At 64.3% G+C, this 57671-nt stretch carries 54 protein-coding genes and 1 pseudogene; 23 read left to right on the top strand and 32 right to left on the bottom strand.

Annotated elements, in window-relative coordinates:
- Positions 1-468: 468 nt before the first annotated feature.
- Positions 469-1722 carry an MFS transporter gene (locus K940_RS27155; protein ID WP_196812115.1) on the bottom strand — a complete coding sequence of 418 codons (1254 nt, stop codon included), beginning with the start codon at positions 1720-1722 and terminating at the stop codon, positions 469-471.
- Positions 1723-1806: 84 nt separating this feature from the next.
- Between K940_RS27155 and K940_RS0106390 the strand changes: the two genes are divergently transcribed.
- Complete coding sequence (locus tag K940_RS0106390; RefSeq protein ID WP_155980763.1) at positions 1807-2523, top strand: TetR/AcrR family transcriptional regulator; 717 nt, start codon at positions 1807-1809, stop codon at positions 2521-2523.
- A 45-nt stretch (positions 2524-2568) separates the two neighbouring features.
- Here K940_RS0106390 and K940_RS0106385 read toward each other — a convergent pair whose 3' ends face one another.
- Genes K940_RS0106385 through K940_RS0106375 form a run of 3 tightly spaced genes read right to left on the bottom strand, consistent with a single transcriptional unit; the run spans position 2569 to position 5622 of the window.
- Positions 2569-3705, bottom strand: a complete 1137-nt coding sequence (locus tag K940_RS0106385; RefSeq protein WP_028476854.1) for a 2Fe-2S iron-sulfur cluster-binding protein — start codon at positions 3703-3705, stop codon at positions 2569-2571.
- A 13-nt stretch (positions 3706-3718) separates the two neighbouring features.
- Positions 3719-5209 carry an NAD(P)/FAD-dependent oxidoreductase gene (locus K940_RS0106380; protein WP_028476853.1) on the bottom strand — a complete coding sequence of 497 codons (1491 nt, stop codon included), beginning with the start codon at positions 5207-5209 and terminating at the stop codon, positions 3719-3721.
- Positions 5206-5622, bottom strand: a complete 417-nt coding sequence (locus K940_RS0106375) for a nuclear transport factor 2 family protein (protein WP_028476852.1) — start codon at positions 5620-5622, stop codon at positions 5206-5208. The genes K940_RS0106380 and K940_RS0106375 overlap by 4 nt, the downstream gene beginning before the upstream one ends.
- Positions 5623-5745: 123 nt before the next feature.
- On the opposite strand from K940_RS0106375, the gene K940_RS0106370 reads away from it, so the two are divergent.
- Positions 5746-6309 carry a PadR family transcriptional regulator gene (locus K940_RS0106370; RefSeq protein ID WP_028476851.1) on the top strand — a complete coding sequence of 188 codons (564 nt, stop codon included), beginning with the start codon at positions 5746-5748 and terminating at the stop codon, positions 6307-6309.
- Positions 6310-6531: 222 nt separating this feature from the next.
- Positions 6532-7992: a SulP family inorganic anion transporter gene (locus K940_RS0106365; RefSeq protein WP_028476850.1), complete on the top strand. Its 1461-nt coding sequence runs from the start codon at positions 6532-6534 to the stop codon at positions 7990-7992.
- 37 nt (positions 7993-8029) lie between these two features.
- Here the strand turns inward: K940_RS0106365 and K940_RS0106360 are convergent, their stop codons facing one another.
- Entirely contained in the window at positions 8030-8668 is a 639-nt protein-coding gene (locus tag K940_RS0106360) for a TetR/AcrR family transcriptional regulator (RefSeq protein ID WP_028476849.1), read from the bottom strand.
- Positions 8669-9097: 429 nt separating this feature from the next.
- On the opposite strand from K940_RS0106360, the gene K940_RS0106355 reads away from it, so the two are divergent.
- The 4 genes from K940_RS0106355 (at position 9098) to K940_RS0106335 (ending at position 13185) form a co-directional block, all read left to right on the top strand.
- A complete protein-coding gene (locus tag K940_RS0106355; RefSeq protein ID WP_028476848.1) occupies positions 9098-9823 on the top strand; it encodes a response regulator transcription factor in 726 nt (241 codons plus the stop codon).
- Positions 9824-9996: 173 nt separating this feature from the next.
- The gene (gene rfbA, locus K940_RS0106350; protein WP_028476847.1) at positions 9997-10866 is read left to right on the top strand and encodes a glucose-1-phosphate thymidylyltransferase RfbA; all 870 of its coding nucleotides are present in this window, start codon (positions 9997-9999) and stop codon (positions 10864-10866) included.
- A gap of 184 nt (positions 10867-11050) precedes the next feature.
- On the top strand, positions 11051-12016 hold the full coding sequence (rfbB, locus tag K940_RS0106340) for a dTDP-glucose 4,6-dehydratase (protein ID WP_028476845.1): 966 nt from the start codon (positions 11051-11053) through the stop codon (positions 12014-12016).
- A gap of 47 nt (positions 12017-12063) precedes the next feature.
- Entirely contained in the window at positions 12064-13185 is a 1122-nt protein-coding gene (locus tag K940_RS0106335) for a DegT/DnrJ/EryC1/StrS aminotransferase family protein (RefSeq protein WP_028476844.1), read from the top strand.
- A 773-nt stretch (positions 13186-13958) separates the two neighbouring features.
- Here the strand turns inward: K940_RS0106335 and K940_RS32850 are convergent.
- The 6 genes from K940_RS32850 to K940_RS0106270 all read right to left on the bottom strand — a co-directional run bounded on the left by K940_RS32850 (position 13959) and on the right by K940_RS0106270 (position 20495).
- Positions 13959-14180, bottom strand: a complete 222-nt coding sequence (locus tag K940_RS32850; RefSeq protein ID WP_196812114.1) for a hypothetical protein — start codon at positions 14178-14180, stop codon at positions 13959-13961.
- The gene (locus K940_RS31475) at positions 14177-15478 is read right to left on the bottom strand and encodes a methyltransferase domain-containing protein (protein ID WP_196812113.1); all 1302 of its coding nucleotides are present in this window, start codon (positions 15476-15478) and stop codon (positions 14177-14179) included. The genes K940_RS32850 and K940_RS31475 overlap by 4 nt, the downstream gene beginning before the upstream one ends.
- 667 nt (positions 15479-16145) lie before the next feature.
- Positions 16146-16445 (bottom strand): hypothetical protein, encoded by a 300-nt coding sequence (locus tag K940_RS0106305; RefSeq protein ID WP_028476842.1) that lies wholly within the window; start codon positions 16443-16445, stop codon positions 16146-16148.
- A gap of 76 nt (positions 16446-16521) precedes the next feature.
- The gene (locus K940_RS30665; RefSeq protein WP_051406939.1) at positions 16522-17373 is read right to left on the bottom strand and encodes a class I SAM-dependent methyltransferase; all 852 of its coding nucleotides are present in this window, start codon (positions 17371-17373) and stop codon (positions 16522-16524) included.
- A complete protein-coding gene (locus K940_RS33480; RefSeq protein WP_231390273.1) occupies positions 17370-19628 on the bottom strand; it encodes a hypothetical protein in 2259 nt (752 codons plus the stop codon). Before K940_RS33480 ends, K940_RS30665 begins: the two co-directional genes overlap by 4 nt.
- Before the next feature lie 303 nt (positions 19629-19931).
- On the bottom strand, positions 19932-20495 hold the full coding sequence (locus tag K940_RS0106270) for a TetR/AcrR family transcriptional regulator (protein WP_028476838.1): 564 nt from the start codon (positions 20493-20495) through the stop codon (positions 19932-19934).
- A gap of 105 nt (positions 20496-20600) precedes the next feature.
- Between K940_RS0106270 and K940_RS27140 the strand changes: the two genes are divergently transcribed.
- Both K940_RS27140 and K940_RS0106260 read left to right on the top strand, forming a co-directional pair.
- Positions 20601-22202, top strand: a complete 1602-nt coding sequence (locus tag K940_RS27140) for an MFS transporter (protein WP_081706205.1) — start codon at positions 20601-20603, stop codon at positions 22200-22202.
- Positions 22199-22684 (top strand): hypothetical protein, encoded by a 486-nt coding sequence (locus tag K940_RS0106260; RefSeq protein ID WP_028476837.1) that lies wholly within the window; start codon positions 22199-22201, stop codon positions 22682-22684. Before K940_RS27140 ends, K940_RS0106260 begins: the two co-directional genes overlap by 4 nt.
- 37 nt (positions 22685-22721) lie before the next feature.
- Here K940_RS0106260 and K940_RS0106255 read toward each other — a convergent pair whose 3' ends face one another.
- The 3 genes from K940_RS0106255 to K940_RS0106245 all read right to left on the bottom strand — a co-directional run bounded on the left by K940_RS0106255 (position 22722) and on the right by K940_RS0106245 (position 26278).
- On the bottom strand, positions 22722-23885 hold the full coding sequence (locus K940_RS0106255; protein WP_028476836.1) for a nucleotide disphospho-sugar-binding domain-containing protein: 1164 nt from the start codon (positions 23883-23885) through the stop codon (positions 22722-22724).
- Between the two features lie 93 nt (positions 23886-23978).
- Entirely contained in the window at positions 23979-24932 is a 954-nt protein-coding gene (locus tag K940_RS0106250) for an NAD(P)-dependent oxidoreductase (protein WP_028476835.1), read from the bottom strand.
- Positions 24929-26278, bottom strand: coding sequence for an NDP-hexose 2,3-dehydratase family protein (locus K940_RS0106245; RefSeq protein ID WP_028476834.1), 1350 nt, complete (start codon positions 26276-26278; stop codon positions 24929-24931). Before K940_RS0106245 ends, K940_RS0106250 begins: the two co-directional genes overlap by 4 nt.
- Positions 26279-26752: 474 nt before the next feature.
- Between K940_RS0106245 and K940_RS0106235 the strand changes: the two genes are divergently transcribed.
- Positions 26753-28186 (top strand): sodium/glutamate symporter, encoded by a 1434-nt coding sequence (locus K940_RS0106235; protein WP_028476833.1) that lies wholly within the window; start codon positions 26753-26755, stop codon positions 28184-28186.
- An 86-nt stretch (positions 28187-28272) separates the two neighbouring features.
- On the opposite strand, the gene K940_RS0106230 is transcribed toward K940_RS0106235, so the two are convergent.
- Together K940_RS0106230 and K940_RS0106225 are read right to left on the bottom strand one after the other, a co-directional pair.
- The gene (locus tag K940_RS0106230; protein ID WP_231390272.1) at positions 28273-29949 is read right to left on the bottom strand and encodes an ABC transporter permease; all 1677 of its coding nucleotides are present in this window, start codon (positions 29947-29949) and stop codon (positions 28273-28275) included.
- Entirely contained in the window at positions 29946-30860 is a 915-nt protein-coding gene (locus K940_RS0106225) for an ABC transporter ATP-binding protein (protein ID WP_028476831.1), read from the bottom strand. Before K940_RS0106225 ends, K940_RS0106230 begins: the two co-directional genes overlap by 4 nt.
- 91 nt (positions 30861-30951) lie before the next feature.
- On the opposite strand from K940_RS0106225, the gene K940_RS0106220 reads away from it, so the two are divergent.
- The 3 genes from K940_RS0106220 to K940_RS0106205 all read left to right on the top strand — a co-directional run bounded on the left by K940_RS0106220 (position 30952) and on the right by K940_RS0106205 (position 33807).
- Positions 30952-31446: a GbsR/MarR family transcriptional regulator gene (locus tag K940_RS0106220; RefSeq protein WP_028476830.1), complete on the top strand. Its 495-nt coding sequence runs from the start codon at positions 30952-30954 to the stop codon at positions 31444-31446.
- A 625-nt stretch (positions 31447-32071) separates the two neighbouring features.
- Positions 32072-33016 (top strand): daunorubicin resistance protein DrrA family ABC transporter ATP-binding protein, encoded by a 945-nt coding sequence (locus tag K940_RS0106210; protein ID WP_028476829.1) that lies wholly within the window; start codon positions 32072-32074, stop codon positions 33014-33016.
- Positions 33013-33807: an ABC transporter permease gene (locus K940_RS0106205; RefSeq protein WP_028476828.1), complete on the top strand. Its 795-nt coding sequence runs from the start codon at positions 33013-33015 to the stop codon at positions 33805-33807. The genes K940_RS0106210 and K940_RS0106205 overlap by 4 nt, the downstream gene beginning before the upstream one ends.
- Here the strand turns inward: K940_RS0106205 and K940_RS31465 are convergent.
- The 7 genes from K940_RS31465 to K940_RS0106170 all read right to left on the bottom strand — a co-directional run bounded on the left by K940_RS31465 (position 33694) and on the right by K940_RS0106170 (position 41203).
- Positions 33694-36858, bottom strand: coding sequence for a BTAD domain-containing putative transcriptional regulator (locus K940_RS31465; protein ID WP_155980762.1), 3165 nt, complete (start codon positions 36856-36858; stop codon positions 33694-33696). The two genes, K940_RS0106205 and K940_RS31465, sit on opposite strands and share 114 nt — an antisense overlap.
- Positions 36859-36983: 125 nt before the next feature.
- On the bottom strand, positions 36984-37586 hold the full coding sequence (locus K940_RS0106195) for a nuclease-related domain-containing protein (RefSeq protein WP_196812112.1): 603 nt from the start codon (positions 37584-37586) through the stop codon (positions 36984-36986).
- Positions 37587-37779: 193 nt separating this feature from the next.
- On the bottom strand, positions 37780-38652 hold the full coding sequence (locus tag K940_RS0106190; protein ID WP_028476826.1) for a phytanoyl-CoA dioxygenase family protein: 873 nt from the start codon (positions 38650-38652) through the stop codon (positions 37780-37782).
- A complete protein-coding gene (locus K940_RS0106185) occupies positions 38649-39257 on the bottom strand; it encodes a TetR/AcrR family transcriptional regulator (RefSeq protein WP_028476825.1) in 609 nt (202 codons plus the stop codon). The genes K940_RS0106190 and K940_RS0106185 overlap by 4 nt, the downstream gene beginning before the upstream one ends.
- 377 nt (positions 39258-39634) lie before the next feature.
- A complete protein-coding gene (locus tag K940_RS27130; RefSeq protein WP_036527713.1) occupies positions 39635-40417 on the bottom strand; it encodes a DUF899 domain-containing protein in 783 nt (260 codons plus the stop codon).
- 29 nt (positions 40418-40446) lie between these two features.
- Positions 40447-40779, bottom strand: a complete 333-nt coding sequence (locus tag K940_RS0106175; RefSeq protein ID WP_028476824.1) for a helix-turn-helix transcriptional regulator — start codon at positions 40777-40779, stop codon at positions 40447-40449.
- Positions 40769-41203 (bottom strand): SRPBCC domain-containing protein, encoded by a 435-nt coding sequence (locus K940_RS0106170; RefSeq protein WP_028476823.1) that lies wholly within the window; start codon positions 41201-41203, stop codon positions 40769-40771. The genes K940_RS0106175 and K940_RS0106170 overlap by 11 nt, the downstream gene beginning before the upstream one ends.
- 521 nt (positions 41204-41724) lie before the next feature.
- Here K940_RS0106170 and K940_RS32220 point away from each other — a divergent pair.
- Both K940_RS32220 and K940_RS0106150 read left to right on the top strand, forming a co-directional pair.
- The gene (locus tag K940_RS32220; RefSeq protein WP_155980760.1) at positions 41725-41901 is read left to right on the top strand and encodes a hypothetical protein; all 177 of its coding nucleotides are present in this window, start codon (positions 41725-41727) and stop codon (positions 41899-41901) included.
- Positions 41902-42192: 291 nt separating this feature from the next.
- A complete protein-coding gene (locus K940_RS0106150) occupies positions 42193-42486 on the top strand; it encodes a putative quinol monooxygenase (protein ID WP_028476822.1) in 294 nt (97 codons plus the stop codon).
- Between the two features lie 434 nt (positions 42487-42920).
- Here the strand turns inward: K940_RS0106150 and K940_RS27125 are convergent, their stop codons facing one another.
- The 6 genes and pseudogenes from K940_RS27125 to K940_RS27115 form a co-directional block, all read right to left on the bottom strand.
- Positions 42921-43880, bottom strand: coding sequence for an alkaline phosphatase family protein (locus tag K940_RS27125; RefSeq protein WP_051406937.1), 960 nt, complete (start codon positions 43878-43880; stop codon positions 42921-42923).
- Between the two features lie 208 nt (positions 43881-44088).
- Positions 44089-44544 (bottom strand): methyltransferase domain-containing protein, encoded by a 456-nt coding sequence (locus K940_RS33475; RefSeq protein ID WP_051406936.1) that lies wholly within the window; start codon positions 44542-44544, stop codon positions 44089-44091.
- A 314-nt stretch (positions 44545-44858) separates the two neighbouring features.
- The gene (locus K940_RS0106135) at positions 44859-45245 is read right to left on the bottom strand and encodes a VOC family protein (RefSeq protein WP_196812127.1); all 387 of its coding nucleotides are present in this window, start codon (positions 45243-45245) and stop codon (positions 44859-44861) included.
- Between the two features lie 5 nt (positions 45246-45250).
- Entirely contained in the window at positions 45251-45550 is a 300-nt protein-coding gene (locus K940_RS0106130; RefSeq protein WP_196812126.1) for a helix-turn-helix transcriptional regulator, read from the bottom strand.
- 127 nt (positions 45551-45677) lie between these two features.
- Positions 45678-46205 carry a hypothetical protein gene (locus tag K940_RS0106125; protein ID WP_231390271.1) on the bottom strand — a complete coding sequence of 176 codons (528 nt, stop codon included), beginning with the start codon at positions 46203-46205 and terminating at the stop codon, positions 45678-45680.
- Between the two features lie 149 nt (positions 46206-46354).
- Positions 46355-47023: pseudogene (locus K940_RS27115) on the bottom strand (hypothetical protein); the annotation flags it as partial.
- 316 nt (positions 47024-47339) lie between these two features.
- On the opposite strand from K940_RS27115, the gene K940_RS0106110 reads away from it, so the two are divergent.
- Together K940_RS0106110 and K940_RS0106105 are read left to right on the top strand one after the other, a co-directional pair.
- A complete protein-coding gene (locus K940_RS0106110) occupies positions 47340-48083 on the top strand; it encodes a class I SAM-dependent methyltransferase (protein ID WP_028476817.1) in 744 nt (247 codons plus the stop codon).
- Between the two features lie 152 nt (positions 48084-48235).
- Positions 48236-48427 (top strand): hypothetical protein, encoded by a 192-nt coding sequence (locus tag K940_RS0106105; protein WP_028476816.1) that lies wholly within the window; start codon positions 48236-48238, stop codon positions 48425-48427.
- A 22-nt stretch (positions 48428-48449) separates the two neighbouring features.
- On the opposite strand, the gene K940_RS0106100 is transcribed toward K940_RS0106105, so the two are convergent.
- The gene (locus tag K940_RS0106100) at positions 48450-49703 is read right to left on the bottom strand and encodes an acetyl-CoA C-acyltransferase (protein ID WP_036527708.1); all 1254 of its coding nucleotides are present in this window, start codon (positions 49701-49703) and stop codon (positions 48450-48452) included.
- Between the two features lie 138 nt (positions 49704-49841).
- Between K940_RS0106100 and K940_RS0106095 the strand changes: the two genes are divergently transcribed.
- The 3 genes from K940_RS0106095 (at position 49842) to K940_RS0106085 (ending at position 53824) form a co-directional block, all read left to right on the top strand.
- Positions 49842-51068 (top strand): acetyl-CoA acetyltransferase, encoded by a 1227-nt coding sequence (locus K940_RS0106095; protein ID WP_028476814.1) that lies wholly within the window; start codon positions 49842-49844, stop codon positions 51066-51068.
- 23 nt (positions 51069-51091) lie between these two features.
- Positions 51092-52609, top strand: coding sequence for a carotenoid oxygenase family protein (locus K940_RS0106090; RefSeq protein WP_028476813.1), 1518 nt, complete (start codon positions 51092-51094; stop codon positions 52607-52609).
- 201 nt (positions 52610-52810) lie between these two features.
- A complete protein-coding gene (locus K940_RS0106085) occupies positions 52811-53824 on the top strand; it encodes a class I SAM-dependent methyltransferase (RefSeq protein WP_231390270.1) in 1014 nt (337 codons plus the stop codon).
- A gap of 73 nt (positions 53825-53897) precedes the next feature.
- Here the strand turns inward: K940_RS0106085 and K940_RS0106080 are convergent, their stop codons facing one another.
- A complete protein-coding gene (locus K940_RS0106080) occupies positions 53898-54923 on the bottom strand; it encodes a phosphotransferase (RefSeq protein ID WP_028476811.1) in 1026 nt (341 codons plus the stop codon).
- Between the two features lie 470 nt (positions 54924-55393).
- Here K940_RS0106080 and K940_RS0106075 point away from each other — a divergent pair, with 470 nt between their 5' ends.
- The gene (locus K940_RS0106075; RefSeq protein WP_028476810.1) at positions 55394-55801 is read left to right on the top strand and encodes a VOC family protein; all 408 of its coding nucleotides are present in this window, start codon (positions 55394-55396) and stop codon (positions 55799-55801) included.
- A gap of 131 nt (positions 55802-55932) precedes the next feature.
- On the opposite strand, the gene K940_RS30660 is transcribed toward K940_RS0106075, so the two are convergent.
- Positions 55933-56604 carry a hypothetical protein gene (locus K940_RS30660; protein ID WP_155980759.1) on the bottom strand — a complete coding sequence of 224 codons (672 nt, stop codon included), beginning with the start codon at positions 56602-56604 and terminating at the stop codon, positions 55933-55935.
- Between the two features lie 282 nt (positions 56605-56886).
- Here K940_RS30660 and K940_RS0106065 point away from each other — a divergent pair, with 282 nt between their 5' ends.
- Together K940_RS0106065 and K940_RS0106060 are read left to right on the top strand one after the other, a co-directional pair.
- On the top strand, positions 56887-57225 hold the full coding sequence (locus tag K940_RS0106065; RefSeq protein ID WP_028476809.1) for a hypothetical protein: 339 nt from the start codon (positions 56887-56889) through the stop codon (positions 57223-57225).
- Positions 57226-57429: 204 nt separating this feature from the next.
- The coding region (locus K940_RS0106060; protein WP_028477000.1) for a helix-turn-helix domain-containing protein at positions 57430-57671 on the top strand (242 nt) is incomplete at its 3' end.

Genomic DNA, 57671 nt, shown 5'->3' with positions numbered 1-57671 from the left:
GAGCCGTACATATTCGCACGGTTGCCGACGTATGCAGACGATGGCACACGTAGTATTTTGCAGAATGTTTGCCAGTATGCTTGGAAGTGAGCGCCCACGATGTTCCCACATTGTGGGCACGCGATTGGTGAGTACACTGATCACACTAATTCTCTTGAAATCGGTGTAAATTTTCCTCAGTGATGCACGGTCACGTGAATTAGGTTGGCCCTAATGGGCTTTCGAACGCGAGATTTGATATATTTTCCGGCCGATCGAGCGTTGCCAGCAGATAGGCGGATCGGTAGGACGCGGGGACCGCGGAATAGGATGGCCACCCAGACGGAACCGAAGGTCGGTATGACATCGGGCGAGGCGTTCCGCGCCATCTGAGGCAAACATTCGGCGAACCACAGTTCGAGACGGGTTGCGGCCGGATCCGCTGTATTCATTTGATCACGTGACGAATCTGAATCGGTATGATTGGGTTCAACTAACAGTGCGTTCCGCTGGAAGATCGGTGCGATCCTGAGCGGCCGTCGAGGTCGACTCCTCCCGAGATTCTGTCGGGTCGGCGACTCGAGTGGACAATAGCGCCACCAGGATCACGGCCGCGAGAGCGGCGGCGATGAAGTATCCGCCCGTGATGGAGGTGGCCTCCATCACCGGCCCGAACACCAGCGGAGATACGAACTGGCCGAAGAACATTGCTGTGCCCGACAACGATGTCGCCAGCCCACGTTGCGATGACGGCGGTGTCTCACCGATGAGAACGGTGATCACGGGCAGTAGTAGCCCGTTGCCGAGGCCGAACAGTGCCGACGCGAGGAATACCGGCACCGGGTGGTCGGCCAGTCCGAGGATTGTGAATGCCGCAGTCCAACAGCCCGCCGTGGTGCGCAACAGTGCAGTGAACCCGAATCGTGCTCGGATGCGCGCATATCCGAGTCCGACCAGGATGGATGCACTGGCCTGCACCACCATGAACAACGACACGAAGATCGGCTTGTCGATCCCGAGTTGAGCCAAGCGTGTTGGCAGGAACACCGCCAGGCTGTACATCATGAGACCAGTGGTGATCATCAACCCGTACCAGGCCACAAGTATCCGGTGGCGGCGCAGCAGATCCCATGCCGACCCGCGGTGTCGAGCACCCGAGCCCTGTTCCGAGCTGGTTCGTTCTGGGATCAGCAGCATCGTGGCAATTCCGAGGGGGATACCGACGCAATAGATCGCGAATGTGGCGTGCCAACCGATTTCACCCAAGACGCCAGCCAGTGCGGGCCAGACGAGCCCGCCCGCAGTGGTGGCGGTGGTACGCCAGCCCATCAGGCGATCGCGGCGCGCTCCGTCGGCCATTGCCAAGATCGCCACGGTAGTGCCGCTGAATACTGCCGCCGCGCCGATGCCCAGGAGCGCTCGGCTTGCGATGAGCAGTGGAAACGACGTGATGAATACGCCCGCGCCACCGCCGACACCGTAGAGCACGAGCCCGGCTGCCAGTGGGGTCCGCACCCCCCAACGATCGATTGCGCGACCGATCAGCGGACTGACCGCCGCAATCGCCAAGCCGTGCGTGGTGATGATGAAGCCCGCCGCAGTGCTGCTGATTCCGAGATCGCCCCGGATGACCTCCAAGACGGGCATCACGATCGCTCCCGCCATGACCCCCAAGGTGGAGGCGAACAGTAGCAGGGTCACTTCGGCATGGCGCCGCGTCGCGGCCCGTGCATCGCCGATCACATCCACTCCTCAAAAATTACACCGAGTGACAAAGTATACTCAGTGCCACTTTGAATGGAAGGGTGAGGCGGAGATGATTCGAAGGTGACGACGCACTCTTCGGCTGGAAGCAAGCATGTGGTGTCGCTGCGGGAACGAAAGAAACAACAGACTCGACGACAACTCGCCGACATCGCAGTGCGCATGTTCACCGACGACGGCTTCGAGACGGTTACGCTGGATCGGGTCGCGGACGCGGCGGAAGTATCCAAACGAACCCTGCTGCGGTATTTCCCAACCAAGGAAGATCTCGCGTTGTCCGCGGAGTCGGAGCTGTGGAATGCCTACCTTGCCGCGTTCGCTGCCGCCGGACTCGGACGCGAGTCGGCGGTCATGGATACGCTTCGGGTGACGATGATTGCGGCGATAGACCATCGGGATGCCGACTGGGAGCGACGATTCGTTGCGACCCGCAGGTTGGTGGTGCACCACATCGCGGTGCGCCACCACAGCGATACATTGTCGCTGTCTGCGCAGGAACGACTGGTGGCCACCCTGGAGTCGCGCACCGGTGTCGACCGGCATGCCGACCTACGGATTCGACTGCTGCCCGAGCTGGCCATGGCCGCATGGCGCTGCGGCGCCAAGAACTGGGTTCGTGCTCAACGGCACTCGGCCCGCCGCGGCATCGGTGCGCGTGCGTCCCTCATTGGCTGTGTCGAGGAGGCTTTCGCAGCTCTGCCGACGGCGCTCACGATCACTGGACCGGACATCGTCGGTGCACCGGTCGACCTGCCCGCGTCGAGTCGAACCCAGTCGTGACAGCCGAGACTGCTGGAACGAGGCCGGTGTCGGCGCCATCTGGGTCTACAGTTCCAGCTCCACGTCGCTGATCGGGTAGGCGACACAGGAATGGGTATAGCCGAATCGAGCGTCGGACAGGCGCAGTTCGGCTTCGGCGGCGGTGTGCACCTCGCCTTCGACGATGCGTATGCGGCACAAGCTGCATTCTCCGGAGCGACAGGCGGTTTCGGGACGAATACCGTTGTCCTCCAGCGCGTCCAACAACGGACGATTGCGAGGAGTGCGGAAAGACTTTCCGCCGATGACCACGCTCACCTCGGTGTTCGGATCGACGTCGGAGGGCCACTGTGGCGCGCGGGTAGGGTCGCTGGGGGCGCCGTTGGCTTCGAAGCGGATTCGTTTGCGGGGGTGCCCCAGGGCGGTCAATTGGTCGAGGGCATAGTGGTAGAGTGCCTGAGGCCCGCACACGTAGACCATTCGGCCGTCGAGCGGACCGGCGAGCGCAGAGATGGTGTCGGCACTGAGCAATCCGGTGGTGCCGGTCCAGTCCGGAGCGGGTTCGGTGACCACGTGGTGGATGTCGATTCCAGGGTGCGTGGCGGCGAGCGTGTCCAATTCGTCGCGAAAGATCACGTCGGTGCAGCGACGGGATCCGTAGATCAGGCGGAAGCGGCGGTCCAAGCCACGTTCGACGATCTCGCGGATCATGCTCATGGCCGGCGCCACGCCGGAACCTCCGGCCAGAAATATCAGATCGGAGCCGTGGAACAGCGGGTTGTGGTGGAAGACGCCCATCGGACCGGTGGTGGTGAGCTCACGTCCGACCGCAACGGTGTCGATGAGCGCGTTGCTGATACGTCCGCCGGGAACGCGGCGGACGGTGAGGTCGTAGTGGTCCAAGCGCTCAGGACTCGAGGATATGGCATACGGGCGACTGGTGCCGTCGAAGAAGACGCCGAGGTATTGGCCGGCCAGAAACGGGGGCAGTGGGAGTGCTTCAGGATGCTCGAGTCGAAAGGTCTTGGTGGTCGAGGTCTCATCGATGATCTCGACAACGACCAATCGAAGTCGCTTGGGGTGGTATGTGTCCACCGTGGTTCGAGTCTCGGCGAGGTGGTCACGAGTGTCGGGAACGCGCGCGTCGATCTCGGCGAGAATGTCGGCGGCGCCGGCGAATCGGTCGGTGAGACGGTGCTTCAACAGAGTTCCTCTACTATCGGGCAGCCTTGGTGCGCAGCAGGCGTCGGGCGACGCGGGCCCCAGCTTCGAGAGTGGGCTGAAATCCACCCATGCCGGTCCAGGAACCGGCCAGATGAAGTCCGGGAACCTCGGTTCGGCGTTCGCTGTCGCGGAACAGCCAGCCTTCGGTGGCATCCTGGTCGTAGCCGTAGATCGCACCGCCCGGATGGCCGAGGTAGCGCATCATGGTCAGCGGCGTTGCGACATCGACCTCTTCGATCGCATCGCGAATACCAGGCGTGACGGCCTCGCACAGATCGAGCAACGTTTCGGCGTAGGCGAATTTGACGCGCGCATACTCCGCGGGGGCCACACTCTTCCAGATGTCGGCATACTGCAATGTCATCAGGCTGACATGGGTGGCGCCGGTAGGCGCAAACCCGATCGGCGCGACATCGTAGGAACTCACGCAGATTCCGCGGGCGGGTTCGAACGTCCGCCAACTGCGGTAGGTGTGGTCGCTGTCGAGGTCTTTGTCGACGAAGGTGGTGCTGGTGGTGAATCCCAGTTCGGCAGGGGAGGCGTCCAGTCCCATGTGCAATACGAAGCCCGACACCCCGATCCGCCTGGTGGCCAGATCGTTCCGCACACCAGCAGGCAGGTCTATGCCTTCGAGCATGCCGTAGGTGGTGGGCAACGACGCATTGGACACCACATCGGGCGCGGTGACGTCGGAACCGTCCCCGAGTCGCACCCCCAGTACACGTCCATTTTCGGTGAGGATGGCCTCGACACCGGTATTGAACCGTACGTCACCACCGGCAGCGCGAAACGAGTCGAGGATGGCACTGGACATCGCCTGCGAACCGCCGCGCACATGCCACGGCATGAATTCGAAATAGGCGAACAAGGTCAACGCCAGGTCCTGGAACCGCAATCGCGAGGGCGGCTGACCGAGGTAGGTCCAGTACATGCTCAACGCCGCCTTGAGCCGATCATCGTGGAAGTATTCGTCCAATACGTCTTGCACCGACCGCAGTCCATAGTCGAACAGCACAGGGTCGATCTGCTCCACGGGCATCCCGCGCATCGCGGCCATCTGCCAGAATGTCACCGTGCGAAGCAGGTCGAAGAACGTCGCGACCCGGTCGCGATTGCCGGGAAACTGCTCCTCGATGGCGTCGATTGCGCCATCCCACTCGGCGGGCAGCGTCAAGTCGAGCTGCCCGGGAATCACCACGCGATACAGGTCCCGCTCGGAGACGAATTCCAGCGTCTGAGCGATACCCAACTGCTGGAACAAACCTTCGCGCAGGGAAATCGGCTGACCTTCGACGCCGACGCCGGACAGTTGGTGCAGCGCCACCTCGAACTCGAAACGGCCCCGACGGAACGAGGTGGCGCAACCTCCAGGGATATTGTGGCGCTCCACCAGCAGGGTGTGCGCACCCGCGCGCTGCAGTGTTGCGGCCGCGGTCAGTCCGGCATTGCCTGCACCGATGACGATCGCGTCGTAGTCTCTCATCGGTCTGCAGCCTCGCGCTCGAGCTGAGCGGCAGCCTCGCGCTCGATCCGCTCGAACTGTTCGCCCATACGCGCCGCCAGCGCGGTGGCCGCCGACAGCGGGCGCACCATGACCATCAGGTCATCGATCTTTCCTTCGGAGTCGACCCGCAGGAAGTCGCAGCCGGTGATCTGCTTGCCGTCCACCCTCGCCTGGAACACCAATGCGTGGTCGGCGCCACTCGCGTCGGCGATCTCGCGCACGTAGTGGAAGTCCTCGAACACGCGGATCACCGCGCGCAGGATGGCCGCGGTGACAACTCGGCCTCGGTAGGGCCGGAAAGCAACCGGACTGGTGAACACGACATCGTCGGCCAACAAGGCTTCGACCGCGGCCTCGTCTCGCGCTTCGACGGCTGAGCGGAAGGGATGCATACCCTGCCCTTCTCTAGTCAAATAGTTGTCTATCTTTCGTCGAAGATAGAGGGCTCGAGGCGTTTCGTCCAGAGTCTTTAAGACAATGAATTGACTATGTTGCAGTGCTGCTAGCCTGAGCCGATGGCGCTACGTAACGCGATACTCGCGGCACTTCTGGAAGGCGAAGCGTCCGGATACGACCTGGCCAAGGGGTTCGATGCCTCGGTCGCGAATTTCTGGATGGCGACGCCGCAGCAGCTGTACCGGGAACTCGACCGCTTGGCCGCAGAGGGAATGATTCACACCCGTGTCGTGCACCAGCAGCGTCGCCCCACCAAGCGCTTGCACACGATCACTCCCGCAGGGCGCGCAGCCTTGCGTCGGTTCATCGAAGAACCGGCCAAACCGACTGCCATCCGCGACGAGATGATGGTCAAGGTGCAGGGCGTGGACGCCGAAACCGCCGCCGCTGTCCGCTCGGCGATCGCCGAGAAGCTGCAATGGTCGAAAGCAAAGCTGACTCGATACGAGCGCCTGCGCGTGCGACTGCTGGACGGACGCAGCGAACCGGCCTACCTGGACGAAGTCGAGCGCGTGGGTCCGTACTTGACGTTGTTGCGCGGAATCTGCTTCGAGCAGGAGAACATCCGGTGGGCGGAGTTCGCGCTATCGGTCATCGATCGGCGACTGGCCACGCATACCTGAGGCCGAGCCGCTGCTCGCCTGTGGTCCGTGACAGGGTGTCGCGGCCCGCGGCTGATGGAGCGCCTATATATATCAATCATGCATGAAACCCTGGGTGGGGGCTCGGGATACTTGCTTTCGACCATGTCTTTACGGCATCTTTACTAGCGGTGTGCCGGGAAGTCTGGTCGGCAGGTCGGCTCGTCGGGTCGAGTCGAGGTGTCGTGAAAGGGACGAGGACCGGTGTTGCAGCGAATCGCGAAAGAGTCCTTGTCCGGGTTGACCGTGGCGATTGTGGCGCTACCGCTGGCGATCGCGTTCGGAATCACCGCGACGGACTCCCCGGAGGGCGCGCTCGTAGGCTTGTTCGGCGCCATCTTTGCAGGGTTCTTCGCGGCGGTCTTCGGCGGGACGCCCGGGCAGGTGACCGGCCCCACGGGGCCCATCACTGTGGTTGCGACAGGAGTTATCGCAACCCATGGGCTCGATGTGGCCTTTGTTGTTTTCATCATGGCGGGCGTCTTCCAAATCCTGTTCGGTATCTCCAAGATCGGCTCATTGATTCGGTTCATCCCGCACCCGGTGGTGTCCGGCTTCATGGGTGGCATTGCTTTGATCATCATCCTGGGAGAGCTGGACCAGCTGAAACAGAGCCCGCTGCTGGTCGTGGTCACCATTGGGCTGCTGCTCCTTTCCGGACGAGTGATCAAGGCCGTGCCACCAAGCCTGATCGTGCTCGTTGTGGTCACGGCGACCTTGCCGCTACTGGACTCGGTGTTGACCGATTTCCGCATCGGGCCGGTGTGGTTGAACGGGGCGATCGACTATATCGGTGAGATTCCCAGCGCCATTCCAACGCTCGAATTGCCCGATCTCGGTGGTGTGTCGATCTGGACTCTGGTACTGCCCGCACTGAGCATCGCTCTGCTCGGGTCGATCGATTCCCTGCTGACCTCGGTCGTCATGGACAACATCACGGGCAACCGGCACCGGAGCAACGCCGAGCTGATCGGCCAGGGGCTGGGGAACATTGCGAGTGGTTTCTTCGGCGGATTGGCCAGCGCCGGCGCGACTGTGCGGTCGGTGGTCAATATCCAGAATGGTGGTCGCACCGCAGTTTCCGCCGCAGCCCACAGTGTGATTTTGCTGATCTTCGTGGTCGGCCTGGGTGCGGTGGTGCAATACATTCCGCTCTCGGTACTCTCGGGAATTCTGATCCTCACCGCGATCGGAATGTTCGACTGGGAGGCCATACGCAAGGCGCATGTCGCACCGAGGGGTGACGTAGCAGTGATGTTTGTCACGATGCTCGTTACCGTCCAGTTCGACCTGACCATTGCGGTTGCAACGGGCGTGATACTGTCCCTCCTCGTTCACCTGGTGCAGTCTCGCAAGCACAAAGCATCGGTCGTCAGACACGAGAGTGCCGACTACCGAATCCGCGGACCGCTGTCGTTCTTGTCGGCCGATCGCGTTTTCACCTCGCTTCGGAGCGCCGAACCCAATCTGTCGCTGAACCTGCAGGAAGTCAGCTACATGGATGTCTCCGGCGCGAAAGCCCTGCTGAACTTTGTCGATCACGCCGAGCGATCGGGTGTCGAGCTCAGTATCAAGGCCCTACCGCCGGATATCGAAGGCAAGCTGAAGGTCCTGGCCAGCGATCAGCAAATCGACAGGCTGAAGGCGGTCGTCGAGCCCGTGTAGCGTCGTGCACACCCCGCGGCCGAAGCCGTGGGGTGCGCTAGCGGCGGTAGCCGTAGAGGAAGGCCCGGACGCTGGCGACGACCGCCTTGGCAGTGTCCTCCTCGCTGGGTGCGGCATCGCAGTAGAACGGCGGAACCACCGCTGAGGCCAGCAGGGAGAAGTGCTGCGCGGCCGCATCACTGTCGTCGATCTGCAGCAGACCTCTGGCTGCGAGCAACTGAAAGTGATACGCCAGCACGCGTAGCACCCGAACGGGACCGGTCCGCAGCCAGTCCTCGACCGCGCTCCGCGGCAAGTGGGCAGCCTCGGCGGGTAGCTGCAACATCAAGGCGAAGTGGTCGGAAAATTCGGTGACGGTCGTAGACCACTCGGTCACGAAGGCGACGAATACCGGCTCGAGGTCGGCGCCATCGGAGAGTTGGCCGAGATGCCGGTCGATGATGTCCAGCCGTGCCTCCGCGACTCGCGTCGTGCTGTCGTGGATGGTTGTGCGGAACAGTTCGGCCTTGTCTCCGAAGTGGTTGTAGATCGTGCGCGTCGACACCCCGGCAGCGGTCGAGATCGATTCGATGCTCGACCGGGTGTATCCATCGCGGGCGAAGACTTCGAGCGCCGCTGCCAAGATCGCGTTGCGTTTGTCGATCAAGCCGCCACGAACACGAGCGGGCGTGCCCATATGCGTATCCCTTCTCTTCCAGCCCTGAAAGCGCCTTTCATTCCGTGGCAGCGCTAACCGGACCCCATTTTGTACGGCACGTGTTAGAGTATTACAACGTTCGTTGTAATCTACTAATAGAGACTATGCAAACAGTGTCGCTCGAAAGAGCTGGTCGAATGAACCGGCCGCTCCGTTGGTCGGCAACGAGTCGTGAGTTCGGCCACCATCGGACACCACGGCTGCGGCGGGTCTGCGGCTCGCGCGGCATGGTCGTCGGAATCGTCAGGGTCCGCGGTCGGATCCACCGGCCACGAACCTCATTCTTTTGCCCAAACACTCCCGGGCTGGCAACGACGCTCGCCCGAACGCAAGACGTCCGGCCGCGCGCACCTCGGTGAGCGCGTCGCTCCCACGATGGGGGAGCGGCACACCCAAGGGGATAACCTGATGCTCGATACGGCGACTATCAGCGGGCAATGGCGGCAGATCGCCGCGCCGGCCGAACGCCCGCTGACGTTTGACGTACTGGTGGTCGAAAGTGATCTCGACCATATCGATGTCCTGACCCGTGAACTACAGCGACATGGGCATACGGTGACTGCGGTCGAGACCGCGAGCGAAGCGCTACGCGCGCATGACGAAGCCTCCATCGTGTTGTTGGACTTGGAGCTCCCGGATCTCGACGGCATCGAGGTCTGCCGAGCTATCCGGTCGGCCAGTGACGTACCTCTCATTGCGGTGACTGCCAGAGAGTCCGAGCTCGACCTGGTCCTCGGATTCCAGGCGGGCGTCGACGACTATGTGGTCAAGCCCTATCGATTTCGTGAACTCTTGGCTCGGATGGAGGCGGTCATGCGCCGATCGCTGCCGGCCACCGCGACACCGTCGCGCGTCATCGTCTACGGACCGCTACGAATCGACGCGTCCACCCGGGAGGTCTTCCTCGACGATTGCCCGGTCCTGGTCACACCCAAAGAATTCGACCTGCTGTATCTGCTCGCCTCGTCGCCGGGCTGCGTCCTACCGCGAAAGCAGATCATGCGGCGCGTCTGGGGCGACTGTTGGTCGCGACGAACCCTCGACACCCACGTCAGTAGCCTGCGCAGCAAACTGGGCAGCGCGGGGTGGGTCGTCACCGTGCGCGGTGTCGGCTTTCGGATCGGCGAAGGCTGACATCCTACGAAAACCCGCTCACATACCCTGACGCTCCCTGACAACGCTATGACGTTCTCACCCTTGAACACATCCGCGCGCCCGATGAGGCTGAGACAGCAGGCGCGGTCCGGCCGGTTCAGTGGGCACCGGACTCGACAGTACGCAAGCGTTCTGAGATGAGGAGCGGCATCGTGAAAGGGATCATCCTGGCCGGGGGACATGGAACTCGGCTACATCCGATCACCTTGGGCATCTCCAAACAACTTCTTCCCGTGTACGACAAGCCGATGATCTACTACCCGCTCTCGGTGCTCATGCTCGCGGGAATCGTGGACATCGAGATCATCTCGACGCCGCGTGATCTGCCTGCATTTCGCCAGCTACTCGGTGACGGCTCATCCCTCGGTCTGTCACTGACCTATGCCGAGCAGCCCGAGCCACGCGGATTGGCCGACGCGTTCCTGGTGTCCGAAAAGCACATCGGCGGTGACTCCGTGATGCTCATCCTGGGAGACAACGTCTTTCACGGACCGGGCTTCAGCGCGACGCTGCAGCGCGCAGCGTCGCGCGTGGAGGGCTGTGTGTTGTTCGGCTACCCGGTACACGATCCGGACAGATACGGCGTGGCCGAAGTGGACGAGGACGGCGTGCTCGTCGGCCTTCAGGAGAAGCCGGCGTCACCCCGTTCGAACCTTGCCATCACCGGGCTGTACGCCTATGACAACGAGGTCGTCGAGATCGCCAGAAGTCTGCAGCCCTCCGCCCGTGGTGAACTCGAGATCACCGATGTCAACCGGGCTTATCTGGCTCGAGGGAGTGCCGAGTTGGTGCTGTTGGGTCGAGGATTCGTGTGGCTCGACACCGGAACCCACGAAAGTCTGATCGAAGCAGGGCAATACGTGGAGATCCTCGAGCGCCGGCAAGGAGTACGCATCGCCTGTATCGAAGAGATCGCCCTACACATGGGCTACATCGACCAGGACACCTGCCACCGACTCGGGCGCCGGCTCGCGAAATCACCCTACGGCCAGTACGTCATGGACGTGGCGGCCGCGAGCTGACCGGTATGCCGAACGCGCGCAGACACCCCGACCGCTTCGCCGAAAGGAACTCCGGCATCATGCGCACTCGTTTCGTTCGACCCTCGATCGCGCCCAGGCGGTGCGGTCCGCCGGCCGAAGCCGCTGTCGGTTCCGGTCGCCGGTCCGGGCGCCGACACCATCTGTGCTCGGGCAGGAGTGTGCGATGAGAATTCTCGTCACCGGAGGTGCGGGCTTCATCGGTTCGCGCTACGTCCAGCGCCTACTGGCTGCCGACGTGAACGTCACGGTTCTCGACAAGCTGACCTACGCCGGCAACCGGGCCAATGTTCCTGCCCACCATGAACGGTTGGCGTTCGTGCGCGGTGACGTCTGTGATCCGCGGACGGTCGCCGAGGTCGTGACGGACTGCGATGCCATCGTCCATTTCGCCGCGGAGTCACACGTCGACCGCTCGGTGGGCTCGGGGGAGGCCTTCGCACGTACGAATGCGGTGGGAACCCAAGTCGTGCTCGAGGCTGCGGTCGCGGCAGGCGTCCAAAAGGTCGTGCATGTTTCGACCGACGAGGTCTACGGATCGATCGAGGAGGGCTCGTGGTCCGAAGACTGTCCTCTGCTACCGAACTCGCCCTACTCCGCGTCCAAAGCGGGCTCGGACCTGATCGCACGTGCATATCGGCACACCCACGGGCTGGACGTGTCGACGACACGGTGCTCGAACAACTATGGCCCCCACCAGCATCCGGAGAAGATGATCCCGCGCTTCGTCACCAACCTGATCGAAGGCCATCCGGTCCCGCTGTACGGCGATGGGGGAAATACCCGTGAATGGCTGCATGTCGAGGACCATTGCGGCGCCATCGATCTCGTACTGCACCGTGGCCGCGCCGGAGAAATCTACAATATCGGCGGCCATCCTCTGTCCAACCTGGAGTTGACCGAACGTCTCGTGCGCCTCTGCGGCTACGAAACGTCGATGATCCAGTTCGTCGCCGACCGCAAAGGCCACGATCGGCGCTATTCGGTCGACGACACCAAGATCCGTGACGAGCTCGGCTGGGCGCCGAGTGTTCCCCTGGCGGAAGGTCTCGCCGGCACTGTGGCGTGGTATCGATCCAACGCCGAGTGGTGGATCCCTGCCAAGCGGGCGCTGCGCGCACCTGCCGCATGACTCGTTCCTCCTGCTTCCATCCCGCCGAGCCCGACAGGAGCTGCACCATGACCATCCGTGTGTGGGACTATCTTCCCGAGTACGCCAAAGAGAAAGACGACATCCTCGATGCGGTGCAGACCGTGTTCGATTCCGGCCAGTTGGTGCTCGGTGAGAGCGTCCGAGGCTTCGAGCGCGAATTCGCCGCGTATCACGGCGTACCGCATTGCACCGGGGTAGACAACGGAACGAATGCGATCAAGCTGGGACTCGAGGCGCTCGGAGTGGGGCCGGGCGACGAGGTGATCACCGTTGCCAATACTGCCGCACCCACCGTCGTCGCCATCGTGGGCGCCGGAGCGGTGCCGGTGTTCGTCGACGTCCGCGAAGACGACTTCCTGATGGACACCACACAGATCGAAGCGGCCATCACCGCGCGCACCAAGGCGATTCTTCCAGTACATCTGTATGGACAGTGCGTCGACATGGCTGCAGTGCAGCAACTCGCCGACGAACACGGTCTGGCGGTCTTGGAGGACTGCGCGCAATCGCATGGTGCCTACCACCATGGAGAGCTCGCGGGCACGATGTCGTCGGCTGCCGCTTTCTCCTTCTACCCGACCAAGGTGCTCGGTGCGTACGGCGATGGCGGGGCAGTCCTCACCAGCGACGAGCAAACCAAACGCGACCTCGATCGGTTGCGGTACTACGGAATGGACAAGGTCTACTACGTGGTGCGCAGTCCAGGCCACAATTCCCGCCTCGACGAGGTACAGGCCGAGATTCTGCGTCGCAAGCTCTCCCGTCTGGACCACTACATTGCAGGGCGCAACGCGGTCGCGCAGCGCTACGTCGAGCAGCTGTCGGATCTCGAGCATCCCGAAGGGTTGCGGCTACCACGAACCAATTCCGGCAACACTCATGTCTACTACGTGTATGTGGTGCGCCACCCGAAGCGCGACGCCATCCTGGAGGCGCTACGAGAGTTCGACATCGCGCTCAATATCAGCTATCCGTGGCCGGTGCACACGATGAGCGGATTCGCCCATTTCGGGTACCGCCCGGGGTCGTTGCCGGTCACCGAGAAGCTCGCCGGGGAGATCTTCTCCTTGCCGATGTACCCGTCGTTGCCCGAGGCCGAACAGGACCGGGTCGGTGCGGCGCTGCGTTCGGTGATCGCGCGCCTGTGACCGGCTGTGACAGGCGGAGCCGTTCTCGGCGGGGGACCGGTGAACGCCAGGTGTGTGACCGCTCGTATGCCGTGAACCTGTTTTGTTTACATGAGTAGTCTGCTGGGCGTGGAGCTGACCCCGGACGCACCTCGACTGGCATTTTCGGCTCCGCGTCCACCAGAATGTCGACTCCTCGGCTGGCGATCACCATCGCCAGCGGCTGAGCGGGGTCGGGACACACGTGTGGCCCCGCGCCCCACGACAGATGCGCCCGATTGCCGGTACGGTCACCCGCGCTCTTGCCGGGGTCGTTGTTGCATGCCGGCAGGCTGGTGATCACCGGATGGTGCGCCGGGAGCCACTCATCTCGGATTGGTGTCGGCCGCCGGGTGTACCGAATGACGAAACTAAATGTTCACGCGGACATTAGGTTCGAGTGGAATCGGTTTTCAGGTGTGGGAGCCTGCGATGGAGGCGATGTACAGTGTCCGAGACGAAGGATCGACCAAGGCCTGGTGTCCGTCAGCCGCCATGACCCGCTCAGCTTCGACCACAACGACTGGTAGCCACCGCGCGGCCGGGTCGGGCACCCCCTTGCGTGATCTGCTACGTCGCTCGAGATTCGTGCGTGTGTCGCCCTGTGATCGCCCGGAAGTTCAGCATCCCCAAGTGGGTTGCTGCATGGTGTTCGGCAAGCTTCTGCATCGCGGTGAGTTTCTGCGCGGCGGCGGCTGACCTCGATCGCGACCACTTCACCCTGTATCCCCGGCTGCGGCAACCGCAGCATCTCATCACGTTGTTCGGTCCGCGTTGAACAGTCGACTGAGTTCCTTGACCGTGGTTTCGGGTCCGACTGCGTGGACGGTGCCCATTCCCAGTTGCCGCGCTGGTTCCAGGTAGTACGTCCAGCTCGGTGACTCCAGTTGCGCGGCCCGATCGACTCCCAGGACTCTGTCTGGTCGTGGGCAGTGGCGCCAGCCCGGCGGGACTGCTCTATCCTTCGCGGCAGTCACGATTCCTTGGCCAGTGCTGCACGAATCCAGGTCGCGAACTGCGTCATCTCGGTGTCGTTGTAGCCCAGGACGCCGTTGGCCGCGTCCAAGGCGTAGAGCTGCTGGTGGGCGTAGGGCACACCAGGTGGCAGAGGTGCCACGTGCCAGTGAATATGCGCGTTGCCGAGCTTGGCGCCCAGCGACATCACGTAGGTCCGCTCCGGACTCGTCACAGCAGCAACGGCGCGGGCGACCCGGTGCACCACCGCCTGCAAGCGCAGGTACTGCTCGGTAGTGAGATCACCAACCACGTCTTCAACGTGACGGCGCGGCACCACAAGCACATAGCAGGGCAGCGTGGGGTACCGGTTCAGGAACGCGACATGCTCGCCGTCGTCGAAGACCGTGTGGTGCTCGTAGCCGGGCTGGTCTGCCAGGAATGCGCAGACGAAACACTGCTGCGTCCGCACCCGCTTTTCATAGCCGGGCAGGTCCATCGGCACCCGCCGCTGTTCGAGGTCGGCAACGCCGTCCGGTGGTGCAGGGTCGGGCTTCTCCGCGATCAGATGAGCGAACCGGGCTGTTTCGAGGTAAGGGTGGCGGTCAGCGAGCAGGTTCTCCAGTCGCAGCAGCTTCGCGAAGAACTGCGGATCGTGTTTGGCTTCGTCGTCGCTGATCAGGTCACACACCGCGCGCACCCCGTAGCGGTCCGGTCGCCCCAGGCCCGCGACGGCCATCTCGGTGGCCAATTCGGTCGCGGTGACCACATCGATTTCGGTGTCGTAGGTGACCGAGGTCCGGGTTGCGGCGTCGAGCAGCCGCATCGCCTGGTCCAGCTCCCCGCGCCGCACGGCCACGGTCAACGGGTCGCTGGCGGGGTTCGGCACGAGCACCGACAGCAGCCCACCTGGCCGCAGCATCGACACCATCGCGGCGAGCGCTGCGGTCCGATCCGGAACATATTGCAGCACATTGTGTGCTGTGATCACGTCGAACGAATCGCGTGTAAGCCCAGTGGCCAGTTCCGTCAAGTCTGCGTGCCGTGTCTCGATCAGCTCCGCGCAACCGTGCGCCGTGGCCCGCGCTGCGGCCTCATCGAGTGAGTCCCGCGACGTGTCGACGATGGTGACATGATGGCCCAGAGCGGCCAGGCGCACCGCATCCAGGCCGTTGCCGCCGCCCACGTCGAGCACGGTCAGCGGGTCGGTAGATAGGTGTCGGGCGAGGTTGGTTGCGACCTGCTCGTAGCGCAGCCGGCCCCACGGCGTGGACTGGTAACTGCGAAGTGCGTCCAAATGCCGATCGAATGCCGAGACCATGAGGCCCTTCCTACCCCAAACCGGCATCGCCGACTATCGATCGGCCGACTGGCACCCATCAGGGTATTGCTGCGGTTCATGCCGCAGGCTTTCGCCGCTGGCGGAAACTCACAGTGCGATCGACAGTCCGAGGGGAAGAGCATAGACCGCACGACCGAACTCAGCACACGACTCAACGCCCTGGACGCGCTGTCCAGCAAGGGAGTTCACTCGGATCCGTCGATCGACGAAGCGCGGACCCACATTGCGCAAACCTACCTCTTGGCCGCCGACCTGCTGTCTATCGCCGAAGGCACCTCCTACCGCCTGAACACACTTCCTCGCATGACCAGGCCAGTGGAGCCAAAAACTGTGCCCGACCGGGGGTTTTGCTCCGGTGGGTCGTGTTGATTGTCATTGACACGTTTCGGAAACTGGGTGGCGTTCTCTGGGACTCGTCATGTCGATGTCAGTCGACGATCTGCGGATTCGTCATCGGTGTCAGTAGCGTTCGTCACCGGATGTCAGTAACTGGCTGGTCAAGGGCTGTTTCTCGGTGACGGTGTTGGCGCTGGAAATGTGGCGCGGAACGCCTGAAAACGTCAGTCGCGACGCGTCACCACTGACATTTCGACGCTGATGGTGCGACCCGACGCGGCCGCAGCGCTGGGACGCCCGAGGCACCCGGCTACTCCCTGGTCGGTCTCGATCGCTGCCACCAGTCGATCGGCTCGCAGGAATCGTCAAGCTGGTCGATGAAGTGCGCGGTGGTCTCCACCTGCCCGCCGGATTGGTCGCAGAACACCCACAGCTTCTGGGTGGCGCGGTGGTACTGGTGGATCACTGTGTCGACCTCGAACGCGTCGAGCTCCCCGGCCCGGAACTGTGCCACCGCCTGCTCGACGTGGGCGATCAGCTCACCCAGGCGCGCCTCGTGATAGGCGGTGACCCGCTCACGCGCGGCCCGCCGCTGTGCCTTCGATCCCACCTGGTCACGGTACCGACCCGCTAATGAGGTTGGGTGAATTGCGCTATGCCTCATTCCGGACTTCGTGGCTGAGCCCTCATCGAACGTTGGGGGTGCGGCCGAGGATGTAGTAGTGCGCGATCGTTTCCCGCAGCTGTCCGGACGGCTCGCACTCGTGCAGCCGCGCCCGCAGGTCCTGTTCGAAACTCTCGACCAGCGAACTGTTCGCCCGGATCGGCGCCGTGTAGGAGGTCGACCACAAGAATCCGAGGAACTGGTCAGCGGTCCAGGTGTGTGGTGTGGAGAACTGGTGCTCGGCGACGTCGACGAACCCTGCTTCGCGCACAACGTCTTCGTGAGTGCGCCGTGCTGGGGCGTGGCTCTCGGCCGTGGCAGGCACCGCGCTCGCGGGGCGCCCGGGTTCGCCGGACCATCGGGCGACGACATCGACGGCGACGGTTTGCCATGGCTCGGTTCCGCTCCAGGGTGTGCTGCTGCCCAGGATGGCCAGGCAGCCGCCGGGGGCCAGCCACTGGCGGGCGCGTTCGGCGATGAGCGGTCGGTCCAAGCGGTGGTAGGCGTTGCCAATGGTGACCAGCTGCGCGGGCTCGTCGACGGTCAGGTCTTCGGCCTTACCGGTGCTCCAGATGATGTTGGTGGCGGCGGCTCGCTCGGCCTTGGCGCGTCCGACCTCGATCATGTCGGGTTCGAGGTCCACGGCATAGACGTGGGCGAACCGGGTGTGCAGGGGTATCGCGATTTCGCCAGTGCCGCAGGCGAGGTCGACCAGGACGCCGCCGTCGCCTGCCTGGTTGAGGAGGTCGTCGAACAGTGGCTGGGGGTAGGCCGGGCGGTACCGGCTGTATAACTCGGCTGCGCCGCGGAAGAGGTCTTCGCGGTAGCCTGATCGGATAGGCCAGCTCGGTGGGGTCGCCGGGGGCTTGGTCATGTCGGGTTCTCGCTCCTTGCTCTCGCGGTGCGGTGCGGCTGGGTTTGCTGGGTTCGATCGTGGTCAGGGGACGAGGTCCGGGCGGTCGAACTGACGTCGGTAGGCGCTGCACCCTTCTCCGCAGACCCGCGAGCACACCTTGAGTTTCCCGCCCGCGATGGTGTCGGTGCTCCAGCTGCGTTCCACGGCCGTGAAGAATTCGCCGGCGAGGATTTCATCGAGCGGGTGGCGGGCGGCGTCGAGGGTGGTGGCTCCGCCGGAGGCGGTGAGCAGGTCGTGGACCTGTGCGTCGGTGGCGGCTTGTTCACGATGCAGCTGGGGCAGGGTCGCTTGGACGTAGAGCCAGCAGCACGGGTACACATGTCCGGTCGCCGAGACGAAGATGGCGCTCGAATCCAGGGCCTGGCACTGGATGGTGCAGGTGTCGAAGAACTGGTCGAAGTACTCAGCGCGGACCTCGATACTGCGCGCCCAGAGCACGACCTCGTTGACGAGCGGTTCGTCGGCCGGTGGCCGCAGTTCCCCGACGGCCGCGCCGGTGCGGTCGTAGATCGGGGTGGCGTCGACGCTGTCACCGGGACGCAGTTCGGGGGCGGGTTCATACAGGGGCCGCAGGAAGCGGGCGGTCTTCTTGACGCTGAACTCGGCGAATCCGAGTTCAGCGGCGCGGGAGGATTCGATTTGTGCTCGTTGTGGGCGAAGGCGATGTAGTCCCACTGGGCGCGGCCGCCGGCGTCGATGAACGCGGCGGCGTTGGCCAGGACTTTGTCGATGTCGACCTTGCGCCGGTATACGCCGTTGGTGGCCAGGCCGTCGATGGCGAAGATCGTGGTGATTCCCGGGATTTCGGCCAGCCGTGCCCACCAGTTCGGGGTGCGCAGGCCGCCGTTGGTGTAGATGCGGATGGCTGTGCCCGGGTTGGTGGTGTGGATGTGGTGGCAGATGTCGAGCAGTTCACCGGCGATGGCGGGGTCGCCGTAGGCGCCGCAGATGTCGACGATCTCGAGTTGGGCTAGGACGTGTTCGGGCAGGCAGGTGATGCCCGCGGTGGGCAGGGGCAGGTTGTTGTCGAAGATCGATCCGATGCGGCCGCCCTCGCGGCAGGACGCCGGCCAGATCTCGTCGAATCGGATGAACAGGGATTCGGCGCCGACGTTGCAGGTCCAGGGTGACATCGCCGCCCGCGAACTCACCCGCGCCACAACAGCAGTCACCGCCACCCGCCCCACAGCCCGCCTGCGGTACCTGCACATCCACGACCTGACCACCCGCACGCTCGGGTCGGCGCTGCCGACGGCGATGTCGATGAGGCCGGGGTTGGCGTGGGTGATGGTGTTGTGCCAGCCGAGGCTGGTCAGCAGGTACACCAGGCTCGGGCCCGGTGGGCGTCCGGCGGCCGCGGCGAGCCGGTGGGCGAGGAGCTGCTGGGCCAGCAGCGAGGCGGTGATCGGGGCGAATGCCTCGTAGCCGACGACCACGCCGCGGCGACCGGTGGCCTGGTAGCCCTGAGCCCAGGCGTGGCACAGCTCTTCGTTGAGCACTTCGATTGTCCAGCCGGAATCGGTGGCACCCAGCTCGATCCGGTTGGAGGCCAGTTCATCCGGGCTGAACACCCTCAGCCCGTAGACGGTGTTGAGTTCGCGCAGGGTGGTGGTGATCGCGGCACCGAAGTCAGCTCCGGCGACCTGGTCGGCGACTGCGCTGGCGGCGGCGATGCAGCCGCGCGGTGCGTGGAGTTCGACCCGGCGGGTTGCGGCCGGTGCGAGACCGCGGCGCACCGTCGGGCTCGGTGCCCCGCTGGTGAACAGCTCCTGCGGGCGGTAGCCCGACAGCCAGCGCTCCAGCGCAGCGAATTCCGCATTGTCGGCCCACGGGTTGCGCAGCGGAACCTTGTGTACTCGGGGCGTTTGTGCAACCTGTTGCCCGGCAATCCTTTTCGGTACGCCGTGGCCCTTGTCGACGGTGACGACGACAACGGTGGACGGTCCGTACTGCAAGGGCCGCAACCCGGTCAGGGCGCGGGCCACGGCGGCGGTGATCTCGTGGGTGGCCGGTCCTGCGGTGATCACCTGGTAGCCCAGGCCGCCGAGGTGGTGGGCGAGATCGCAGGGGTCGAGGCCGGCCAGCAGCGATGCCGAGCCCATGCGCAGGCCGTTGGCGAGGTAGAACTCGATATCGCGGGCCCGGTCCTGCATGGCCCGCACGTCGTGGCCGGGCAGAAAGTCGCGGGTGCTGATCGCCTCGCAATGTTGCATCGGCTACAACACTCCGGTGACCCAGATTCTCCTGGCTCGGCGCATCTCATGCTCGCGGACAACGTGGTTCGGGCCGGGAATCCTCGGCGAATCGGGACGATGCTCGTGCGTCTGCACCTGAGTCGGCCCTTACAGCTGTCTCTCGATGCATCGCTTGTTCGGTGACGGGTTTCGTGGCGGATACATCGCCGATTCGAGTGGCGAGTTCGATATGACGCCGCTATAGCAGGCGGTGATGTCGTCGGGATCGACTGTGCCGGCGATCCCGGTTGTGCCGCAGGTATAGATGTTCGCGCCGGTTGGCTAGGTCAGGATCCCGCGAACGAGGATCGCGATCCGGTCGGTGGAGCGTGCGTGTTCGAGGTCGTGGCTGTCGGCCCAGGCGAGGGCGTTTGCCAGAACGAAGACGTCCTCGCCGGAGACTTCGGCACGCACGCGCCCGCTTGCCTGGGCTCGAACGACGAGTTCGCCGGTGAGCCCTTCGAGGTCCTGGCAGATTCGTGCCAGCGGGCCGTCTGCGGCGCTGGCGGCCAGGACACTGTTCGGCAGCCCGCCATAGGTACCCGAGTACGCCGCGAGGAGATGGATCCACTCGACCAAGGCTGCGGCCGGGTCGGTCGCGGCGCCCAAGCGCACGGCATCGGCGCGCAATTCGGCGACGTGTTCGGCGACTGCGGCGGCAACCAGGTCGGCACGCGCAGGAAAGTGCCGGTACAGCGTGCCCGGTCCGACCCCGGCTGCTCGAGCGATCTCCTCGAGCGACGCTTCCACGCCCTTGCTGGCGAATGCGTCGCGCGCTGCGGCAACCACGGCCGCACGATTGCGTGCGGCATCGGCACGTAGCGGCCTCCCAGCGGGTGCGCTCACGGCTCCTCCAATCACGGTTGACTTATCCGGATGCTGCCTCCATATTTGAAACGGAGGATCTCTCCGAATTAATCGGAGGGTATGTCCGAATGGAAGGAGTATGGCATGAATGCACCTGCCCCTACCACGGGCGCGGGGCATCCCACCCGGTGGGCGGCGCTGGCGGTCCTGGTTCTACCGGTGTTGCTGACCTCGATGGACCTCTCCGTCCTCTATCTGGCCATCCCATTGATCAGCGCAGATCTCGCCCCCAGTAGTAGCCAGATGCTATGGATTCTGGATATCTACGGCTTCGTGCTCGCGGGCCTGCTGATCACCATGGGCAACCTGGGTGACCGGTTCGGACGGCGCTTGGTGCTCTTGACCGGGGCGACGCTCTTCGGCGCAGCGTCGGTTCTGGCGGCCTTCTCCACCAGCCCGGAAATGCTCATCGCGGCGCGCGCCCTGATGGGTCTCGGTGGCGCGACATTGATGCCCTCGACGCTGTCGCTCATCCGCAACATGTTCGTCGATTCCGGTGAGCGCACGAAGGCGATCGGTGTGTGGACGGCAGCGTTCGCCGGCGGCGGCGCGCTCGGCCCGGTCGTCGGGGGAGCCCTGTTGAACTTCTTCAGCTGGGGCTGGGTATTCCTGATCAATGTGCCGGTCCTGGTGGTGTTGCTGGTGGCGGCCCCGGTGCTGGTACCCGAGCATCGCGACCGCTCGCAGGCCCGGTTCGACCTGGTGGGCGCCGCGCTGTCGATGGCAGCGATTCTGCCGCTGGTGTATGCGGTCAAGCACGCCGCGGAGATAGCCGGTTGGGACTCTCGCTGCACGATCGCTGCCGCTGCCGGCGCAGCGGCAGCGATCCTGTTCGTGCTGCGTCAACGAATTGCCGTGGCCCCGTTGGTGGATACCACGTTGTTCCGCAGCAGACGCTTCGTCGGCGCCTTGGTGGCGGTCACCCTCGGCATCATGGCATTGCTGGGGCCGAACATGTATCTGGCGCGGTATTTGCAACTCGTGGTCGGTCTATCGCCATTGACTGCCGCGTTGTGGATGGTGCCGATGACCGTCGCGGCGATGACGGGGTCGATGCTGGCTCCGCAATTGGCGGCCAGGGTGGGCACGGCGAGGGCGGTCGCCGCTGGTTTCTCCACCGCCGCGGTGGGACTCGCGATCATCTCGCTCACTCCACCGGCAGATGGCTTGGCGGTCGTCGTGATCGGCGGGATCGTGCTCAGCGGCGGGGTGGTCAGCGTGATGACCCTGGCCACCGACGCGGTCGTTGCCGCTGCGACCCCCGAACGCGCTGGGGCGGCCTCGGCGATCCAAGAGACCGGTTCGGAGTTCGGTGGCGCACTGGGCGTCGCGCTGATGGGTTCGCTCGGTGTCGCAATATATCGCGCCAACCTCGAACTGCCGCCCGAGGCGCCCGCGGTGGCGCGTGAATCCTTGGCCAGCGCACGTGCGGCTGCCGAAGACCTGCCCGAAGATCTGCGCACCAGCGTGCTCGCCGATGCCGCGGATGCGTTCACGGCCGGACTCTCCGTCGCTGCGGTCGCCGGCGCGGTCGCCATGGCTGCCCTCGCTGTGCTCGTCCCGTGGCTCATGCGCGGCTCGGACCCTGATCGAGACCTTCCCGAACCCGACCCACACCACACTACCGACGGCGAACCCGCCCCTACCCTGGGCGATGCCGAACAATCCAAGGAGGCACGCGCATGAGCAGTCAGCCACTCGGCTATCTCGTCAAGGCTCTCGACAATGCGCTCCAGCGGTATGTCGACCGGGTGCTGCGTAATGCACACGGCGTAGGTCGCAGCCATTGGCAGGCGCTACGCACTGCGCAAGACGGCGACACGAGTCTGGAACGGTTCACCATCGAAGCCGGCGAGTTCTACGGCCCCGCGCAGATCGATGAGCTGCTGACGTCGCTGACCGGTAACGGCTGGCTGCGCCTGGTCCCCGCCGACGACGGCACCGACATGCAGCTGACCGACTCGGGACGAGAGTTGCTCGAGCAGATGGGCCAGACCCAGGCGCGCACCATGCAGATCGCCGCGGACGGCGTTTCACAGGAGGATTACGCAGCCACCCTGCGCACCCTCGACCGGATCGTCGAGAACCTCGAGGCCGCCTCCGCTCGTATCGAATCCGGCAGCGTCGAGGGGGAAACCGCTGTCCGCGAGGCAGCATCGTCCGGCTGAAAGATCGCGGTCGAGGGTGCCGACCAGGGCTGTGGCCTTACGGCTGCGGCCCTATAGCGACAGCCTGTTCGAGCTCTTCGACGCACTCGGCCGGATGTGGCATGGATCGGATCTCGCTGCGCAGCTTATCCGCGGAACCACTGACGGCGCTGTCGCCCAGGACGGTGTGGCATGCCTGCACCGCCCGTTCGATCACGCCGTCGCCCGGGGCCACCGAGATCCCCGCACCCAGCGCAGCGATCTTTTTGGTGGTGCGTTCCCAGATTTCGGCGTCGGGCAGCATGACTTGCGGTGTCCCCGCGTCGAGGGCGGTCAGCGTGCTGACTCCACCCGCATGATGGACCAGCACATCGCACGTGGGCGCCACGAGGTCGAGTGGGATGAACCCGGCGTGCCCCAGTGGGATCAGGTGTCCGACGCTGGCGGCGACTTTCGGGGGAGCAGCGACCAGGAGTTCCACATCGAGGCGCGACAGACCGGCGATCAAGTCACGAAGCTTCTGGAAGCTGGTGTCGAAGGTGTCGGTGGTCTGCACTCGGCTGCCCATCGTGAGGCACACGCGCGGTCGATCGGACTGGGCGCGAATCATCCAGGGTTCGATGGCTGCCTGCATGTTCGATGGGACGAACCGGATGGCGCGGTGGGGGGACCCGTCGTGGTGCGGCCGCAGTGACGGCGGGGCCACGTCGAGGGTCGAGATGGGAGCCGGCAACGACGACAACCCCAGCTCGACCAGCTCCGGCTCGAGTTCGTGTTCCACACCCGAGAGGTAGGGAGTGATCTCGTACATGTCCCACGTCTGGCGCACATAGGGCACCTGGAGCTGCGTCGCGAGCAGCGGTGCGACGAAAGAGAGACTTCCGCCGACGACCAGGTCGGGCCGAAAGTACTCGGTCAGTGGCTGTAGCGATCGCAGCGCGGTTGCCGCGTATCGTCCGAACCAGCGGCCGGCGCCGAAGACCATTTCCTCGGCGGTCCTCGCGGGGGCAACCCTGGTGCCGTCACGCTCGTAGAGAATGAATTCCGACAATGGCCGATTCGTGCAGGCGAACGCGGGTAGTCCGGACGCGGTGATGGCTTCGACTGTCTGCTCCGAACCGGCCATCACCACCTCATGTCCCCGGCTTTTCGCAGCACGGGCAAGTGGCGCCAGCGCGAACGCGGTCGCATGGCTGGCGTGCGCGGCGAACAGGATTCTCACGGGGTCCCCAATCTGTCGTTGTGGTCGGCTCGGTCGGTGCGCCCGGTCCGGTGTCGTGCGCGGCTGCAGTTGTGGGCTGGCGAGCGCGCGTCGTCACACATCGCACTCGCGACAGACGTCGCGCCAGAAAGCTTCGATGGACTCGCGCAGCGAGCGGCGGGGCTCCCAGCCCAGTCGCTCGCGTGCATCTCGGATGTCGACCCGCGTCCAGGCCGTCGCGGCGCTCTGGGCGGGGTTGGCGGTGCGTTCGATCAGTCGTGCCTGCACGCCACTGGCGGAGATCAGCATGGCAACCAGGTCGCGGACACTGGTCGCCTCGCCCCGCCCGATATCGAAGACGGCACCCGGCATTCGAACCCGGGCGGCTGCGGCAACAGCGTCGGCAACATCACGAACATCGACGTAGTCTCGGTGAGCCACCAGCGCATCGAGCGTGATCTCCGCCGCAGTGCCGGATCGAGCCGCGTCGAGAAGATGCGCGGCGACCCTCCCCAGCAGACTGACCTCCGGACTGCCCGGGCCCGCGACATTTGCCACGCGTAGCACGACCGCGTCGGCGCGTCCGGCGCTCACTGCACCGAGCACAGCGTTGGTCGCGGCCAGTTTGGCTTCGCCGTAGGCACTCGTCGGTCGAGCGACGCTGCGCTGCGCGCTGGCGTCCCGTCCTTCACCGATGGCTCCGTATTCCAGTACCGATCCCAGATGCACCAGCCACGGCCGATGCTCGGCCTCTTGGAGCGCCGTGACGAGTTGGTGCACCGGCTGCGCCGCAGCCGACCACATATGTTCGTCCGTTCTCCCCCAGATACTGCCCACGGTGTTGACCAGGACATCCGGTCGATAGGAGTCGATGAGCTCGCGCAGCACAGCCGGTGCTGCGGCACCGATGTCGAGAGCGACGAACTTCCCGTCGGGCGGGTCGACCGGCTGGCGCCGCGCGACAGCGGAAATCTCGTAGCCAGCGCCCCGTAACGCGGAACAGATGTGCCGTCCGACGAATCCGGTTGCTCCCAGCACCAGCGCGCGCGGGGGCGCGACGGCGGTCATCGCGCGACCACAGCTCGGTCTGCGACACCGTCGGCCATACAGCTGAGCAGGCAACGTGCCGCAACGTTCACGTGGTTGCCGAAGCGCACGAACCCGGTCAGCTGTCCGACCGTCATCCAGCAGTAGTCTGTCGGCACCCGGTGGGGAAAATCGTCCCCGACGTCGATGACCAGATAGCGATTCTCGGCCTGATAGAAGCGACCACCCTCTTCGGAGTGCACGACGTCGAGCAGAATGTCCGGCGGTGTGGCGGCCTGCACGACGTCGAGGTATCGCGGTTGTTCGGCGGGTGGTGCATCACGGTAGCTGGCGGGGATACACGCGACGGTCGGCCCCATCTCGACCACATCAGCGGTGCCCGCCTCGCTGCGTGCATGGACCAGTACATGGAACTCGCCGTCGAGTCGGCGGCCGAGAAAGGCGATCACGCCCCGGTCCACCGGGCGCACCATGGGTTGCGACCAGCGGGCGACCTCACGGTTGGAGGCTGCGACATCGACGCCGATCACCGTGAAGTGCCGACCGTCCGGGCGATGAATCGTTGCGGGTGAGAACTCCCATTCGGGCAGATTCGTCAGTGGCGTCCGGCGACGTTCGAGGCGATACCGTGACTTCGCGTCGGTGAACCAGCTCAGCAATTCGCTGAGAGTGTGCCGCGGGGAGCCGTCGGGTTCGGCCAGTCCCGAGGTGATTCCACGGTGCGGTGGCTGCAGAAACGGTAGTCCGGACAGGACCGTGCGCGAGTCCATGTTCACCAGATTGGGGATTCTCAGCAGGGCATGGACATCGTCGAGGCTCAACCAGCAGAAGTCGTCATGCGCTGGCAGGGGGTCGGGCACTTCGACGATCATGTTCCGATTACGTTTGCCGAGAAACCATGAGCCTTGTTCGGATTGCAGCGAGTCGAACACCACGCTGCCGGGCGCCGGTCTGATGAAGTATTCGAGGTAGGGCACCGCATTGCCGTGGTGCACTCGTGTGTAGTTGCTGCGCGTCGCCTGCACCGTGGGGGAGAGTTGAACGAGATCGATGTTGCCGGGTTCCATTTTGGCCTGCATCAGGCAGTGGAAGGAATCTCCGACCCGTGTGACGATGATGCCCAGGATTCCGATCTCCGGCTGATCGATAATCGGCTGTGCCCAGGCTGTCCGGCTGTCGTGGCCGCCCGGGGCGACGGCAATGCCTTCGACGGAGAAGAATTTCCCACTGGTGTGGCGAATAGATCCGCTGTCGAAATCCGTTGTCCACCCATCGAGTTCGTCGAGGGATGTGACCGTTACACGGTAGTCGTTTCTGAGGTTTCGGTCGACGAACCAATTGTGGAACGCCGTGAGGTCGTCGAACACCCATTCCCTCCGGTTTCTGATCCGACGGTCGCCGGCACCGCGGAATAGAAATTCCTGTCCACGACACGACGCCGATTACGAATTGCGCAACCTCGCGCTGTTTCAGTCTCTGCGCCGGCGCGAAGCGCAAACAAGGCATTGCGTGTCAGGCACTGTCAATTTTTGTACAGGCGATGTCAACCTTCAGCGGTCGAATGCCAATTCTCTGCGGTGGAATGTCGGAGAATTTCGAGCAGAGCGAGGGTGCGCCTCGTGTACTCGCGGGTGCGGGCGTGGGCGCCGCGCAGGTTGGCATACACTTCCGCACGGTTCGGTCCGGTCCTCCGTACGACGCGAACGCCGTCGCCCCACTCCAGGGTTTACACAACAACGAGCCATCACTTATCGTACCGTTCAACAGCGGCAAGGTTCTCTGTGCTCGACTCGAGGTCGTGCCCGAGCGCGGTCGGTTCCGCAACAAGAAAGCAGGTTTGCATGTCACCGGAAGCCATCGGCTTCGCACTGTCACTGATCGGCGTGATGATGCTGGTCTCGAAGATCATCAGGGTCAAGTGGCGGCTGGCACAGAAGCTGTTCATCCCGAGCTCGATCATCGGCGGCGGGTTGGCTCTGCTGATCGGACCCGATGTGTTCGGCCGAGTCGCCTCACTGCTGGGCACCGACCGCTTCGCGGAAGCCGGGTTGTTCACGTCGGACATCCTCGCCGTGTGGAAGACCCTGCCGGGATTGCTGATTTCGCTGGTGTTCGCCGGACTGTTGATGGGACATCCACTACCTTCGCCCCGGCAGGCCTTCCGTGTCGCCGGACCCCAGATCACCTTCGGCATCACCGTCGCCAGCGGCCAATACGTGTTCGGGTTGATCTTGGCGATCCTGGTCCTGGGTCCAGTGTTCGGATTGCCGGCGATGGCGGGAACGCTGATCGAGATCGGTTTCGAAGGCGGACATGGCACTGCGGCGGGAATGAGTGAGACCTTTGCCGAATTCGGCTTTCCAGAAGGTCAAGACCTCGCACTCGGTTTGGCCACCATCGGCATACTCTCCGGCGTTGTCTGTGGGATCGCCCTGATCAACTGGGGGGTGCGCACAGACAAGACCACAGAGCTGCGGTCGAACGCCTCACCGTCGGTGGCCGAACAGGCAGGGCTGGTCGAGAAGCAACGCCGCCGCTCTGCCGGCACTCTGACCGTGAATCCTTCCTCGATCGAGCCGTTGACTCTGCATTTCGGTCTACTAGCCGTAGCAGTACTGGTCGGCTGGTTGATCTTGTCCGCATTGCAGTGGATCGAATCCCGGCTGTGGTCGGACGAGCTCGAGCTGTTCGCTCACGTGCCACTGTTTCCGATCGCCATGATCGGCGGCATCATCGTGCAGGCGTTGATCCAGGCATTCGACAAAGACGAAATCGTCGACGTGCAGTTGATCGAGCGCTTGCAGGGATTCAGCCTCGACGTATTGATCATCGCCGCCCTGGGCACCTTGTCGTTGCAGGCCATTGCCACCAATATCGGACCGTTCCTGCTCCTGGCGGTGACCGGATTGGTCTGGACCGTGGGAGCGTTCGTGTTCCTGGCGCGGCGCATGCTGCCCGACTTCTGGTTCGAGCGCGGCATCGCCGACATGGGTCAAGCCATGGGGGTCACCTCCACGGGGCTGATCTTGCTCCGGGTCGCTGATCCTGATCTCAAAACACCTGCGTATCAGGCTTTCGGTTACAAACAGCTCATTGTGGAACCGTTCTTCGGCGGCGGATTGGTCACCGCGGGCGTAATCCCGATCATCGCGAACTTCGGTGTCGGCTGGCTGTTGGCCGCGATGCTCGCCTTGTTCGTCGGTGCGCTTGCGGCCGGACTTTTGTATTTCGGCCGTCGAAGCACCCGGGCACCAGATGTAGCGGCGGCTACGTGACCCACTCTGAGTGACCCACCCTGAGTCCGTCGAATCGGCCCCCGGTCTCGGTTCTCCCCGGCGCGGCCGAGCCGATGGATCGCACCCTATTTCGTATCGAGATCGCGGTGGCGGAACCCGTAGGCTCCTGCGGTGGCCGCTGCGGCGGCGAGGACGGTCAGCACGACCAGCGGCATCCATCGCAGGTCCTGCAAGGGTAGCCGGGCGACGTGCTCGAACGGTGACAGATCGTGCACCCAACGCGGAAGATCCATGATCGGTCCGAAGAACCCCAGGATGAACGAGAACCCGAACAAGGCCCACGTGGCGCCGATGAATTGCGGGGCGAAACCGTACAACAGTGCTGCGACGGCGAGTACCAGCAGTACCGCGGGGAAGAACGCCACATGCGCCACGAGGATGTCCACGAAGTGGCCGCCGTCGCCGACCGATACGGCCAACGCGATCCCGAAAACCAGCCCGGACACGGTGAGCAAGGCCAACGCGCCGACCGCGGTCACACCGAGGTAGGCGGAGAACCAGCCGATGCGCCCCGTTGCCGTGGCGAGCACCGATTCGGTGCGACCTCTGGTCTCCTCGCCGCGCAGTGTCTGCACGGCGAGCACGGCGAAGCTGGTCACCAGCAGGGCATCGAAGAACGCCATGATGCCGAGGTAGCCGTCGAGCATACGGTTCGCGTCGCCACCCATGACCTCGACGAGTTGGTCGGGCAGGTCTTCGAACGCAGTGACGACCGTGCTGCCGATGCTGCCGTAGAGTGCGCCGACCGCTGTGAGAGCGCAACCCCAGCCGATGACTCCGGCACGGTGCAAGCGTGTTGCCAGAGCGAGGGGCGTGCTCAGCCAGGCCGGGGCGTGCCGGCGCCCGGGTCGAGGCGGCAGCAAACCGGCGCCGAGGTCACGCCGAGTCGACAGCGTGTAGGCGACCCCGGTGGCCACCGCGACGAACGCCATCGACAACAGCAGCGGCCACCAGCGGCCATCGGCGTAGGCGCGAGTCTGTTGCGACCACGCCAGGGGCGACGTCCACGACAACCAACTGCCGCCCTCATCGATCGCGTCACCGGCCGCACGCACCGCGTAGGCCACACCCACTACCGCACCCGCCATGCCGGTTGCGACGCGCGAATATGCCGTGACCTGAACTGTGATTGCCGTGACGGCGGCGAACGCCATACCCGCGGCAGCTACTCCAACTGCGAACAACGCCGCATCGTCGGTGCGCAATCCGGTCACCGCGAAGGTCGCTGTCAGCAGTGCTGCCAGCACGGCGTTCGCGATCAGTGCGACCAGCAACGCCGCGGTGAGTTGCGCGTGCCTACCCACGACGTTGGCACGCACCAGTTCGGCACGGCCGGACTGTTCCTCGACACGGGTGTGGCGCGCCAGCAGCAGGATGTTCATCAAGGCGGCCACCAGCAGGAAGTAGAGGCCGTAGATGCCGACGATCACGGATTCGATCGTGGGATCGGTCAATCCGTAACCCGGACCGCAGAGCAACGCGCCGACTACTCCCGCGCCGAACCGGCTCACCACCCGGAGATCTTCCGGTGTCCTGTAAACCTGCGGTAGGGCCGCGGCGTAGTAGACCGCCATCAGCGTGATACCCAGCACCCATGCCGGCAGCTTGACCCGATCGCGCCGCAGGTCCAATCGAAGCAGCGCCGCGGTGCCGGTGAATGCCTCGCGCCAGACCAGCCGATCCGACGGGCGTGCAGGAGCAGTCGTCGCCTCGGAACCGGACCCGGCAGCGGTGGTGGTCATGGGCGTGATCCACTATCGGAAGCAGCCCGTTCCTCGCCGTAGTGCCGCAGCATGAGCTCTTCCAGGGTGGGTGGATGGCTGATCAGCGAGCGCACACCGGCGCGACCGACCGCTGCGATGGCGGCATCGAGCGCGTCGGCGTCCACATCGAACCGGACCCGACTGTCCTCGGTGATCACGCCGTGCACACCGTCGATACTGGCCAGAGCGTGTACCGGACGGTCGGTGACGGCTTCGATCGTGGTTCGGGTCAGGTGTCGTAGCTGGGTGAGCGTACCGGTTTGCACGATCCGACCAGCACGAACAATGCTCACGCGGTCGGCCAGCTTCTCCACTTGGGCCAAGATGTGGCTCGACAGCAGTACCGTGGCGCCCTCGGCCTGCAACTCGGTCACGACCTCCTGGAACACGACCTCCATCAGCGGGTCCAAGCCAGCGGTGGGCTCGTCGAGCAAGAACAATTCCACCTCGGAAGCCAGCGCGGCGATCAGCGCGACCTTCTGTCGGTTGCCTTTGGAATAGGCGCGCGCCTTTTTCGTCGGGTCCAGGTCGAATCGTTCGATCAACTCGTCGCGACGGCGAGTGTTCACCGCGCCACGCAGTCGGCCGAAGACGTCGATCGCCTCACCACCGGTCAGAGTCGGCCACAGCTCCACATCGCCGGGGACGTAGGCCAGGCGACGATGCAGTGCTACCGCATCTTGCCAGGGATCTCCGCCCAGGATCCGAACATCTCCGCTGTCGGCGCGCAGCAGGCCCAGCAGGACGCGCAACGTCGTGGTCTTCCCAGCGCCATTGGGACCGAGGAATCCATGTACCTCACCTCGACGCACCTCCATGTCCAGGTGGTCGAGAGCTGTCGTCGAGCCAAAAGTCTTGCGCAGTCCGCAGATTGCGATGACAGCGTCCATGCGTACCAGCGTACATAGATTTCATATATGTGTGAATAAAATGAAATCTACTCGATGTGCCCTGGACGGGCGTTGAAACAGGAGGTCGACAGTGGAAGAGCGGGACCAGCGGGAGGAGGACGTCCTGCGGTTCGTCGAGCAGTTCGCACTCCTGCTCATCGAGTCGGGGATGCCGCGAATGGCGGCTCGAGTCTTCGCATTCGTCCTCGCCGACGACGCCGAACGGTATACCGCGCGAGAACTCGCGACCGGACTACGCGTGAGCCCGGCAGCGATCTCCGGCGCCGTCCGCAGCCTGGTTCACGGCGGGTTGCTCTGCCGCGAACGCGTGCCCGGTGAGCGCAGCGATACCTATCGCATCCACGACGAGGGTGTGTGGTACGCCATTACCAGCCGGCGACAGGCGGAGTTGGATCGCTCGGTACGTTTCCTCGCCGACGGCGTGGAGTTGCTCGACGAAGCTCGTCCGGGCGGGCGACGCGTGCGCGAAGCCCTCGAGTACTACCGGTTCCTGCGTGCCGAACTCCCCGATCTGACCAGGCGGTGGCGGAAGCATCGACGCGAACTGTTTCCGGACACTCCATGACGCCCGGACCGCATGTGCCCCGCGGTAGTCAATAGTCTGCACCTCTGTATCACACGGCAATACGAGGCGGGCGGAACGGCCACGCATTTGTCTTCGCTACCAGCGGGTTTCCCGAACCGCGCTTACGTCCGTACCTACGCGCGCTCGGGCAGGAGTTGACGTGCACGGGGTTCGATGTGGTCGAACCGTTCTCGTGCAGCGCGTTCGATACCTGGTTGCCGTTCAAACCGTTCGACGGCCGACAAGTTCGATGCAAACCGCAGTACGGCAGCATGCATGTCCGAACCGCGCACGTCACCGTCGGTCGCCGGTGACGGTAGCCAGTCCGGCCAGTGCCGTCGGCCTCGGGTTCAGCACGAACGCCCGATCTACTCCGATCGGAAGCGAACGAAGCCAGGCGCCTGAACCGAGATCGGCCCCATTCGTTGTCCTCCACAGCATGTTTCGGGCCATCGGTCGAAGCCCACGCCAACCTCCGAACAGGTTCGGTCGTCGCCAACGAGCAGTCCACGGCGGTGACCCGCCGACGCGAATGGCCGTCGATTGACAGGGAATCACCTGTTACCACCTGCAAGTGTGAGCGGTCTGTGCGTGGTCTGTGACCCACCGGTGCCAACCTCGGCACATGGATTACGCATTCGAGACCGAAGGGTTGGTCAAACGCTTCGGAGACAAGATCGCGCTGGGTGGACTGGACCTCGCGGCGCCGGTTGGGACGGTGCTCGGCGTGCTCGGGCCCAATGGCGCGGGAAAGACCACCGCCATTCGCATCCTGGCAACATTGATTCGGCCCGACGAAGGCCGTGCGGTCGTCGGTGGGTTCGACGTCGTGACCCGAGCGTCTCGGGTTCGCCGTCTGATCGGCCTGGCCGGGCAGTACGCCACTGTCGACGAAGAATTGACCGCGTTCGAAAACCTCGTGATGGTCGGGCAGTTGCTGGACCTGCGCAATGCGGAGGCGAGGTCTCGCGCGGACGAGCTGCTGCGGCAGTTCGGTCTGCAAGAATCGGGCATGCAGCGGGCCTCGGTGCTGTCGGGCGGTATGCGACGGCGTCTCGATCTCGCGCTGAGCCTGGTCGGTCGGCCGCGGATCGTTTTCCTCGACGAGCCCACCGTCGGGCTCGACCCGGGCCGGCGCGAAGATCTGTGGCGCCTGGTGCGGAACATGACGACCGAAGGCGTGACCGTTCTGCTGACCACCCAGTACCTGGAGGAGGCGGACACGCTGGCCGACCACATCTGTGTGATCGATGATGGGCGCGCGATCGCCGACGGGGCGCCCACCGACCTCAGGCGAATCGTGGGTGGACAGACCATTGCCGTGCGACCGGTCGATCCGCGACAGGCGAACTTGGCTGCGGAGGTGTTGCAGCGGGTGGCCGGGCGTCGCCCCGAACCGGTCGACCGCGGTGTGGTCGCTGTGCCAGTGGACGACGATCGCGTACTTCCCGACATCGTTCAGCGGTTGGCTGCTGCCGACGTGCGGCTGGCAGAGTTCTCGCTGCGCCTGCCCAGCCTCGATGAGGCCTTCTTCGCCTTGACCGGTCGATCCGAGGAGGCGCAGCGATGACCAGTGCCGCCGATACGCTCCGGCCGAGATCGCTCGGACTGCTGCGACACAGCGCCGTTCTGGCCAAGAGGAGCCTCGTCAAGACCAAGCGCAACCCGGGCTACCTGGTCAATGGGGTGATGACTCCGGTGATTTTCCTGGTGCTGTTCCTGTATTTGTTCGGTGGGGCGGTGTCCGGGTCCACCGACAGCTACCTGCAGTACCTGTTTCCCGGGATCGTGGTGATGGCCACCAGCCTTTCCGGGATGCTGTCCACCGGACTGAACCTCACCATCGACATCGGCACAGGGATCTTCGACCGCTTCCGCAGCCTGCCCATCAATCGTGCGGCTGTGCTGCTCGGGTCCGTCGCCGCCGACGTCGTCCGGTATGTGATCGCGGTGATAATCCTGTTCGGCATCGGATACGCGCTCGGGTTCCGGGTACAGACCACCCTGTTGGCGACATTGGGTGCGGTGCTGCTGGCCGTCGCTTTCGGCTTCTGCCTGAGCTGGGTCACGGTGTTGATCGGGGTCCTCGTCCGGGACCAGGGTGCGGTGCTGGGGTCTTCATTCGTCGTGTTCCTGCCCCTCGTGCTCGGGACGAGTCTGTCGACACCCATCGATACCCTGCCGGGATGGTTGCGTGCGTGGGCGAACGTCAACCCGGTCACACATGCCATCGACGCATGTCGTGCACTACTCGACGGCGGTAGCGCCGGTGGGGCCATCACCCGAACGCTGATGTGGTCGGCCGTCCTGCTGGTGGTCTTCTGCCCGTTGGCTGTGCTCGCCTACCGCCGGCGCGAGTGACGCCTCGGCGAGGCTGCGCTGGATGAGCGCCAGGGCCGCAGCGGGTTTCGAACAGCGGGCGTCCTCGTAGACCTTCGTACCGAGCTGTGCGCTCAGCTGCCGTTCGAGGAGTAGGACGTCGGCGTCGGCTGCGCTGGTGAGCGCGCGACTGGCGCCGAGTACTTGGGCGGCCGCGGCCGGCGAACCGGCTTGCGACAGCAGCGCCGCGACGCCGGCGCCGACTGTGGCACCCATCGGTATGTGCGGCATCGCGGCGATCAGATCCAGGCCCTCGCGCAGGTCTCGAGCGGCGGAACGCAGGTCTCCTCGGGCCACGGCCACGTGGCCGGCCGACAACCGATATAGCGATCGGAACACCGGGTTCTGCTGGACCTCGAGATCGCTGTCGGCATGCCTCAGATGGCGGGCGGCAGCATCCAGGTCGCCTTCCTGTCGGCACAGGTCGGCCAGGAACACCCGAGCGATGGACGCATAGCGGCCCGGCGGCGCCTGCCGAACGATGCTCGACAGCTCGGTGCGTGCCCCGCGGACATCGGCGATTCGCAGTCGGACGATCGCCAACCACAGTCGCTGATGGTCGTTGGCGCCCGAGTCGTGCGTCAATTCGGTCGACTCCTCTACGGCGCGCAGGCTGGCATCCAGATCGCCGACCCGCAGCCGGGCGTCGCTCGAGCTCAGTAGGCACATGGAGAGCGCCCAGTGGTCGCCGGCCCGCCGAAATCCGTTCTCGGCGTGGGTGAGCGCCTCGCACAGGCTCGTCGGCTCGCCTCGCCTCGCGATGACGAACGACCTCGTCCACCAGAGCAGGCCGTGCTCCCACGGGTCGGCGTGTACGCACTCCGCGGCGAATGCCGGGGCCGGTTCGTCGGAGATGAACGCCAACAGCGCGGCGGCCACCGGGTCCTCCGGCGCCAGCGTCCCGTCGCAGAGCGCCCGATGCTGGGCATTGCTCATCGCCTCCGGATCGCCGCTGAGGACACTACTGAAAAGTAGGCCGATGACAGCGGTACGGCGGGCGGGTCCTGGGACCGGGCCGGGCACCGCCAAGGCTCGGCGCAGTCGCTCGGATGCTTCGACGTGCTCGCCGGTCAGGACCCAGTAGTACCAGAGCGCGGCAGCCATACGGTTGGCGGTGTCCGCGTCACCGAAGTCGGTCGCAAAGCGCAGGGCGGCCAGCAGGTTGGCGCTTTCTGCAGTGAGTCGCAGAATCCAATGGTGCTGGTGTGGGCCGCGTAGATGCGGCGCGGCCTGCTCGGCCAACGACAGGAAGTGTGTCGCGTGGTCGTGCCGCATTCGGAGCACGTCACCCACCTCGGCCAGACGTTGCAAGGCGTACTCCCGAATCGTCTCCAGGACGGCATAACGGGGTTCGGGGCCGTCGGCGATGATGATCAGCGACCGGTCGAACAGGATGTCGAGCATTTCCGGCGCTACCGCGAGAGACTCGGCCGCCGCAGCGTCGAAGGAACCCGAGAAGACTGCCACGCTTCGCAGCGCTCGCTGTTCCGGCTCGTGCAGCAGGTCCCAGCTCCAGGTCACCGCGGCGTGCAGGGTCTGGTGGCGAGACAGCGCGGTGCGACTACCGCCGGTGAGCAGACGAAACCGGTCGTCGAGGTGGGTGGCAAGGTGCTCGATCGACATGAACCGCAGCCGGGCGGCGGCCAGCTCGATGGCCAGCGGCACACCGTCCAGCCGGCGGCAGGTCTCGATGACGTGCCCGATGTTGTCATCGGTCACGGTGAACGTGGGGTGGACCGCTCGCGCGCGTTCGACGAGCAATTGCACCGAGGGAGATTCCAGCGCCTGGGCTCTCGGCGTGCCCGGGGGAGGAGCTGGTAACGGTGCTACTGGGCTGAGGGCCTCTCCGGGGATCATCAGTGGTTCTCGGCTGGTCGCAACGACGCGCAGTCTCGGGCAGCCGCGCAGCAGGCGTTCGACGACCCGGGCTGCCTCGGCGACGACGTGTTCGCAGTTGTCCACGACGAGCACGGTTTCCGTCGGCGCCAGTGCGGCGATCAGTGCGCGCACCGGGTCGGTGGGCCGATCGGCTGGGCGGATGCCCAGAGTGCTGAGCATTGTCCGTGGCACGTCGGCGGGAACGGTCACCGTGGCCAGTGAGATCAGCCAGACCCCGTCCGCTGTCCGGTCGGCGAGTTCGGTAGCCAGCGTGGTCGCCAGCCGAGTCTTGCCCACGCCACCGGTGCCGACCAGTGTGACCAGGCGATGCTCGCCCAGCTGGCCATGGATCCGGCGCCGTTCCTGCGCCCGGCCCAGGAACGACGTCAGCGGTGCCTCGAGGTTGCCGCGGGATCGGCCTGCGCCACGGTCGTCTCGCAGGACAGCCAGGTGGGCGGCACGCAGTTCGGGACCCGGATCGCTGCCGAGCTGCTCGGCAAGGTCGCGCCGATAGTCTGCATAGGTACGCAGCGCCTCCGGTTGGCGGCCCTCGGTGTGCAGCGCACGAATCAGCAAGGTGTGCAGTCGTTCCCGCGATGGATGGCTAGCAGTCCACCCCTCGAGTTCGGCGACCAGATCCGCGGCGCCGCACTCCAGATCGGCCGCAATGCGATCCTCCAATGCGGTGAGCCGCAGCTCGGTGAGCCGGTTGATCTCCTGCACCGCGAACGGCAGGTCCTGCACGTCGGCGAGTGGTTCGCCGCGCCACAGTGCGAGTGCCTCGCGGAGCGCCCGGCTGGCGTGCCTCGGCTCGCCGGCACGAAGGCGGCGCTGGCCCTCCTGTCGCAACTGCTCGAAGTGCGTGACGTCGACCGAGGCCGGCGACAGCCGCAGTCGATATCCGCCCGAGGTGGCTTCTACCAGTGCGGGGTCCGCCAGCGACCGGCGCAGCCGGGAGACGAGCGCCTGCAGTGCGTGCACACTGTCGGTGAGCCGGGTCTCCGGCCACAGGGACGCGGACAGGGACTCGGTCGACACAGTCCGACCCGGTTCCAGCGCGAGCCGGATCAGCAATGCGCGCAGCCTCGCGCCACCGATCCGGACATCGGATCCACCGGCGGTCACCAGTAGTGGGCCGAGTATTCCGATGCGCATGAGGCAAGTCTGCCATTCGCGCGGCGCCACGGGATGCACTGTGATCGGGTCTGTTCATGGTGGCGCTCGGTGTGCCTACGTCGGGGTCCTCCTGCACGGTGGGCATCACCGGCGCTGCTTCCGGTTCAGGTTGCGTGGGTCGGTTCTTCGAGCGCTTCGGCGATCACGGTGCGGTCGGCGTAGAGGTGTTCCACACCGAGTCGAGTCAGGAGGCTGTCGACCTCGTCGGCAGTCCACTGCGCCCTGTATGTTCCCAGTCGATGCAGGTAGTACCGGAACACGTCGAAATCCTCGATGATGATGTCGGTCATGTCCGGATGCGCGTCTGCGTCCAGGAATGGAACATCCTGGCCGGGCAACAACATCACCAGCACCAAGCCGTAGACGAAGCGTTTGCGCCCGATGACCTGGCTGGCCCAGTCTTTCGTGGCGAGACAGTTGGTCTGTACCTGGGCCATCGGATTGTGATGATCGTCGTTGCCGTAGATATCGGCAACCCGGCCGTCGTCCATGTGCCACGGGCCATTCGGCGGCACCACAAGAGTCCCATTCTGTGGACTACGGAAGCCCTTGAGGTCGATGACGATGCAGCGCTGTCGAGTCCAGATCACCGCATCGAGTTGGCGGGTCCGCCCGCGGGAGGGGACATCTACATTGAGCAGTGCCACTCCCGGTTGCGCGGGGCTCCAGCGGATCCAGTCGGCGAACCGTAGCTCGGTTGGTGACAAATCGGCAGTCTGGTTCACCAACAGCAACACAGCGACCTCCCCGACCAACCCGGCGCGCCGACCCCGTCGTGACGGGTATCGCGCGCCGATACCGACATCGCCTCCAGTGTCCCACGCCGGGTCCAGGCTCGGGAAATGTTCGCATCGAAGGGTTTTCGTTCCGCGGCCACCACTTTTCGCCGAGGCGCAGAACTCAGTCGTTTTCGAGTAGGCGTTTGGGGTGCAGACCGTCGACTGCGCCGATGAATGGCGGGTGGACGCTGTAGCCGAGCATGCGACGGAGGTCTTCGGAGACTGCGCGGGCGGTGTCGCGGCTGGTGGACATGGTGAATGCCTCTTGAGTGCGTAGCCAGGGTTCGCAGTATTGGGCGGTCACGGCCAGGCGGGAGCTCGGCGAGTCGTTGTCGCCGCCGCCATGCCAGAGGGTGCCGACGAAGAACACGCATGACCCCGGCGGCATTTCCGCCTTGATGTGGGTGTCGGATGGGGTGGGTCGACGATCCTCGCCCCAGCTGTGACTGCCGGGCACGACAACGGTGGCGCCGTTGGTGTCGGTGAACGGGTCGATGGCCCAGATAGTGGCGGCACTCAGTGGTGCGCGGGGCCGGGGAATCGGGTAGAAGCCGTCGTCGGCGTGCTGCAGTTGCGCTCGTTCGCCGGGCAAGAGGTTGATGACCTGGAGTTGGGAGAGTAGGTAGTTGGGCAAAAACAGCCGATCCAGCAATGCGAGAACCCGCGGGTGGTCGATCAGTGGGTCGCACACGCGGGTCTTGTCCAGCACACTGTAGACGCGTTGAGTTCGTGTGCCTTCGAAGGTATTGCGGCCGGTGTGGTCGAGCAGCGGGGTGACCGCAGCGCGAATCCGCTCGCAGTCCTGTGGTGTGATCAGGTCTTTCAGGATCACATATCCATCGCGGGCGAGTGCGGCCATATCCGCGCCGACAACGGCCTGATCGACGGTAGCGCCGCTGCTGGTGGTCGCTCTGTGCCGGCGTGCCAGATCGGTGCTCAAGTCGTCGACGTCGGTGATCGTACGAATCTCACCGGAGAGGTGGTCGGCGTTCATAGTGTGCTGCTTTCTGCTCGGGGGAGACCTACAGCTCCGGCGGCGACCGCCCAGAGCTCGTCGATGACGGTTTGTGGTGTCGGGCGCGGAGTCCGGGCCAGGGCTACCGATACCACGGCTTGGGTGCCGCCGAGGATCCCCGCGGCGAGGAATTCGGGGTCGCGGGTCGAGGCGAGTTCGCCGCTGCGCTGAGCTCGAGCGATATTGCGGGAGCCGATTTCGATGAGCAGATTCAGCCGCGTGGTATTGGCCGCGACCACCTCCCCATCGCCGACCAATCCTCCGAGGACGATCGCCGCCAACGGCTCGGCGTACAAGAACTCGACCCAATCACGGATACGATGCCGCTCCCGACCCTCCCAGGTGGGTTCGTCGTAGATGCGGAGAGCAACCGCCTCGTCCAGCCTGTCGTAGTACGCGTCGAGGACCGCGATCAGCAGGCCTGTCCGTGTTCCGAAGTACCGATACGGAAGCCCGGCGCTGACCCCGGCCCGCCGCGCCACTGCGGCGACCTCCAGCTCGCCTGTCTCACGCAACTCCTGTTCGGCCGCCGTCAACAATTTGCGGCGGGCAGCACTGGCGCGCGAGGTTTCGGTAGCACCCATGCCGATACTATAAGTTGAGTTCAACTCAATAAGCAAGAATGGAGTGGGGTCGCAGAGCAGATCCGCCCGATCCGGCGCCAAGCGTGCAACGACATCGAGCGGCGCATTTCATGTGGTGGTGCCCGATGGGGCGGCTATGGCCGGTTTGAACTCGTCCTGGAGGTCATGTCCTGGGTGCCTGGATTCATCGAGTCGTTCACCCACGTTTCCGGCAACGGCACTCGCGTCGTCGATCTGGATTGTCGGTCGCTGGTCAAGGCCCAAGCGTGGCCACCCACGCTGTGGTGCAATGGGTTCCGTCGCAGGCGGCATGCAGAGTCGCCGAGCCGCTTCGGCCCGGCCCACTCGGGACCGGGCCCGAACCGACGGGTGGACCATCACTGCGCCGGGTGTGCACAGCAGTCGTGCGGTGCTTCCTTCTGCTGGCGGCTGGCTTCGCCCTTGTCCATGGCGGCGACCCTGCCCAGCCATTCCGAGCCGGTCTCGTCGACCGCGGCAGCGTATTGGTCGCTCCAGTTCCACCACTCGTAAGGTGGTGTCTGGGGGTAGCCTTCGGGCGAATCCTCCCAGTTCTCCTGTCGTCCGAGGGCCGTCATGTCCAGGTAGCTCCAGGTGTTTCCGAAGTACTCGTCGCCACGCCGGTTGATGAAATACGTGCGATACACCTGATCGCCTTCGCGGATGAAGGCGTTGGTTCCGTGCCATTCGTCGACGCCGAAGTCCACGTCGAACTCGTCGGTAAGGGTGTACCAGGGGATCGGTGACCAGCCCATCCGGGCCTTCACGTTCTCGATCTCGGGTTGCGGTGCGCGCGAGGCGAATGCGAGCGTGGTGTCGCGGGCGTTCAGGTGCGCGAGATTGCCGAGGTGGTCGGCGATCATGGAGCAGCCGCGGCAGGCATGATCGGGCCAGCCGACCACGCCGGGCTCGAAGAATGCGCGGTAGACGATCAGCTGGCGGCGGCCCTGGAACAGGTCGAGCAGACTCGCCGGGCCGTCGGGTCCGTCGAACAGGTACTGCTTGTCGACGGCCAGCCACGGCATGCGGCGGCGTTGGGCTGCCAGCGCGTCGTGGGCGCGCATCACCTCCTTCTCTCTCACCAGCAGCTCCAGACGCGCTGCCTCCCACTCGTTCTGCGAAACGATCGACGGTGTCTGCATGGTGATATTCCTGTTCGGTTTCGGATCGATCAGTCTCGATCGAGGATCTTCTTCAACGCGTCGAGCGGGCCGTCCCAGTCTCGCGCCAGCGCAGCGAGGAATTGTTGCGCCACTTGCATCGGCGCGGAACAGAGTCGGTAACGCACCCGGCGGCGCTCTCCCGGCTCCGTGGTCACCAGACCGGCCTCGGACAGCAACGTCAAATGTTTGGCGATCGCCTGCCGGGTGATCGGCAGCCGGGCCGCCAGGTCTGTCGCCGTGGCGGGTCCGGAGGACGCCAGCGCGGCGAGGATCGCGCGCCGGCTGGGGTCCGCGAGGGACACAAAGACCTGCTCGGCAATCGCCTCCTGGTCAGGCCGCATCGAGGTAGCTGGCCAGCTCACCGAGCTCGTTCTGCCAGCCGCGGATGTTGCCCTCGAACGCCGCCTTGTAGGCGTCCTCGGCAAGCTGAGCGAAACCGGTCTCGACCACGGTCAGTCGGGTACCTGCGGCCACCGGCTCGAGCGTGAACTCCACATAGGTGCGGCGCGGATCCTCCTCGGGAAGCCCGAAGATATGCCAGGTGAACCCGAATACGTGCGGTTTCTCCACCCGTTCCACCCGCATGTCCGCGCGGTGTCCCTCCTCGTTCCAGCGCATCCACGCCTTACCGCCGGGGCGCAGCTCTATGTCGGCCTCATTGCCGAACCACGTGCCCAACCCCTCGGCCGTGGTCAGCGCCGCCCACACCTTCACCGGGGGATGTGCCAGCTCGATCGTCCGCTCGATGCGATCGGGAAAACCCATAACCACCTCCATATATAGCAACCCAATGGTTGCAATATTATTGCAACCATTGGGTTGCGTCAACCTCGGCCTGCGGCCCAGCAGTCGACGCGTCAACACTGGCGTGGCCCCAACCCGGCGACGAAACTGAACTCTGAGATGTTGGGGGGTACCCGTGTCAGCGGCGGCGCCGTGTGGCGGGGTCGGTCTGGGCCTGGCACCGGCCGAGGGCTTCGGCCGACACCTTCGCGTACGTGGTCAGGCTGCGTACCGAGGTGTGCCCGAACCACGGACGAGCCCTGTTCGGCAGCCCGAACCAAGCGCTGCCGACTATCCGGCCGCCTACGGCCATGTCCGGGCACTGCTCGAGCAGGCCAGGCAGCAGCTACGCGAGCAACTCAGCGGTGGGCAATAAGCGCTATGCATGACTGCGGCGGTTCGTCAGGATGGGTTCGACCTCATCAGCACCATGGGAAGGTCGAGAATGCTTGTGCCAGAGCAGATGACCGGCTTCTGTTGGTGGGTGGGTGCACCATTGTTCGATGGGTGAGTACGACGCCATCAACGCACACAACGCCGCCAAGGCCCGTGCAGCGGGCTGGTCGGAGCCGACCGGCAGCCCGGGCCAGGTGAGCTGGGCGACCACCGTGCGCCAGAACAAAATCGACGAGTTCGACGCCGGAGAAACCGCCGAGCTGGATCCCAGCGTGCCACCCTGATGGTGGGTGCGGACGATAGAAGAACAGAACCGGATTGCTGTTGTCAACGAATCTGTTGACCCTGGATGTTCACCGCAGTCGCCGGGGGTAGCGACGGTGAGCGGGTGGCAGAACCCAGGTGGATGGGCGCGTCGTAGGATCCGGACAGTGCGAGACTATACAAGATCGCTTCAAGGGGACGTATTTCGTTATCAGTCAGTTGCATTCACACGCTGGAACACGGTGTCGGTCAGGACGAAGAAGTCCTCGATTCCGAATCTCTGTGTCAACTGCACGTAGCAAAGGACGCTCATGTCAACATTGGTGACCAATGTCCGTTTCGTCGCAAAGCCAGGTCGGGAAAAGGAGGTGAAAGAGGTGCTGTTGACGCTTCTCGAGTCCACTCGCCTCGAAGAGGGCTGTATCGCCACCGAACTCTATCAGCATCACGACGACCCGACCCGAATTGCGTTGATGGGGGACTGGGTTGGCGTCGAGGCCTTGGCCATGCACTTCGAGATGCCGCATCTGAAAGTTGCTTTAGCGGCGTTGGAGGACCTCCTGGTCGAACCGTACAGTCTGCGGAAGCTCACCGAGATCCAATAACCCAGCGCCGTCCAACCTCGGCGCTTGGCGAACCAACAAGTCCGTACAGGGTCAGCCGGTCTCCGGGCTTCAGTACATGCCACCCCATCCGGCGGGTGACGGCCCAACTACGGTCACGGACCCGCGGTTTGGTCAGCGCCACCGACATAAGGCGCATCCGGACAGGAAGAAGCCATCCAACTCCGAGCGGCTCAGGTCCCCGACGAACCGCTCGTACGCGGCCGCCGCTAGCGCCAATTTCTGTACCGATGTTCCTCAACCCCGAACGAGCCGCTGTTCACCAACGGACCCAACCCCCGCGACACACTGCTGCCAACGATCATTCACGGCCTGGTCGTTGCCGGGATCCTGGTCGGGCTCACTACCTCCGGGATCACGCTGATCCATCTGGCCCACGCCCGGTCGCCACGAGAGGTCGATCGGGCGCAATCGGATCAGCCTGCCGAGCCAAGGTTCGGGGCGTTGACGACGGACGTGCCGTCGAAATCGGGGCTCGGCGGTACGCCGAGCAGGTCCAGTGCGGTTGGGGTGATATCGACGAGGGAGTTGCTGGAGTTGGTCACGCCCGCTTTGAACGCGGGTCCGCGGGCGATCAGGAAGTTGGCTGTCTCGTCGGCGGATTGGCCGCCATGGCCGCCGAGGGGCCGGTGCCCGTGGTCGGTGGTGACCAGGATGTTCCACCGCTCATTGGGGTATGCCTTGGCGCGCGCGTCGACGGCGGCGACGATCTTGCCGACCTGAGTGTCGACGCTACGGACGGCGGCGAGGTACTCCGTCGAGGCGCCTCCGTGGCTGTGGCCTGCCCCGTCGACCTGGTCGAGGTGGGTGAACAGGAAGTCGGGCCCTTCGTTCGCGATGGCGGCCGCGCTCGAGTCGGCGGTGACGGCGTCGATCTTCGCACCGGTGGGGTCGTTGGGCTGCTGCGGGCTGCGGACGTTCACATCGGCGTGCGGGTCACCGGCGCCCGCGATGATGCCGATGGTCGGCCAGGTGACGATCGACACGGTCCGCAGGCCCGGATCGGCCTTTTCCACCTGGGTGAACACCGTCGGATACTTCGCGAACGGCGCGGTGGTGACGTTGTTGTTCTTGATGCCGTGCTTGGTGTCCCACACCCCGGTCAGCACCGTCGACCACGACGGGCCGGAAATGGTGATGTGCGGGGCGATGGACGTTTGCCCGAGGGTGCCCTCAGCGGCGAGCTTCAGGAGGTTCGGGGCTTCCGCTTCCTGAACCTTCTTGTACATCACCCCATCCAGTCCGATGACCACCACCTTGTTCACGGCGGCATCGGCATGCGCGGGTGCGGTGGTCGCCAGGCTCGCAGCCACCGGCAACGCGGTAGCCAGTGCGATCGCGAGGTGGCTCAGAAACTTCCCTTGCGGTGACCTCATGGTCTAGACCATTGCATGGGAACGGCCTGGGTACCAGTTGTTCGAGTGGGAGTTCATCGACCTTTCATGCGAGCTATGAAGTCCGTTCGTGTCGCTTCGTAATTCGGTTTCGGTGTAGGTCGGATACCTCGGTAACTATGCCTTTCCGGTTGGCGGCCGCTGTCGCCGATCGGACTTGGTGACAGCGGCCGACCGTTGAGGTCGCGGTTCATGGTGCTGACCGATCGGTGATCGAACGACAGACCAGCATTTCGTTTCCGCCCACTTGGAACTCGTAGTCGACATCGATGATCCGGCCATCGATCGCGTGCGTGCGTAGGTCGGCGAGCAACGCATCCAGACGCGGGTAGCGGGAGACCGCACCGATTGGTACGAGCGGGAAGACACGCAGCTCACCATGGGTGACACGCATCAGCTCGATCAAGGCGCGGCGGTGAAAGTCGTAGTCGAAATCCCGGGCATAGCTGAACAGCAGGTGCGAGCTGAGAACCAGGTCGAAATCATTGTCGGGGAAGGGAAGCCGGGGTAGCCGTCCGGCAACGTAGCGGCTCAGGTCGTGTCGAGTATGGGCGGCGAAGCGTTCGGCCGCGTGACGGCGCTGGAGCCGGTGCTGTTCAGGATCGGCGAAGAAGGTCCACTTGTAGAGGTGCTGGTGGGATCGCACAAATCGGTTGCCGCGCTCGACCTCGGTCGTCGAGCGAGCGAGAGCTGACCAGAATTCGTCCGAAGCTCTCGGCTGGCGACTGTTCGTCGATCTCGGGTATTGGCGGGTTGTCCTTCCTCTATTCCAACGCCACCTCGCACGGCTGGAACGAGCGTCGCTCGAGACAGGACAAGGCCGCGGGTGAGGCAGCCGCACAGGGTCTTCGGCCGCTAGGACAGATAGCACCAACGGCGCGCGAAGATCATCACCGGTCGATTGGACCACAGGCGGTGTGGAAACGGGTACCGACTTCTGATGTCTGCGGAGTTGGTCGACTACCTCATGGCGGCGATCTGGATCAGATTGCCGCAGGTGTCGTCGAAGACGGCAGTGACTACTGGCCCCATGTCGATCGCACCTTGGGTGAACTCGACACCCAGCCCCTGCAATCGCTCGACCTCGGCGTGCACATCATCGACAGTGAACTGGGCGAACGGGATGCCGTCGGCGACCAGTGCTTGCTTGAACGGACCCACTGCCGGATGGCTGTCCGGCTCCAACAGCAGTTCGACACCATCCGAGGCGGCGGGGGAGACCACGGTGAGCCAGCGCGCGTCGCCGGCGGGCACGTCGGTCTTCTTGATGAATCCCAGTTTCTCGGTGTAGAAGTCGAGTGCTTTGGTTTGGTCGTCGACGAATACGCTTGTGACGCGGATACGGATCACGGTTATGGTACCTCTCGGTCGATGGGCCACCGCTCGATGATCGAGCGCAGCGGGATCGTGTCGATGTAGTGGAACTTGTACCGGCCCTGACGCCGGGTATGTACCAGGCCAGCCTGTTCGAGCACGGCGAGGTGTTGCGAGATGGCTTGGCGCGAGGAAGCCAAGCCGTGCTTCATGGTCAGTCGGCTGCAGATCTCGAACAGCGTCTGACCGTCGTTGTCGATCAGCTCGTCCAGGATGATGCGTCGTGTCGCGTCGCCAATGGCCTTGAACAGGTCGGGGTCAGCGTCCACGAGCCCAATAATAGGCAAGTTTCTACTTGCCTGTCAATGGAGAGCCGTCTGACGCCGAGTCGTTGTCGTCGAACCCTCTACCGGCTCGACCGCACCGTGCCGGGAAGTTCGTCGGCACGGTGCGGTCGGGTGTCGGTCAGGGTACGAAAACCTCTGCCACAGCAGGGATGTTGCGGCGGTCGGTGCCGATGGTGAGCTGCACGCGGCCGGGGCCGGTATGGGCGACCAGGTTGGTTCGAGAGGAAGCGGGTTGACTCGCCGGGATGAAGCCCGAGACGGTCCCGGACTGGCCGGTATCGAGGTTGTGCCAGTCGACGACGGCGGTGATGTTGCAGGCGAGCAACGTCGGGCCCCAATCACCGATGGGTGAGTAGCCCTGCCCGATACGCAGGGCGATGGAGTGTGTCGCGCCAGGAGCCACAGAAGGATCCATGAGCGGGCCGTCGAAGGCCGACAAGCCGGTGGTGAGCATGCCCAGGCACACCCCATCACCCATCGTGAATGTCGGGGAGGTGTACATGCTGGTCTGTACGCAAGTACGTGGTCCCACATTCGACGTCGCGAGCTGACAAGGGCCGTCCGGGTTGGCGTTGGCGGGTGCGGCGAAGGCCATTCCCGCGGTGAGGAAGGTGGCAGCCGTCAAGTACCGGAGCGTGCTATTCATCGTTGAACCCTTCTGAACGTAGGAGGATTGCCGTGTACTACAGCGGCAGCCGATCATTCCGCGAAACGTGGGGCCGACCGGTCGGCCCCACGAGATAACTGTCGGTCGCAGCGGCGGGCACGTTACTCGTCCGTCGGCCATCTGCTCGTTCAGCCGGTCCAGGGTGGCGTGTCGCGATCGTTCGGCGCCGTCCGGTGCACCTGCAGCAGGAACTCGGCGTTGTCTCGAGTCTTCTCGAGGCGGCTGATCAACAGTTCGAGCGCCTGACGCGCATCGAGTTCGGCGAGCACACTTCGTAGCGTGTGTACGTTCGAATACTCCTCGACCGACATGAGCAGCTGGTCTTTTCGGGTACTGGACGGATACATGTCGACCGCCGGGAACACGCGCCGTTCAGCGATTCGACGGTCGAGTTTGAGCTCAGCGTTGCTGGTGCCCTTGAACTCTTCGAAAATTACCGTGTCGCCCGTCGATCCGGTCTCCACCAAGGCCGTCGCGATGATCGTCAGCGAACCGCCGTCCTCGATGTGGCGCGCTGCGCCGAGAAACCGCTTCGGCGGGTACAGCGCCGTGCTGAAATTCGGTCGCGCTCGGAAGGACTCGACGTTGTCGCCATTGATCGTGTCCAGCCGGACCAGAGGGTTGAACTTCTGTCGATGTTTGCCTTCGCTGTTGTCACTGTCGCGAACGATTCGGGCAACGCCGGTGACCGAGTCACCACGGCGCAGCCCATTCTTGCGGACCAGGTTCATCGACAGGTGTAGGTCGTTCGGCCCTGGCGGGTACCCCGAAGTGCGCACGAATGCGCAGTTCTCCAGCTTCTGCGCTGGTTCATGTAGTTCCGGCGCACATATTTCGGTAGAGATGACGATCAACTGTCCTGAGTTCGGAGCTGCGCGTGGCCGATCGTTCGTCGAATCTGTTGCTGGGTAGCAGCTTTCGCGCAATATATCTGCGGAAACGAATTCTTCGCGAAGGGGCAGTTCGTCGCGCACTCCACATCTTGCGTATCTCTACCCGACGAGAACTGGAAGGAATTCGACTGTGGTCCTAAAATGGCAAAATATCGCTTATAGATATTGAGAAGTATTTCCTGTTTTTGTTTCGGGATCGCCACCAGAATCGAGGTGCAGGGTGTCCAGCGAAACTGTAAAGCCGACGTTCGAACAGGTGTACGGCGAAGAGCGGTCACGCGAGGCGCTGCCGGCGTTGATTCCATGGGATATCGGTCGTCCACAACCGGTGGTGCAGGAGTTGGTGGCCCATGGCGCCGTGCGCGGCGAGGTGCTCGACCCGGGGACCGGTCCAGGCCACCATGCGATCTACTACGCAGCGAAAGGCTACTCCGCCACGGGAATCGACGCTTCACCAGCAGCGATCGAGCGAGCCGAACACAATGCGCGGATTGCCGAGGTGAGAGTGAACTTCCAACTGGGCGATGTGACCCGACTCGACGGGTACGAGAATCGATTCGACACCGTGGTCGATGCCGGATGCTATCACACATTCATGGACGACGAAGACACCCAGATCGTCTACGCACAAGCCTTGCATCGAGCGACCAGACCAGGAGCGCGGCTGTATCTGTTCGAATTCGGGCGTCACAACGTCAACGGTGTGCAGTTGCCGGGGCTGTCGGCCGAGAGTTTCGAGCGGGTGCTTCCCGCATCGGGCTGGCGTGTCGACTATATAGGGACCACCACATATCAAGACCGCTTGGTTCCCGAGTTCTTCACCTGGCTGTTCCAGCAGAGCGAGCACGAATGGGCGTCGACGATGGCGCCGGTGCGAGATCAACTCCACGTCATCGGACCGCTGCTCGAAAACCACCTCGTGCATATTCCGTGTTGGGCCGTGCACGCCACACGCACCAACTGATCTGTGTGATCGTCTTGCGATGCCGTGCCACTCGGATCGGTCTTCCCTGTGACGGATTCGGTCGTGGTGTACCCGATTGCGCTGCAAGGTGTCCGAAGCGCGCCCCGGTGGGCCAAGGCGCGGACTGGTGGCTATGACCCCATACGGACCCCATGGGTTTGCGTCATCAGGACCGCAACCCACACATGAACAACCAGCACGACAACGCCATCCGGGACTACCACCGAGACCAAGACCAGGAAACAGCACGCGACGCCGCCAACAGGCACAACTCTTCGCAGATGATCCGCCTCGACGGCAAGGGCTACACCATATGCCGCCCACAGGCCACGTGGTGCCAGTGACCGACTACCCCTGGTCCACCGATCACGGCATCCGAGCCCCGGAATCGTCCAGCCGCTCGATGAGCAGGGCGACGCCCACCCCGGCCGCACCGGACACCGCTGCGACACCGTAACGGCCTTCGCGTTCCTCCAAGGCTTCGACACACCCGCCGACGAGGATCGCGCCAGTGGCGCCGAAGGCATGTCCCATTGCCATCGTGCCGCCGTTCGGGTTGAGCCGGTCCGGCCCGGCATCGAGATCGCGCCGCAGCCGAAGACACATCGCAGAGAAGGCTTCGGCGAATTCGAAGACATCGATATCCGCCGCGGTGAGACCGGCTCGGGCCAAGACCATATCGATCGCGCTCTGACCGGCGGTGAGCATGATGACCGGGTTGACGGCTGCGCTGGCCGCGGCGACGATCCGGGCCCGGGGCCGTAGGCCGGTGCGGTCGGCGGCCGCACTGTCACCGAGCAGCAGCAATGCCGCGGCGTCGGCCATGGCGGGTGATGTGCCCACGGTGTGTAGGTGGTCTATCCGGTCGACCACCGGATTGGCGTCGAGGGCGATCGCATCCTGCCCCCCTGCGCCGAGGTCCGCGAACGCCGGTTTCAGCTCGGCCAGTCCGTCCAGGGTGGTCGCGGGGCGGACGAGTTCGTCATGATCCAAACCGCGCGTGTGCGCGTCCGCCGGCACGGGAACCAGGCAACGGGCGAAAGCGCCGCGCGCTCGAGCATCAGCAGCCTTGCGCTGTGTTTCCACGCCGTAGCTGTCGAGTTCGGCGCGGGTGAACCCCTCGATGGTGGCATTGAGGTCGGCTGCGACACCCATATGGATGGAGCCGATGCCACGGACCGTCGCGGGGTCGGACCACAGTGGGCCTCGGTCGGCGAACAGCGGCACGCGGGAAACGCTCTCGACCCCACCCGCGACGGCGAGACCCACATCGCCGGCGCGTATGCGCGCGGCAGTCTGCCCGACGGCGTCGGCGCCGGAGGCACAGAACCGATTGACGGTGGCGCCCGCAGCCCGCTCACCCCATCCGGACAGCAGCGTCGCGGTGCGGGCGAGATTGCCGCCTTGGTCGTCTACCTGGGAGGCGCACCCCAGGACGACATCCTCGACCAGTTCGACATCCAGCGCATTGCGCCGCGCGAGGTCGCGCTGCAGGTGGATGACGAGGTCGATCGGGGTGTGGCCGGACAACGACCCTTTGGCAGATCCACGCCCGCGGGGCGTCCGGACGTAGTCGAGGACGAGGGCGTCCGCGGGTGCGATCGGCGCGATACCGGCCATTCGGGGCTCCTTGGGATCCAACAGCTGCTATATTTCGACATAGTTACTCTGTTAGTTGTAGCTTGATGGCGAGGCTTTGCCAAGCCCTTCCGGTTGCCTCACATGCGCGGAAACCGTCGAGAACGCAAGGGAGTGTTCATGACCAGCACCGATATCTGGGTATTGGCTGGCTATCAAAGCGATTTCGCCCGAAACCTGACCCGTGAGGGAAAGGACGCCGCGGATCTGACCCGCGAGGTGGTGGACGGCACCCTGGAAGCAGCCCGGATGCCCGGCGATCGGATCGACGTCGTACACGTCGGCAACGCCTTCGGGGAGTTGTTCACCGGTCAAGCACACATGGGTGCTCTGCCCGCCACGGTGCGCGAGGACCTGTGGGAAGTGCCCGCATCCCGGCACGAGGCCGCGTGCGCTTCGGGCAGCATCGCGCTGCTCTCGGCTATGGCCGATCTGCGGGCAGGGTCCTATGACACCGCGTTGGTCGTCGGAGTGGAGTTGGAGAAGACCGTTCCCGGCGATACCGGCGCCCAGTATCTGGGCGCCGCTGCATGGGCCGGGCACGAGGGCCACGACGTGAAGTTCGTGTGGCCGTCGATGTTCAGCCGGATCGCCGAGGAATACGCGCAACGATTCGGGCTCGACGATGCGCATCTGCGGGCGATCGCCGAGCTCAATTTCGCCAATGCCCGTCGTAATCCATGCGCGCAGACCCGCGACTGGGAGGTGCCACCGCTGACATCCGGAGCCCCCGGCGAGGACAATCCGGTCGTGGAAGGGCGATTGCGCCGCTTCGATTGCAGCCAGATCACCGATGGCGGCGCGGGAGTCGTGCTCGTCACCGATGAATACCTGTGCCGAAACCCGCAGATGCAGCCGTGGGCACGGCTGCTCGGCTGGGGCCACCGGACTGTGGGTCTACCGCTGGAGCAGAAACTGAACCGTTCCCGCGGCGGGCCGTACGTCATGCCGCATGTGCGGCGAGCGGTCCTCGACGCCTTCGACCGCGCCAGCATCGATCTCGCTGGTCTCGACGGGTTGGAGACCCATGATTGCTTCACTGCCAGTGAGTATCTCGCGATCGACCATATCGGCCTCACCGGTCCAGGCGAATCATGGAAGGCGATCGAGAACGGGGACATCGCACCCGGCGGCCAGTTGCCGATCAACCCCAGCGGAGGCTTGATCGGCGGCGGTCATCCGGTCGGCGCGTCGGGGGTGCGGATGCTGCTCGATGCCAGTCGGCAAGTGGCCGGTACGGCTGGGGACTACCAGGTCGAGGGTGCGCGTACGTTCGGCACACTCAATATCGGCGGGAGTACCGCCACCACAGTCAGTTTCGTCGTCGGCAGCGCGCCGGTCGCCTGAGGGTCGAAGGAGAGGACCTCACCATGGATGTCGAAATCGTCGGACGACTATTGTCCACTCTGCCAGAGGATGACGATCACCCGTACCGAACCGGCCCGTGGCGGCCGCAAGCGACCGAGTGGCGCGCCGACGACCTCGACGTCGTCGAAGGCGAGATCCCCGCCGACCTCGATGGCGTGTATCTGCGCAATACCGAGAACCCGGTGCATCCTTCGCTGAAGAACTATCACCCGTTCGATGGTGATGGAATGATCCATCTGGTGGGCTTCCGGCACGGAAAGGCCTTCTATCGCAACCGGTTCGTGCGTACCGATGGCTTGATGGCCGAGACCGAGGCAGGATCGGCATTATGGGCCGGAGTCTCGGAGCCGCCGGACCTGGCCAAGAAGGATCACGGTTGGGGTGCGCGCGGACGGATGAAGGACGCTTCGAGCACCGATGTGATCGTCCATCGAGGCATGGCGCTGACCAGTTTCTACATGTGCGGCGACCTCTACCGGCTCGATCCCTATACCGCCGAGACGAAGGGCAAGCAGACTTGGGGCGGTGCATTCCCATTCGAGTGGGGCGTATCGGCGCATCCGAAGGTCGACGACCGCACCGGCGAACTGTTGTTCTTCAACTACAGCAAGCAGGATCCGTTCATGCACTACGGCGTCGTCGACGCCGACAACACCTTGGCGCACTATGTCGACATCCCACTTCCTGGACCGCGGCTGCCCCATGACATGGCCTTCACCGAAAACTATGCAATCCTCAACGACTTCCCGATGTTCTGGCCCACCGAGGCGCTCGCGAAAGGACTGCACCGTCCTCGGTTGCACCGCGACATCCCCTCCCGTTTCGCGGTCATCCCGCGGCGGGGGCAGACCAGTGAGATCCGCTGGTTCGAAGCTGATCCGACCTATGTGCTGCATTTCACCAACGCCTATGAGGACGGTGACGAGATCGTTCTGGACGGATTCTTCCAAGGCGATCCCAACCCGGCCGATACCGGTACGGGCAGTAAATGGGAGCGCGCCTTTCGCTTCCTGGCTCTGGATCGCATGCAAACCCGCCTGCACCGCTGGCGGTTGAACCTCACAACCGGACAGGTGAAAGAAGAGCGGCTCACCGACACGATCACCGAGTTCGGCATGATCAACAGCCAACATGCGGGGCAGCCCTACCGGTATACGTGGGCGGCCACCGGGAAGCCGGGCTGGTTCCTCTTCGATGGGTTGGTGCGCCACGACCTGCTGACCGGCACCGAAGAGCGGATGTCGTTCGGCGACGGTGTCTATGGCAGCGAGACCGCGATGGCGCCACGCATCGGCAGTACCGGTGAGGACGATGGCTACCTGATCACTCTGACCACCGATATGAATGCGGATGCCTCGTACTGCGTAGTACTCGACGCCGCCCGGGTCTCGGATGGTCCGGTATGCAAACTCAGACTGCCGGAGCGCATCTCCAGCGGTACCCATTCGACGTGGGCCGACGGCGCGGAGCTACGCCGGTGGCACACCGCGGATACAGCTGCCGAGGCGATCGGACTGTAGGTCACCGCACACTTCTGCTGCCGGCAATGGGGCTGCTCAGGGTGCTGTGAACGGCGGTGAACGGCGCAAACGGCACCCTCTCATCCAGGTCGGTCCGAGCATGGCGATCCCTTCGCCGCATCGACAATGTGACGATTCGAACCCGCAAAACTAGAACACGTATTAGTTTGGACTCGGGTCGATAGGACATTGTCGAAGGGCGTGCACGTGGACTGGTACCGGATCAAGACCGCGGCGACGGGGGTCAGGCGACTCGCGACACTGTCGGACGAAGACAAACGGTCGGCCATCGACGCGTTTCAGTTCCTCCAGCGCATGCAGGCGGGCGCAGCTACCGAAACCGCTGACGAGACGAGGGCAGTGGCGGACTACTACAAGGTCCTCAACAACATGCTGTCGGTGTTCGACCTGGAGAAGCTCTACATCCCGCCGATGCTCGACGAGACGAAAGGGCTCTACGACAATCAGATCTTGATCGAGAAGTCGGTGCTGAAGGACCTGGCCCTGAAGGACCCTGCCAACTCCCACCTGCTCGATATGGGGTGCGGGCGCGGACGCATCTCGCACCACTTCGCCACCCTCACCGGAGGGCAGGTCTCGGGCTACAACATCGATCCGAATCAGCTCGAGAACGCCACTGCATGGGCGGCCCGATGTGGCATGAGCGATCGGCTGCACTTCGAGTTCGGCGATCACCACAAGCCTCTCGACTACGAGTCCGAGTCCTTCGACGGCTGCTTCTCCTTCCAAGCCGTCTGGCCGTTCTTCAAGAAGGACGAGCTGGACGCCCACGCTCGGGAGATGTACCGGGTCCTCGCGCCCGGTGCGCGCTACGCCTGCTCGGAATACCTACTGACGCCGTACTTCGATTGGGACAACGAAGAACACGTCGCTCTGCACAAACTCTTCCTTCCCACGCTCGCAGCGACGCAATCGCTGTACCCCGCAGACGTCTGTGCAGCGTTGGAACGAGCGGGCTTCCACATCGTGCTGTCGGCGCCGTCGAAGAGTGAGGCATGGCCCTTGTGCGACCAGAAGGCCAACCTCATTCGTCAGGTACGCAAGGTGATTCGCGGGCTGGAAAAAGCGCGGATCATGCCGCCGTGGGTCGAGGAGTCGCTCGAGCTACTGCAGACCGGTGGCAAGGCCTGGAATCAGGCCGAGCGGGCAAAGATTGCCGACCTCAACTGGCGGATCGTGGCCGAGAAGCGCTGACGAGCGACAAGCGGCGGGATCTTCTCGAGTTTTCGTTGCCGAGGTCGAAACAGCTCCACGTCCCGGATCGTCGTCAAGCGGTGAGATGGAAGGGCGAGGAGTTCAGCAGCGCCTCGAGCGAGTCCAGTGGCGCACGGCCGAAGCGACCGGCTTCGTCGTAGCCCTGTGCCTGTAGGGACCTGTCCCATGTCAGCGCCCTGCTCACCTTGGCCAATCGACAGGCCAGGTCGAGTTCGCGCAGCAGCGTCTCCCGCGGGGCGAGGTCGGTGAAGGCATCCAGGTAGGCGTCCCGGACCCGCAGCACCGCCGGATCGTCGTCACCGACCTCGAGGAACTGCCGCACTGTGCCGATTCCGACCAGCATGCTGGCGAACGGGTGGGTGACCACGCTGTCGCCCCAGTCGTAGAACGCCGTTCGGCCGCCCGCGGTCGCAGTGGATTCGAAGATGTTCCATAGATGCAGGTCGCCGTGGTCGAGACTGGCCGGTACTCGGCTGTCTCCCAGTTCGGCGCACCAGGAGCCGAACTCGTCCCGCATGGCCGTGATGTCGGCGAGCGTCTGTCGGTCGGCGCGCTCGCCGTGCCGCTCGATGTAGGCACCCACCGTGTGCAGTGCCTCCGTGAGACGATCGGGCATCCGTTCGGGCCGCATGTCGGCTACGCCGACCTCCAGCAGTCGGGGCACGTGCGCGCTCAGGTCGCGTTGCAGGCAGGCGTACCGGGGTAGCGCCTCCGTCAGCGCCTGGACCAGGTCCTCGCCCTGTAGCCGATCACCGAGCACCGGCCCGCCGTCGGGCAGCAGTAGCAGGCCGCGCCGGGTGTCGGAGGCCAACGCGGTCAGCGTCCGGTCGGGGCAGACTTCGGAGAAGACCTCGTATAGGCCGATCTCGAAGGTGGTCAGCGGCCCGGGCGCCTTGAGCCAGTACGTCCCACCAGTGGTCGGAATCTGCAGGACGGTACCCCACGGGCGCAGATGCGGTTGGGTCGCCGGGCCAGTACGTCTGATGCCAGCTACGCCGAGTTGCAACTCGGCCCACTCGACCGCGGCGGCCCGCCACCGCTCGGTGGACCACACGGCGATGCCGTAGTCAGGAGCCATTGCCGTCACCTCATGTCGACGTCGGAAAACGAACTGGGGTTCACTGCGTGCCTACGCCCGCTGTCGGCGCAGCGCGTCCGCCACATCCGGCGCGCCGTCGTCCTCGGCGGCGCTGCCTACGAAGTCCGCCGCCGACTGCTCGGAGCAAAATCGCCCGCATCACCCTCCTGTCACGATCGTCGGCCTTGCGGCCAGCGCGTTCCGGCTCCCGGAGCGGGGCCGCCGTGGCCCGGCAGCCCGAGGCGGTGGATGCCGAGACCGCGTACCTTCCCGGGGCAGCGGACGTACCGACCACCCAACGCGCTCAACAAAGCGCAATCGTATACATGCGAGGAGACTGTCGGTAGAAACACCCTTTGTCAACCGCTCCGGGAATTTTCCGGTGGCCACGACACACCGGAGGACGATGAATATCGCGGCGTTGGGCCGTCAGTACTGCAGAGGTTCGTACTCATCGGAAAGGAAGCGCCATGAACTGGACCCTCGAGGTCGTCGTCGTCCCTGTATCGGATGTCGATCGGGCGAAGGATTTCTACAGCCAGCGACTGGGATTCACTGTTGACCACGACACGAAGATCGCCGACGGCGTGCGCATCGTGCAACTGACGCCTCCGGGCTCCGGTTGCTCCATAGTCATCGGTGAAGGCGCAGTCCCGAACATGGAACCCGGCTCCGTCAAGGGCCTCCAACTGGTTGTACCCGACATCGAGCAAGCACACAAAGAACTGGCGGCGCGCGGCGTCGCGGTCACCGACGTCCAGGTCGTTGGAGAAAACCCCTCGCCCACAGCAGATCCCCTCGACAACGTCGGATTCGTCTTCTTCGAAGACCCCGACGGCAATAGCTGGGGCGTCCAGCAGATCTCGTCGCGAGGATGAGCCGTATCCCCACGCAGGGAAACCCACCATCTGTATACACGGCAGCGAGCAGTGCGGCCCGAACAGCCGAGAAGTACGGCTGTCCGGGCCTACCTGTCGCGCTCTACCGGTTGCGGACCGACGACGAGGGATTACCTCACTACATATAGCGCTCCGCAGTCACCAGACGTTACGTGGTTCGGATTTGTTCCAGTGTTCGAAACGCCGAGTACCAACGGAATTCGCCCCGGTTCGGTGGGGATATCAGGGATGGACAAGATGTTTCTCCGTCCCTGCACCACGGCCGTGACGTTGTCCACGCCGCTCAGTCCGGTATCGAGGTTCGACCAAACCACCGAGAACTGCTGGCTGTAGGGAGTTTCCGATTGGGCATTCGTCCGTGCGATCACATCGATCGATCCGTCACCGTCCTGGGTGACGAACACCTTGGTCGATGCATGGACCGTGAAGTCGTCCGGTGTGAGATAGTTGATGGTACATAGCTCTTCGCCTGGCGGGTTCGGCGCCGCGGCGACGCTCGGCGCGGCAGCGAGAGTTGCCGCGGTGAGAGACGAGATGGCAATGATTCCCATCAGGCCCTTGTGTCCAAATGATTTTCGCATAGTATTACCGCCGATCTTGAAATATTCGTGATCATGGTGAATGGTTTTGTCGTACAGCGACTCAGGCCGACATCGATAGTCGAGCCTCTCGTCGATCAGTTCTTGCCAGGCTGTGTTGTTTACCGGTTCTCGATGCTCGTTCCCCCATTCATCGTGGTTGTCAACGCATCTCAGAATGATCTGGTGGGGAAAGCCGGCCAAGTGGAGCCGCACCTACTCGGATTGCCAGTTCACTTGCCATTGCTATCCGCCTGCTGTGGTCGGACTATCGTGCATCACCGAAATCCCGTTACGGAGTTTCTCGGAGACGTCTGGATCCGGCTCCACGGCGACGTCGACGAGGCCGGGAGACGCCGCTTCCGCTCGTGGCCCCGAGTGGATCGCCGAGAGAAGCCGTGGGCAGCACCTCTGGAGCAGGTAACAGGGGTTCTATGGAAACGATAGGAATGCAGAGGGTTTCGTACTCGATACGCAGGAGGCCACGTGAACTCGCCCATCAAATACTTGCTCACCGCCGCGGCGGTGACCGCGGCACTCGTGCTCCCCGGTGCACCACAGGCGATGGCCTATCCTGTTGGCCCGTGGGGCGTCGAAGGATCCTGCCCGGGTGTGGGGCCGAGGCAGTGCCCATTCGGTCCCTCCGAAGATGGTCTGACATGGTCCTACCGCGGAGCCTCCTGGAACTACGACAAGACGGGCGCTTTCGTCTGCGGCCACGACCCGGGGAGCTCTGCCCGGAACGCGTACTGCAGCGCGATGATGACCCTGGTCCGCGCGCTCCCGCCTTTGCCTATCGGTGAGCTGGTCGACAGCTCGAGCTGAGTCACCTGCGCCGGTGTGAACGCACCGGCGCAGGTGTTGCGCGGTCACCGGAACGGCCAACTATGACCATCGGAGACTGCACAGACACGTCCACAGTCGACAATCGCTGTGCGAGAAATGAAGTCATGACCTAGTGTGCCGCGCCAGGAATTTATTATCTATTTTCTGTATAGGCGGCGTGTCGGCGTGCGGCTGGATCCCGGGATGACGATGCTTGTGGTTGTGGCCGAGCGTGGACGTCCGAGACAGCCGTTGGTGTTGACCGAGGAGGAGCGGAAGGTGCTCACCGGGTGGGTGCGTCGGCGGAAGTCGGCGCAGGCGTTGGCGCAGCGGTCGAGGATCGTGCTGGCGTGTGCGGAGGGGTTGTCGAATACGGATGTCGCGGCGCGGGAGCGTGTTTCGCTTCCGACGGTGGGTAAGTGGCGTAAGCGGTTCCTCGAGCGGCG

The sequence above is a fragment of the Nocardia sp. CNY236 genome (assembly GCF_000482385.1).
GTDB lineage: Bacteria > Actinomycetota > Actinomycetes > Mycobacteriales > Mycobacteriaceae > Nocardia.
The sequence above is the reverse complement of the archived record's forward strand: the minus strand, read 5'-3'. Positions and strand labels throughout refer to the sequence as shown.

Coding starts and splice junctions, on each gene's coding strand:
- K940_RS0106380 (WP_028476853.1), bottom strand. CDS start 5,209: ATGAGAGACTACGACGCGATCGTCATCGGTGCAGGCAATGCCGGACTG.
- K940_RS0106375 (WP_028476852.1), bottom strand. CDS start 5,622: ATGCATCCCTTCCGCTCAGCCGTCGAAGCGCGAGACGAGGCCGCGGTC.
- K940_RS0106370 (WP_028476851.1), top strand. CDS start 5,746: ATGGCGCTACGTAACGCGATACTCGCGGCACTTCTGGAAGGCGAAGCG.
- K940_RS0106360 (WP_028476849.1), bottom strand. CDS start 8,668: ATGGGCACGCCCGCTCGTGTTCGTGGCGGCTTGATCGACAAACGCAAC.
- K940_RS0106355 (WP_028476848.1), top strand. CDS start 9,098: ATGCTCGATACGGCGACTATCAGCGGGCAATGGCGGCAGATCGCCGCG.
- rfbB (WP_028476845.1), top strand. CDS start 11,051: ATGAGAATTCTCGTCACCGGAGGTGCGGGCTTCATCGGTTCGCGCTAC.
- K940_RS0106335 (WP_028476844.1), top strand. CDS start 12,064: ATGACCATCCGTGTGTGGGACTATCTTCCCGAGTACGCCAAAGAGAAA.
- K940_RS31475 (WP_196812113.1), bottom strand. CDS start 15,478: ATGGTCTCGGCATTCGATCGGCATTTGGACGCACTTCGCAGTTACCAG.
- K940_RS30665 (WP_051406939.1), bottom strand. CDS start 17,373: ATGACCAAGCCCCCGGCGACCCCACCGAGCTGGCCTATCCGATCAGGC.
- K940_RS33480 (WP_231390273.1), bottom strand. CDS start 19,628: ATGCAACATTGCGAGGCGATCAGCACCCGCGACTTTCTGCCCGGCCAC.
- K940_RS27140 (WP_081706205.1), top strand. CDS start 20,601: ATGAATGCACCTGCCCCTACCACGGGCGCGGGGCATCCCACCCGGTGG.
- K940_RS0106260 (WP_028476837.1), top strand. CDS start 22,199: ATGAGCAGTCAGCCACTCGGCTATCTCGTCAAGGCTCTCGACAATGCG.
- K940_RS0106250 (WP_028476835.1), bottom strand. CDS start 24,932: ATGACCGCCGTCGCGCCCCCGCGCGCGCTGGTGCTGGGAGCAACCGGA.
- K940_RS0106235 (WP_028476833.1), top strand. CDS start 26,753: ATGTCACCGGAAGCCATCGGCTTCGCACTGTCACTGATCGGCGTGATG.
- K940_RS0106230 (WP_231390272.1), bottom strand. CDS start 29,949: ATGACCACCACCGCTGCCGGGTCCGGTTCCGAGGCGACGACTGCTCCT.
- K940_RS0106225 (WP_028476831.1), bottom strand. CDS start 30,860: ATGGACGCTGTCATCGCAATCTGCGGACTGCGCAAGACTTTTGGCTCG.
- K940_RS0106210 (WP_028476829.1), top strand. CDS start 32,072: ATGGATTACGCATTCGAGACCGAAGGGTTGGTCAAACGCTTCGGAGAC.
- K940_RS0106205 (WP_028476828.1), top strand. CDS start 33,013: ATGACCAGTGCCGCCGATACGCTCCGGCCGAGATCGCTCGGACTGCTG.
- K940_RS31465 (WP_155980762.1), bottom strand. CDS start 36,858: ATGCGCATCGGAATACTCGGCCCACTACTGGTGACCGCCGGTGGATCC.
- K940_RS0106190 (WP_028476826.1), bottom strand. CDS start 38,652: ATGAACGCCGACCACCTCTCCGGTGAGATTCGTACGATCACCGACGTC.
- K940_RS0106185 (WP_028476825.1), bottom strand. CDS start 39,257: ATGGGTGCTACCGAAACCTCGCGCGCCAGTGCTGCCCGCCGCAAATTG.
- K940_RS27130 (WP_036527713.1), bottom strand. CDS start 40,417: ATGCAGACACCGTCGATCGTTTCGCAGAACGAGTGGGAGGCAGCGCGT.
- K940_RS0106175 (WP_028476824.1), bottom strand. CDS start 40,779: ATGCGGCCTGACCAGGAGGCGATTGCCGAGCAGGTCTTTGTGTCCCTC.
- K940_RS0106170 (WP_028476823.1), bottom strand. CDS start 41,203: ATGGGTTTTCCCGATCGCATCGAGCGGACGATCGAGCTGGCACATCCC.
- K940_RS32220 (WP_155980760.1), top strand. CDS start 41,725: ATGGGTGAGTACGACGCCATCAACGCACACAACGCCGCCAAGGCCCGT.
- K940_RS0106150 (WP_028476822.1), top strand. CDS start 42,193: ATGTCAACATTGGTGACCAATGTCCGTTTCGTCGCAAAGCCAGGTCGG.
- K940_RS27125 (WP_051406937.1), bottom strand. CDS start 43,880: ATGAGGTCACCGCAAGGGAAGTTTCTGAGCCACCTCGCGATCGCACTG.
- K940_RS0106125 (WP_231390271.1), bottom strand. CDS start 46,205: ATGAATAGCACGCTCCGGTACTTGACGGCTGCCACCTTCCTCACCGCG.
- K940_RS0106105 (WP_028476816.1), top strand. CDS start 48,236: ATGGGTTTGCGTCATCAGGACCGCAACCCACACATGAACAACCAGCAC.
- K940_RS0106100 (WP_036527708.1), bottom strand. CDS start 49,703: ATGGCCGGTATCGCGCCGATCGCACCCGCGGACGCCCTCGTCCTCGAC.
- K940_RS0106095 (WP_028476814.1), top strand. CDS start 49,842: ATGACCAGCACCGATATCTGGGTATTGGCTGGCTATCAAAGCGATTTC.
- K940_RS0106090 (WP_028476813.1), top strand. CDS start 51,092: ATGGATGTCGAAATCGTCGGACGACTATTGTCCACTCTGCCAGAGGAT.
- K940_RS0106080 (WP_028476811.1), bottom strand. CDS start 54,923: ATGGCTCCTGACTACGGCATCGCCGTGTGGTCCACCGAGCGGTGGCGG.
- K940_RS0106075 (WP_028476810.1), top strand. CDS start 55,394: ATGAACTGGACCCTCGAGGTCGTCGTCGTCCCTGTATCGGATGTCGAT.